Annotated in this window: 47 protein-coding genes and 2 tRNA genes; 20 read left to right on the top strand and 29 right to left on the bottom strand. The window is 66.1% G+C overall.

All coding sequences use genetic code 11. The annotated features are described in order from the left end of the window. Positions 1–222: 222 nt before the first annotated feature. Together IE126_RS17770 and IE126_RS17775 are read right to left on the bottom strand one after the other, a co-directional pair. Positions 223–299 (bottom strand) — tRNA-Met (locus tag IE126_RS17770). A gap of 70 nt (positions 300–369) precedes the next feature. Continuing rightward, positions 370–2,373 (bottom strand): hydantoinase/oxoprolinase family protein, encoded by a 2,004-nt coding sequence (locus IE126_RS17775; RefSeq protein ID WP_189381768.1) that lies wholly within the window; start codon positions 2,371–2,373, stop codon positions 370–372. Between the two features lie 144 nt (positions 2,374–2,517). Here IE126_RS17775 and selD point away from each other — a divergent pair, with 144 nt between their 5' ends. Then, a complete protein-coding gene (selD, locus tag IE126_RS17780) occupies positions 2,518–4,707 on the top strand; it encodes a selenide, water dikinase SelD (protein WP_189381769.1) in 2,190 nt (729 codons plus the stop codon). A gap of 28 nt (positions 4,708–4,735) precedes the next feature. Here the strand turns inward: selD and IE126_RS17785 are convergent. Further along, a tRNA-Ile gene (locus tag IE126_RS17785) sits at positions 4,736–4,811 on the bottom strand. A 130-nt stretch (positions 4,812–4,941) separates the two neighbouring features. Here IE126_RS17785 and purM point away from each other — a divergent pair. Together purM and purN are read left to right on the top strand one after the other, a co-directional pair. After that, a complete protein-coding gene (gene purM / locus IE126_RS17790) occupies positions 4,942–5,988 on the top strand; it encodes a phosphoribosylformylglycinamidine cyclo-ligase (RefSeq protein WP_189381770.1) in 1,047 nt (348 codons plus the stop codon). Then, positions 5,985–6,575 carry a phosphoribosylglycinamide formyltransferase gene (gene purN / locus IE126_RS17795; protein ID WP_189381771.1) on the top strand — a complete coding sequence of 197 codons (591 nt, stop codon included), beginning with the start codon at positions 5,985–5,987 and terminating at the stop codon, positions 6,573–6,575. The genes purM and purN overlap by 4 nt, the downstream gene beginning before the upstream one ends. Before the next feature lie 63 nt (positions 6,576–6,638). Here purN and cybH read toward each other — a convergent pair whose 3' ends face one another. The 8 genes from cybH to IE126_RS17835 all read right to left on the bottom strand — a co-directional run bounded on the left by cybH (position 6,639) and on the right by IE126_RS17835 (position 17,070). After that, on the bottom strand, positions 6,639–7,379 hold the full coding sequence (gene cybH / locus IE126_RS17800) for a Ni/Fe-hydrogenase, b-type cytochrome subunit (RefSeq protein WP_054304672.1): 741 nt from the start codon (positions 7,377–7,379) through the stop codon (positions 6,639–6,641). A 3-nt stretch (positions 7,380–7,382) separates the two neighbouring features. Further along, complete coding sequence (locus tag IE126_RS17805; RefSeq protein ID WP_054304673.1) at positions 7,383–7,955, bottom strand: HupE/UreJ family protein; 573 nt, start codon at positions 7,953–7,955, stop codon at positions 7,383–7,385. 13 nt (positions 7,956–7,968) lie between these two features. Next, positions 7,969–9,768 carry a nickel-dependent hydrogenase large subunit gene (locus tag IE126_RS17810; RefSeq protein WP_189381772.1) on the bottom strand — a complete coding sequence of 600 codons (1,800 nt, stop codon included), beginning with the start codon at positions 9,766–9,768 and terminating at the stop codon, positions 7,969–7,971. 3 nt (positions 9,769–9,771) lie between these two features. Then, on the bottom strand, positions 9,772–10,857 hold the full coding sequence (locus tag IE126_RS17815) for a hydrogenase small subunit (RefSeq protein WP_054304675.1): 1,086 nt from the start codon (positions 10,855–10,857) through the stop codon (positions 9,772–9,774). Between the two features lie 199 nt (positions 10,858–11,056). Continuing rightward, on the bottom strand, positions 11,057–13,297 hold the full coding sequence (gene hypF, locus IE126_RS17820; RefSeq protein ID WP_189381773.1) for a carbamoyltransferase HypF: 2,241 nt from the start codon (positions 13,295–13,297) through the stop codon (positions 11,057–11,059). Between the two features lie 49 nt (positions 13,298–13,346). Further along, positions 13,347–14,759, bottom strand: a complete 1,413-nt coding sequence (locus tag IE126_RS17825) for a nickel-dependent hydrogenase large subunit (RefSeq protein ID WP_189381774.1) — start codon at positions 14,757–14,759, stop codon at positions 13,347–13,349. Beyond that, positions 14,756–15,742, bottom strand: coding sequence for an NADH-quinone oxidoreductase subunit B family protein (locus IE126_RS17830; protein ID WP_189381775.1), 987 nt, complete (start codon positions 15,740–15,742; stop codon positions 14,756–14,758). The genes IE126_RS17825 and IE126_RS17830 overlap by 4 nt, the downstream gene beginning before the upstream one ends. Continuing rightward, positions 15,739–17,070, bottom strand: a complete 1,332-nt coding sequence (locus IE126_RS17835) for a sensor histidine kinase (RefSeq protein WP_189381776.1) — start codon at positions 17,068–17,070, stop codon at positions 15,739–15,741. The genes IE126_RS17830 and IE126_RS17835 overlap by 4 nt, the downstream gene beginning before the upstream one ends. 253 nt (positions 17,071–17,323) lie before the next feature. On the opposite strand from IE126_RS17835, the gene IE126_RS17840 reads away from it, so the two are divergent. From IE126_RS17840 to hypE, 12 genes are read left to right on the top strand one after another with little or no spacing between them, the layout of a single operon-like run. Further along, a complete protein-coding gene (locus IE126_RS17840; RefSeq protein ID WP_189381777.1) occupies positions 17,324–17,971 on the top strand; it encodes a HyaD/HybD family hydrogenase maturation endopeptidase in 648 nt (215 codons plus the stop codon). Beyond that, the gene (locus IE126_RS17845) at positions 17,971–18,291 is read left to right on the top strand and encodes a HypC/HybG/HupF family hydrogenase formation chaperone (protein ID WP_189381778.1); all 321 of its coding nucleotides are present in this window, start codon (positions 17,971–17,973) and stop codon (positions 18,289–18,291) included. Before IE126_RS17840 ends, IE126_RS17845 begins: the two co-directional genes overlap by 1 nt. A 4-nt stretch (positions 18,292–18,295) precedes the next feature. Beyond that, on the top strand, positions 18,296–18,715 hold the full coding sequence (locus tag IE126_RS17850) for a thioredoxin domain-containing protein (protein WP_054304699.1): 420 nt from the start codon (positions 18,296–18,298) through the stop codon (positions 18,713–18,715). 7 nt (positions 18,716–18,722) lie between these two features. Further along, complete coding sequence (locus tag IE126_RS17855) at positions 18,723–19,556, top strand: hydrogenase expression/formation protein (protein ID WP_189381779.1); 834 nt, start codon at positions 18,723–18,725, stop codon at positions 19,554–19,556. After that, positions 19,553–20,320 (top strand): [NiFe]-hydrogenase assembly chaperone HybE, encoded by a 768-nt coding sequence (hybE, locus tag IE126_RS17860; RefSeq protein WP_189381780.1) that lies wholly within the window; start codon positions 19,553–19,555, stop codon positions 20,318–20,320. Before IE126_RS17855 ends, hybE begins: the two co-directional genes overlap by 4 nt. Continuing rightward, on the top strand, positions 20,317–21,168 hold the full coding sequence (locus IE126_RS17865) for a HupK protein (protein ID WP_189381781.1): 852 nt from the start codon (positions 20,317–20,319) through the stop codon (positions 21,166–21,168). The genes hybE and IE126_RS17865 overlap by 4 nt, the downstream gene beginning before the upstream one ends. Next, the gene (hypA, locus tag IE126_RS17870; RefSeq protein WP_054304685.1) at positions 21,161–21,502 is read left to right on the top strand and encodes a hydrogenase maturation nickel metallochaperone HypA; all 342 of its coding nucleotides are present in this window, start codon (positions 21,161–21,163) and stop codon (positions 21,500–21,502) included. Before IE126_RS17865 ends, hypA begins: the two co-directional genes overlap by 8 nt. Further along, positions 21,502–22,401: a hydrogenase nickel incorporation protein HypB gene (gene hypB / locus IE126_RS17875; protein WP_054304686.1), complete on the top strand. Its 900-nt coding sequence runs from the start codon at positions 21,502–21,504 to the stop codon at positions 22,399–22,401. Before hypA ends, hypB begins: the two co-directional genes overlap by 1 nt. Next, positions 22,398–23,876, top strand: a complete 1,479-nt coding sequence (locus IE126_RS17880; RefSeq protein ID WP_054304687.1) for a sigma-54-dependent transcriptional regulator — start codon at positions 22,398–22,400, stop codon at positions 23,874–23,876. Before hypB ends, IE126_RS17880 begins: the two co-directional genes overlap by 4 nt. Positions 23,877–23,879: 3 nt before the next feature. Further along, positions 23,880–24,161 (top strand): HypC/HybG/HupF family hydrogenase formation chaperone, encoded by a 282-nt coding sequence (locus tag IE126_RS17885; protein WP_054304688.1) that lies wholly within the window; start codon positions 23,880–23,882, stop codon positions 24,159–24,161. Next, positions 24,158–25,291, top strand: coding sequence for a hydrogenase formation protein HypD (gene hypD / locus IE126_RS17890; protein WP_189381782.1), 1,134 nt, complete (start codon positions 24,158–24,160; stop codon positions 25,289–25,291). Before IE126_RS17885 ends, hypD begins: the two co-directional genes overlap by 4 nt. Further along, positions 25,291–26,313, top strand: coding sequence for a hydrogenase expression/formation protein HypE (hypE, locus tag IE126_RS17895; RefSeq protein WP_189381783.1), 1,023 nt, complete (start codon positions 25,291–25,293; stop codon positions 26,311–26,313). Before hypD ends, hypE begins: the two co-directional genes overlap by 1 nt. 74 nt (positions 26,314–26,387) lie before the next feature. Here the strand turns inward: hypE and IE126_RS17900 are convergent, their stop codons facing one another. The 4 genes from IE126_RS17900 to IE126_RS17915 form a co-directional block, all read right to left on the bottom strand. Further along, entirely contained in the window at positions 26,388–27,662 is a 1,275-nt protein-coding gene (locus tag IE126_RS17900) for a TRAP transporter large permease (RefSeq protein ID WP_108129300.1), read from the bottom strand. Next, entirely contained in the window at positions 27,659–28,159 is a 501-nt protein-coding gene (locus IE126_RS17905) for a TRAP transporter small permease (RefSeq protein ID WP_108129299.1), read from the bottom strand. Before IE126_RS17905 ends, IE126_RS17900 begins: the two co-directional genes overlap by 4 nt. 87 nt (positions 28,160–28,246) lie before the next feature. Further along, positions 28,247–29,221 carry a TRAP transporter substrate-binding protein gene (locus IE126_RS17910; RefSeq protein WP_189381784.1) on the bottom strand — a complete coding sequence of 325 codons (975 nt, stop codon included), beginning with the start codon at positions 29,219–29,221 and terminating at the stop codon, positions 28,247–28,249. 68 nt (positions 29,222–29,289) lie between these two features. Beyond that, on the bottom strand, positions 29,290–30,117 hold the full coding sequence (locus tag IE126_RS17915) for a phosphogluconate dehydrogenase C-terminal domain-containing protein (protein WP_108129297.1): 828 nt from the start codon (positions 30,115–30,117) through the stop codon (positions 29,290–29,292). 121 nt (positions 30,118–30,238) lie between these two features. Here IE126_RS17915 and IE126_RS17920 point away from each other — a divergent pair, with 121 nt between their 5' ends. Both IE126_RS17920 and IE126_RS17925 read left to right on the top strand, forming a co-directional pair. Continuing rightward, positions 30,239–31,618, top strand: coding sequence for a four-carbon acid sugar kinase family protein (locus tag IE126_RS17920; protein ID WP_108129296.1), 1,380 nt, complete (start codon positions 30,239–30,241; stop codon positions 31,616–31,618). 13 nt (positions 31,619–31,631) lie between these two features. Next, on the top strand, positions 31,632–32,804 hold the full coding sequence (locus IE126_RS17925; protein WP_158640702.1) for an MFS transporter: 1,173 nt from the start codon (positions 31,632–31,634) through the stop codon (positions 32,802–32,804). A gap of 3 nt (positions 32,805–32,807) precedes the next feature. Here IE126_RS17925 and oiaX read toward each other — a convergent pair whose 3' ends face one another. Next, entirely contained in the window at positions 32,808–34,088 is a 1,281-nt protein-coding gene (oiaX, locus tag IE126_RS17930; RefSeq protein ID WP_189381785.1) for a 3-oxo-isoapionate-4-phosphate decarboxylase OiaX, read from the bottom strand. A 226-nt stretch (positions 34,089–34,314) separates the two neighbouring features. On the opposite strand from oiaX, the gene nanR reads away from it, so the two are divergent. Next, positions 34,315–35,058 (top strand): transcriptional regulator NanR, encoded by a 744-nt coding sequence (gene nanR, locus IE126_RS17935; protein ID WP_108129293.1) that lies wholly within the window; start codon positions 34,315–34,317, stop codon positions 35,056–35,058. A gap of 48 nt (positions 35,059–35,106) precedes the next feature. Here the strand turns inward: nanR and putA are convergent, their stop codons facing one another. Then, positions 35,107–38,535, bottom strand: coding sequence for a bifunctional proline dehydrogenase/L-glutamate gamma-semialdehyde dehydrogenase PutA (putA, locus tag IE126_RS17940; protein WP_189381837.1), 3,429 nt, complete (start codon positions 38,533–38,535; stop codon positions 35,107–35,109). Positions 38,536–38,683: 148 nt separating this feature from the next. Here putA and IE126_RS17945 point away from each other — a divergent pair, with 148 nt between their 5' ends. Then, positions 38,684–39,130, top strand: a complete 447-nt coding sequence (locus IE126_RS17945) for an Lrp/AsnC family transcriptional regulator (protein WP_407646060.1) — start codon at positions 38,684–38,686, stop codon at positions 39,128–39,130. On the opposite strand, the gene IE126_RS17950 is transcribed toward IE126_RS17945, so the two are convergent. Genes IE126_RS17950 through IE126_RS17965 form a run of 4 tightly spaced genes read right to left on the bottom strand, consistent with a single transcriptional unit; the run spans position 39,127 to position 43,050 of the window. Next, complete coding sequence (locus IE126_RS17950) at positions 39,127–39,372, bottom strand: DUF2484 family protein (protein WP_108129292.1); 246 nt, start codon at positions 39,370–39,372, stop codon at positions 39,127–39,129. The two genes, IE126_RS17945 and IE126_RS17950, sit on opposite strands and share 4 nt — an antisense overlap. Next, positions 39,369–40,781, bottom strand: a complete 1,413-nt coding sequence (murC, locus tag IE126_RS17955) for a UDP-N-acetylmuramate--L-alanine ligase (RefSeq protein ID WP_054302221.1) — start codon at positions 40,779–40,781, stop codon at positions 39,369–39,371. The genes IE126_RS17950 and murC overlap by 4 nt, the downstream gene beginning before the upstream one ends. Positions 40,782–40,784: 3 nt before the next feature. Then, positions 40,785–41,882 carry a UDP-N-acetylglucosamine--N-acetylmuramyl-(pentapeptide) pyrophosphoryl-undecaprenol N-acetylglucosamine transferase gene (locus tag IE126_RS17960; protein ID WP_108129291.1) on the bottom strand — a complete coding sequence of 366 codons (1,098 nt, stop codon included), beginning with the start codon at positions 41,880–41,882 and terminating at the stop codon, positions 40,785–40,787. A gap of 1 nt (position 41,883) precedes the next feature. Continuing rightward, a complete protein-coding gene (locus IE126_RS17965) occupies positions 41,884–43,050 on the bottom strand; it encodes a peptidoglycan glycosyltransferase FtsW (RefSeq protein WP_054302222.1) in 1,167 nt (388 codons plus the stop codon). Positions 43,051–43,285: 235 nt separating this feature from the next. Here IE126_RS17965 and murD point away from each other — a divergent pair, with 235 nt between their 5' ends. Further along, on the top strand, positions 43,286–44,692 hold the full coding sequence (gene murD / locus IE126_RS17970) for a UDP-N-acetylmuramoyl-L-alanine--D-glutamate ligase (protein ID WP_108129409.1): 1,407 nt from the start codon (positions 43,286–43,288) through the stop codon (positions 44,690–44,692). Between the two features lie 137 nt (positions 44,693–44,829). On the opposite strand, the gene IE126_RS17975 is transcribed toward murD, so the two are convergent. From IE126_RS17975 to mraZ, 8 genes are read right to left on the bottom strand one after another with little or no spacing between them, the layout of a single operon-like run. After that, positions 44,830–45,507 carry a DUF2161 family putative PD-(D/E)XK-type phosphodiesterase gene (locus tag IE126_RS17975; protein ID WP_189381787.1) on the bottom strand — a complete coding sequence of 226 codons (678 nt, stop codon included), beginning with the start codon at positions 45,505–45,507 and terminating at the stop codon, positions 44,830–44,832. A gap of 4 nt (positions 45,508–45,511) precedes the next feature. Beyond that, positions 45,512–46,594, bottom strand: coding sequence for a phospho-N-acetylmuramoyl-pentapeptide-transferase (mraY, locus tag IE126_RS17980; protein WP_054302225.1), 1,083 nt, complete (start codon positions 46,592–46,594; stop codon positions 45,512–45,514). Further along, positions 46,594–48,036 (bottom strand): UDP-N-acetylmuramoyl-tripeptide--D-alanyl-D-alanine ligase, encoded by a 1,443-nt coding sequence (locus IE126_RS17985; protein WP_189381788.1) that lies wholly within the window; start codon positions 48,034–48,036, stop codon positions 46,594–46,596. Before IE126_RS17985 ends, mraY begins: the two co-directional genes overlap by 1 nt. Continuing rightward, on the bottom strand, positions 48,036–49,517 hold the full coding sequence (locus IE126_RS17990; protein WP_189381789.1) for a UDP-N-acetylmuramoyl-L-alanyl-D-glutamate--2,6-diaminopimelate ligase: 1,482 nt from the start codon (positions 49,515–49,517) through the stop codon (positions 48,036–48,038). The genes IE126_RS17985 and IE126_RS17990 overlap by 1 nt, the downstream gene beginning before the upstream one ends. Before the next feature lie 15 nt (positions 49,518–49,532). Next, complete coding sequence (locus IE126_RS17995) at positions 49,533–51,323, bottom strand: peptidoglycan D,D-transpeptidase FtsI family protein (RefSeq protein ID WP_054302228.1); 1,791 nt, start codon at positions 51,321–51,323, stop codon at positions 49,533–49,535. Next, on the bottom strand, positions 51,320–51,673 hold the full coding sequence (gene ftsL / locus IE126_RS18000) for a cell division protein FtsL (RefSeq protein ID WP_108129287.1): 354 nt from the start codon (positions 51,671–51,673) through the stop codon (positions 51,320–51,322). The genes IE126_RS17995 and ftsL overlap by 4 nt, the downstream gene beginning before the upstream one ends. Beyond that, positions 51,673–52,653 (bottom strand): 16S rRNA (cytosine(1402)-N(4))-methyltransferase RsmH, encoded by a 981-nt coding sequence (rsmH, locus tag IE126_RS18005; protein WP_108129286.1) that lies wholly within the window; start codon positions 52,651–52,653, stop codon positions 51,673–51,675. The genes ftsL and rsmH overlap by 1 nt, the downstream gene beginning before the upstream one ends. Positions 52,654–52,656: 3 nt before the next feature. Next, entirely contained in the window at positions 52,657–53,184 is a 528-nt protein-coding gene (gene mraZ / locus IE126_RS18010; protein ID WP_054302231.1) for a division/cell wall cluster transcriptional repressor MraZ, read from the bottom strand. Positions 53,185–53,332 lie beyond the last annotated feature (148 nt).

Consider the following 53,332-nt stretch of genomic DNA (forward strand, 5'->3'; position numbering starts at 1 on the left):
ATCGGGAATATTGCCGTCCTGCACCGAGATCCAGTTGGCCCCGCCCCAGCGGTAGCATTTGCTGTTGCTCGAAGTGTCAAACCACAGATCGCCGATCCCGGGGCGTCAGCCCGGTCGGGCCATTGATTTGCCGGAAAAGGACCGTCAACACGAAGATCGTTTAGACGCTCCAACGCACCACTTCCGGCACCCCACCCAACGGCTCGATATTACTTGATTGAGTGGTGGCGAGGGGGGGATTTGAACCCCCGACCCCACGATTATGAGTCGTGTGCTCTAACCAACTGAGCTACCTAGCCACTGGCGCGGTTCCTAGTGAAGCCCGGCGGGGAGGTCAAGCGGGAATCGCAACTTTTCTCACCTGCCGCTTCAGCCATGCGCCACGCGCGGCCGCCCCGAGGCGGTGACACTGAGCGTGGCCTCAAGGAACATGCGGTTGCCCTCCACCTCGGCCTCGCGGATGTCGCGGTGGGTGGCGATATGCACTTCCTCGGCACCGGCACGGGCGGCGCGGCGGCGCGCCTCGTCGGCAAGTGCGGTCTCCAGCGCGGCCATGGCGGAATCAGCACTGGAAAACAGCACGTTGCCGGCGGGCAGATGGGCAATGAAGCGCCCTTCTCCGGGGCTGGTGACAAGGCCGGTGGCGCGCTGGCTGACCTGGCCGACCACGGCGCCAATGGCATTGGCAACCCCGGCATGTTCCGGGAGGATCATCCGGCTGCCAAGCCGATCCCCGACCGCGCCGTAATAAAAGGGCGCCGAGGCGCCGAGGCCGATCACCGGCACCGCCAGCCGCAGCCCGATGTCAACCACGCCGCGATGCCGCGCCAGCCCCTGCCGGGTCAGCAGGTGGCGCGCCAGAACCTCAGGCGCCTCACCTGCGAAAGCCGGATCTTCGGCGAAGGCGGCCTCCAGCAGGCAATCGACGGTTTGCGCGGTCAACTGGTCGACGATCATCCGCGCCAGAACCGCCGGATCGGTGGCAAAACGCTCGCCCCGCCCTGTCCGCCGCCGCCCCAGCAGGCGCAGCGCCTTTTCAGAGGCCAAAGCATCCCAATCGGCCAGCCCCCCCAGAACATGACTGGCATCCGAAGGGGTGACGCCGGAAATCATCACCAGCCCACGCGCGACCAGCCGGTCCATCGCCGCCACTTCCAGCCGCGAGGTGATCGGGCGGGCCATCGGCATCGGCGCGTCGATCCGGGCCAGCAGCGCGGCCTCCCGCGCGGTCAGCCCGCCGGTCTGGCCCTGCATCGGGATGACAAAACGCCCATCGAAATCGCCCGAGACCTCGGCCGACAACGCACGGTCCAGTGCCGCATGCACCATCTCCGCATGATCGACCGCCAGAAGCGAGACCGGCACCAGCCGCCGGGGGCCAAGCCGCAACCCGCCCTCAAGCCCTGCTTGCAGCAGATGCACCTCTGAATCGCCGCCAAGGCCGGTGGTGCGCATCGCCACGGCCTCGACCATGGTGCGGAAGCCACCGACGCGCGCACCTTCCGGGTCGATCTCGGGCAACCCGTCTTTCAGGAGCGCCACGTCAGTGGTGGTGCCGCCGATATCGGAGACCAGCGCATCAGGCTCGCCCGTCAGCCAGCGCGCACCGACGATGCTGGCGGCGGGGCCGGAGAGGATGGTTTCAATGGGACGCTCCCGCACCATGGCGGCGGAAATCAGCGCGCCGTCGCCACGCACCACCATCAGCGGCGCGTCGATGCCGACAGCGGCCAGATGCCGCTCACATGCCGCGACCAGCCGGTCGATCATTCCGATCAGCCGGGCGTTCAGCACGGCAGTCAGCGCGCGTTTCGGGCCGTTCAGCCCGGCCGAAAGCTCGTGCGAGCAGGTCACTGGCCGCCCGGTCGCGGCACGGATCGCGGCGCGGGCCGCGACCTCATGTGCCGGGTTGCGGGTGGCGAAACGGGCGGCCACGGCAAAGCCCATGACATCGGGCGCCAGCCGCACGGCCTCAGCTTCCAGCGTGGCAAGATCCAGCGGTGCGGACTCGGCACCGGAATGTTCGTGACCGCCCGCCAGACGGATCACCGGATCACCGCCCAAAGCCTCGGTCAGCCCGCCGCGTTCAAGATCGGCAGCATCGAAACCGATGAAGACCAGCGCGACGCGGCCGCCCTGCCCCTCGACCAGCGCATTGGTGGCGAGCGTGGTGGACAGCGACACTATGGCCACATCGGCAGGCGCGACCTGCGCCGCCGCCAGTGCCGCATCGACAGCACGGCCAATCCCGAGGCTGAGATCAGCGCGCGTGGTCAGCGATTTCGCCTTGCCCACCACCTTCGTCGCCGCTTCGTCCATGATCGCCGCATCGGTGTAGGTGCCGCCCGTATCCACGCCCAGAAGGTATTTCATGTCTCGCCGTTCCTGTTCCGTCTCTTTCCGATAGCCGCCGCACGGGGACTGGTCATCCCCGCCTGCGACCCAAGATGTCGCAGCCGCGCCTCTCGCCATGGCCCTTGGAGGCAGATAGGCTGCGGCAGGCGCGACGGGGGCAGGATGCAGGGTTTTCCGCAAACAAGGGATCTGGTGCTGGTGGGTGGCGGCCATGCGCATGCGCTCGTGCTGCGGATGTGGGGGATGCGGCCGCTGCCCGGCGCGCGGCTGACCGTGATCAACCCCGGCCCGGTAGCGCCCTATACCGGCATGCTGCCCGGCCTGATCGCCGGGCATTACCGGCGTGACGAAATCATGATCGACCTTGTGCCCCTGGCGCGTTTTGCCGGGGCAAGGGTGATCCTGGACCGGGTTGTGGGGATCGACCGCGCGAGCCGTCATGTGCTGCTGGAGGGGCGCGGGCCGGTCGCCTATGACATCGCCTCGGTCGACATCGGCATCGGCTCGGGCCTGCAGGACCTGCCGGGCTATGCCGCGCATGGCATTTCCGCCAAACCGCTCGGTGCCTACGCCGAGGCGTGGGAGGCTTTCGTCACACGCGCCCTCCCCGCCCCGCGTGTGGTCATCGTGGGAGCCGGGGTCGGCGGGGTCGAACTGGCGCTGGCCTCGGCGCATCGGCTGCGCGGTACTGGCGTAACCCCACAGGTCACGCTGCTGGAGCGCGAAGCAACCGCCCTTCCCCATATCGGCACCGGTGCGCGTGCCGCCCTGCTGGCAGAACTGACGCGCGAGGGTGTAACGCTGCTGACAGGCGCCACGCCCGCGAAGATCCGGGCTGAAAGTGTGACCCTGACCGACGGGCGCGAGCTGCCCTCGGATTTCACGCTTTCCGTCGCCGGGTCGCGGCCGCAGGGCTGGCTTGCCGATACCGGGCTGGACCTGCACGACGGCTTCATCACCGTCGGCCCGACGCTGCAAAGCTCGGACCCCGCGATCTTCGCCGCAGGGGATTGCGCGCATCTGTCCCATGCACCGCGCGCCAAGGCCGGGGTCTTTGCGGTGCGCGAAGCGCCGGTGCTGCTGCATAACCTGCGCGTGGCGCTGGCGGAAACCGGCACGATGCGCCACTATCAGCCGCAGCGCGATTACCTCAAGCTGGTCTCGACCGGGCGGCGGAATGCAGTGGCCGACAAGTTCGGGCTGCGGCTGACACATCCACTGCTCTGGCGTTGGAAGGATCGGATCGACCGCACCTTCATGGCGAAGTTCACCAGCTATCCCGCGATGCCGGTGCCGCCCCTGCCGCAACCGGCGGCTGCGGGCCTGGCCGAGGCGCTGGGGCCCAAACCGCTCTGTGGCGGCTGCGGGGCGAAAGTGGGCGCGGGGCCACTCGCGGCGGCGCTGGCCCGCCTGCCCGACACGACGGACCCGGATATCGTCACCGGACCCGGCGACGATGCGGCGGTGATCCGGCGCGGCACGGGGTTCGAAGTGCTGACAACCGATCACCTGCGCGCCTTCAGCCTTGACCCCGGCATCATGGCCCGCATCACCGCGCTGCATGCGATGGGCGATGTCTGGGCCATGGGTGCCACCCCGCGCGCCGCACTGGCGCAGATCACCCTGCCCCGCCTGTCAGACCGGCTTCAGGCCGAAATGCTGGCCGAGATCATGGCCATGGCTGGTGCCGCCTTTGCCGAGGCGGGGGCGGCTATCATCGGCGGGCATACCAGCATCGGTGCCGAGCTGACCCTGGGCTTCACCGTCACCGGCGAGGCCGCGCAGATCCGCCGCAAGGGCGGCGCGCAACCGGGCGATGCGATCCTGCTGACCAAACCGCTGGGCACCGGCACCATTCTGGCGGCCGAGATGGCGGGCACCCGCCTGCCCGGTGGCCTGCTGGGGGAGTCCTATGCGGCGGCGCTGGCCTCGATGACCACGGCACCGCTGGCGGCGGCGAGGCTGCTCGCAGCCGAAGCCCGCGCCCTGACCGATGTGACCGGCTTCGGGCTCGCCGGGCATCTGCTGGAGATTTGCGAGGCCTCGGGCACCGCCGCTGATCTGCGACTGGCGGCATTGCCGCTGCTGCCCGGCGCCGCAGCCTTGGCATCGGCAGGTGTCGCCTCGTCGCTGGCGCCTGCAAACCGGGCTTTGCTGGTCGGTCGGCTGAGCGCCCCTGCGGATCGCCCCGAAACCGCATTGCTGTTCGACCCGCAAACCTCCGGCGGCTTTCTTGCCTGCCTCCCGGCCGGGCGGGCCGAAAGCGTGCTTGCGGCTCTTCATGCAGAAGGCAGCCCGGCCAACCTGATCGGCCATATCACCGATGGCCCGCCGCGCCTTACCGCGCGCTGAACACACTGCCCCGATGATCCGGGGGAAGTGGTAGGCCCGGAGGGACTCGAACCCCCAACCAAGGCGTTATGAGCGCCCTGCTCTGACCATTGAGCTACAGGCCCGGCCTGACCTGCGTTTAGCACAAGGCGACAGGGGGTCAAGCCTGCGGGCGGCGGGCGGTTTCCTCTGGCCCCGCTGGCCGCCTTGCGGTAAGCGCAGGGCCGGATGAATCGCCGTGACGAGGGGCCCGCCATGACCACGCAGAAGAACGGACTGACCTATGCCGACGCCGGTGTGGACATCGACGCGGGCAATGCGCTGGTCGAGCGCATCAAGCCGGCGGCGAAGCGGACCAGCCGTTCGGGCACCGTTTCGGGGCTGGGCGGCTTTGGTGCGTTGTTCGATCTGAAGGCGGCGGGCTACAGCGATCCGATCCTTGTCGGCGCCACCGATGGCGTGGGCACCAAGCTGCGCATTGCCATCGACACCGGCAATGTCGATACGATCGGCATCGACCTCGTGGCGATGTGCGTGAACGATCTGGTCTGCCAGGGCGCCGAGCCGCTGTTCTTCCTTGATTACTTTGCCACCGGCAAGCTGGACGTGGATCAGGCCGCCCGCATCGTCGAGGGCATTGCAGAGGGCTGCGTTCAGTCGGGCTGCGCGCTGATCGGTGGCGAGACGGCGGAAATGCCGGGCATGTATCACAAGGGCGATTTCGACCTCGCCGGTTTCGCGGTCGGCGCGATGGAACGCGGCGAGGATCTGCCGAAGGCCGTGGCCGAGGGCGACGTGCTGTTGGGGCTGGGTTCCAACGGGGTTCATTCCAACGGCTACAGCTTCGTGCGCAAGGTGGTGGAACTGTCGGGTCTGGGCTGGGATGCGGCCTCGCCCTTCAGCGAGGGCACTCTGGGCGCGGCGTTGCTGGCGCCGACGCGGCTTTATGTGAAACAGGCGCTGAAGGCGGTGCGGGCGGGCGGCGTGCATGCGCTTGCGCATATCACCGGCGGCGGCCTGACCGAAAACCCGCCCCGCGTGCTGCCCGAGGGCCTCGCCTGCGAGATCGATCTTGGCGCATGGACCCTGCCGCCGGTGTTCCGCTGGCTGGCGGAAACGGCGGGGATGAGCGAGCCGGAGCTGCTCAAGACCTTCAACTGCGGCATCGGCATGATGCTGGCGGTCGCCGCCGACCGCGCCGACGAGATCGAGGCGCTGCTGCGCGCCGAGGGCGAGACTGTCTGCCGCATGGGCCGTGTGGTGGCGGGCGAGGGCGTGATCTACAAGGGCCGCCTGCTGTGAAGCGCGTCGCCATCCTGATTTCCGGGGGTGGCTCCAACATGGTGGCGCTGGTCCATTCGATGACCGGCGATCATCCGGCGCGCGCGGTGCTGGTCGCGTCGAACGATCCGGGCGCGGGCGGGCTGGCGAAGGCTGCGGCGTCCGGGATTGCGACGGCGGCGGTGGATCACCGCCCCTTCGGCAAGGACCGCGCGGGCTTCGAGGCCGACCTTCTGAAACATATCGAGGCGGCGGAGCCGGATATCCTGTGCCTCGCGGGCTTCATGCGGGTGCTGACCCCGGCTTTCGTCAGCCGGTTCGAAGGGCGGATGCTGAACATCCACCCCTCGCTGCTGCCGAAATATCCGGGGCTGCATACGCATCAGCGTGCACTGGATGCGGGCGATGCCGAGGCCGGTTGCACAGTGCATGAGGTGACGGCGGTGCTGGACGATGGCCCGGTGCTGGGTCAGGCGCGGGTGCCGGTGATGCCGGGAGACAGCGCCGACAGCCTTGCGGCACGGGTGCTGGTGCAGGAACACCGGCTTTATCCCGCCGTGCTGCGCCGCTACGCTGGCGGGGACCGGACGCCCGTCCTCCTGCCCTGAGCACCGAACAGCCAGGGGCCGAAGGTTTCCCCCGGCCCCTGCCCGCGCGACACGCTCCCACCGTCAGTCCGGCCGGTCATCCTTGAAGGTACGGTGCCCGGAGATCATCGTCGAGACGATGGACTGGCGGCTCATGATGTCCTCGCGGATCGCGACATAGATGTGGACGATCATGAAAATGACGATCCACCACATGCCCAGATGATGCAGCGTGTGCAGGCGCTGGGTGTTCCAGACCAGACCATGCACCCATCCGAACAGCAGATGCGTCAGGCTGCCCTCCTGCGCGCCTTCGGCGTAAAGGGCGAGGCCGGTCACGATCATGAAACTGACCCCCAGCGTCAGGAAGAAAAACATCGCCAGCTGCGCGAGCGGGTTGTGACCCACATATTTCTTCGGCTCTTTCGCGAGGAACAGATACCACTGGATCTCGAACCAGACCTCTTTCCAGAAATGCCCGCGCCAGACCGGCACATAGAACAGCTGCCGGGCATGATGGTTGCCGACAATGGCCCAGTAGGCCCGGCCCAGAAAACCGACCGTCAGCACCATTCCGGCGGCAAAATGGGCGAAACGGATATAGCCGAAGACAAACTGCTCCACCGCTTCGCCGATCTGCATGGAGGGCGGTGGCCGACCGATGAAATACCCCGTCACGCAAAGCACCAGAATGGCCGCCGCATTGACCCAGTGCCAGATCCGCACCGGCGCCTCGTAGACATAGATCGAGGTCTGGCGACTGACCGTCGCCATATCCTCGGGCGCGACATCATGTGCCGCGATGTTGGAGGAAGGGCTTGCCATGGCTCAGCCCACCAGAAGGTAAAGACCGGAAGCCGCAATCCCCGCGCCCATCAGCCGCTGCGCCATACTGCGTTCCGCCAGGCCACGGGCCAGCCCGATCCCTGCCAGATGCAGCAGGGCCGTCGCCAGCAGGAAACCGCCAAGATAGGTGGGCACATCGCCCAGCGCCTCGATGGCATGAGCCTGACCGTGACAGAATGCAAACAGGCCGATTGCCGTCAGCGTGGCCTGCGTGATGCCCTCTGCCTGTCCGCGGCGGCTGAACAGCGTGATGAGACCGAAAGCCAGCACGGACAGCGTGATCCAGCTTTCCAGCAGCGGCAGCGAAAACCCGGCCCAGGCCACCGCCGCCCCTGCCGTCATCGCGGTCATGAAGGTGAGCGCGCCCATCCAGACCCGGCGCGGCAGCACGAAGCCCGACCACAGGCCCACGGCAAGCATCGCCAGAAGGTGATCGGCCCCACTCAGCGGATGCAGGAAACCGTGCAGGAACCCATCGGTCGCGCCATGCCCGGTATGGGCCATCGCCGGGGCGGCCAGCAGAGCAAGCAGACCGGCAAGTGTCAGTTTCTTCATCGCTTTTCCTCCCTCAGCGAACCTTGACCCTGGCCAGCTCCTGACCATCGGGCGACATGACATGGGTCGAGCAGGCCAGACATGGGTCAAAGCTGTGCAGCGTGCGCAGGATTTCGACCGGCTCTTCGGGGCGTTCGACCTTGGTATCCATCAGGCTGGCCTCAAAAGCACCGATGTTGCCTGCCACATCCCGTGGCGAGCCGTTCCAGGTGGTCGGCACAACGCATTGATAGTTTTCGATGCGGCCATCCTTGATCTTGATCCAGTGGCCCAGCGCCCCGCGCGGCGCCTCTGTCGCGCCCACGCCCTTCGCCTCTTTCGGCCAGGTCGAGGGGTCCCATTTGGCGATATTGGCGGTGCTTTCATCTCCGGCCTTGATATTGGCGACCAGCTTGTCGAAGAAATGCTTCTGAAGACGGCCGCAATATTCGGATTCCAGCGCCCGTGCCGCCGTGCGTCCCAGGGTCGAAAAGATCGCATTCAGCGGCAGATCCATCGTCCGCAACAACCCGTCCACCTGGTTCCGGATATCCTCATGTCCCTTGGCATAGCCCACGACATAGCGGGCCAGCGGCCCCACCTCCATCGCATGCCCCTTCCAGCGCGGCGCCTTGATCCAGCTGTACTTCCCGCCCTCGTCAAGCTGTTCGATATTGGTCTTGCTGCCCTTGGCATTGGGCCCGAGCTCGAACTTCGGGCTGGTGATGCCATCCCAGGGATGCAGGCCCTTGCCCGGTTCGGCGCCCGCATATTCGTACCAGGAATGGTCGACATATTCCTGGACCTGCTCCGGGTCGCGCTGGTCGACATCCTGCACTTCGTTCAGGTTGCCGTTGATGATCGCGCCGCGCGGCAGATAAAGCTGGCCGGGGCTGAAATCATTGGCATTTTCGGGAATGTCGCCATAGGCCAGCACGGATTTTCCCGACAGGCCGCCGCCATAGAGCCAGCTCTTGTAGAAGCCGCCGATGGCGACGACATCGGGCAGATAGACGTTGCGGTTGAATTCGATGCATTTGTCGATGATCGAAGAAACGAGGTTCAGGCGCTCCATGTTGATCGCGCCCACCGCGCCGGTGGAATGCACGTTGATCGGACAGGGCACCCCCCCCACCAGCCAGTTCGGATGCGGGTTCTTGCCGCCGAAGATCGTGTGGATTTTCACGATCTCCTTTTGCAGGTCCAGCGCCTCCAGATAATGCGTGGTCGCCATCAGATCGGCTTCGGGCGGCAAAAGATAGGCCGGGTTATCCCAGTAGCCATTTTTGAAGATCCCGAGTTGCCCGGATTCCACAAAGGATTTCAGACGGTTCTGCACATCGCGGAAATAACCGGGCGAGGACAGCGGGTGGTTGGGCGACACCATCTGCTGCAATTCGCTGGTCGCCTTGGGGTCGGCCTTCAGCGCGTTGACCGGGTTCACCCAGTCCAGCGCATGCAGGTGATAGAAGTGCACAACATGGTCATGGATTTGCAGGTTCAGCTGCATGATGTTGCGGATCGAGTTGGCATTGTCGGGAATGGTGATCCCCAGCGCATCCTCGACCGCGCGCACCGAGGTCAGCGCATGCGTGCCCGTGCAGACCCCGCAGATCCGTTCGGTGAAGGCCCAGGCATCCCGCGGGTCACGACCCTTCAGAATGACCTCCAGCCCGCGCCACATCGTCCCGGTCGAAACGGCGTTGCGGATCATGTTGTTCTCGTCCACGTTCACCTCGCAGCGCATGTGGCCCTCGATCCGGCACACCGGATCGACCACCACGCGCTGCCCTGCCGTATCAAGGGTGAAGCCATTCGGCGTCGTCACTCCCATGGCTTAACCCTCCACTTTCTCTTGGTTCTTCTTCTGGGCCCGCTTCAGCGCGGATATGGCGGCATGCACCGCAACGGCACCGCCCACCACACCGGCAGCGGTCATGCCCACCTTGTCGGCATTGGCTTCGATGCCGAATTGTTTGATGTTAGTCAGCCGGTCATAGAAAGAGCCCTGATCCCAGAATCCGTCCTCGGAACAGCCGATGCAGCCATGGCCCGACTGGATCGGGAAGCTGACGCCCTCGTTCCAGCGCACGGTGGAACAGGCGTTATAGGTGGTCGGCCCCTTGCAGCCCATCTTGTAAAGGCAATAGCCCTTGCGCGCATTCTCGTCGTCCCAGTGCTCGACGAACTGGCCTGCGTCGAAATGCGGGCGGCGATAGCATTTGTCATGGATTCGCTGCCCGTAGAACATTGCCGGGCGGCCCTGACGGTCCAGTTCGGGCAGGCGGTCGAAGGTCAGCATGTAGGTGATCACGCCGGTCATCACCTCGGCGATGGGCGGGCAGCCGGGCACCTTGATGATCGGCTTGTCGGTGATGACCTTGTGCACCGGCGTCGCGCGCGTCGGGTTCGGCGCCGCCGCCTGCACACAGCCGTAAGATGCGCAGGCGCCCCAGCTGATCACGGCCTTGGCGTGTTCGGCGGCATGTTTCAGTTGCTCGACAAAGGGTTTGCCGCCGACGATGCAGAACATGCCATCCTCGTTCAGCGGCGGATTGCCCTCGACCGCGAGGATGTAATTGCCCTTGTATTTGTCGATGGTCTCTTGCAGCGCGGCTTCGGCATGATGCCCGGCGGCAGCCATCAGAGTGTGGGAATAGTCGAGCGAGATCATCGACAGCACCACATCCTTGGCCAGCGGATGCGCCCCCCGGATGAAGCTTTCCGAACAGCAGGTGCATTCCAGCCCGTTCACCCAGATGACCGGCGTGCGCGGCTTGGTTTCCATCGCATGTGCGATCTTCGGCACGAAGGCCGGGCCAAGGCCCAGCGCGCTGGCGGTCAGCGCGCAATATTTCATGAAGCTGCGCCGGGTGATCCCCTGTTTGCGCATCACCTCATAGAAGGTTTCGATCTGGCTCAAGGCTGGCCTCCCTTCATCGTTCCACCCCACGGCCAAATGGCGCAGGCTCCCGCTGCACAGGAAAACAGGCCCCGACCGGCCGCACAAAATGAAAGTGCGCGCAAGTATGCCGGAAATAATCTTATTTTATTTCAGATAGTTGATGCAGATATGGTCAGGCAGCGCCGGTCGCGGGCTAATCACTTGCCCGGACAGGCGGTCAGCGGCTTTCCGCACCGCCCAAGCTCCGCGCCGCCGCGACAACCGCCTGCCCCAGCGCCAGCCCGCCGTCATTGGCCGGCGTGAGGCGATGGCTCAGCACTGGCAGCCCACGCAGCCCCGCCTCCACCGCCGACAGCAGGCGCGTGTTCTGGAAGCAACCGCCCGACAGCACCACCGCCTGCGCCGCGCCGCTTTCGACCAGCTGACGCGCGGCACCGGCGAATGCCTGCCCCAGCCCGGCGTGAAACCGTTCAGCTATCACCTCGGTCGGCAGGCCGTGCCGCAGGTCATTGCGCATTGCGGGCCAGAGCAGAGCCGGGTCGAATTCGGTCCCATGCAGGGTCAGGTCATACCCGCAGCCCTGATCGGGCACATGACGTGTCAGCGCCTCCAGCCGCATCGCGGCCTCGCCCTCGTAGCTTTGCCCCTCCGCGCAAATGTCCAGACAGGCCGCCACCGCATCGAATAGCCGCCCCGCGCTGGAGGACATCGGCGCGTTGATTCCCTTGGCCGCCGCCTGCCTCGCCAGATCGCGCGGACGACCCGGAAACAACGCATCCGCCCAGTCGGGCAGCCCCGCCTGATCGAGTCGCACCAGTGCATTGCGCCAGGGTTCGCGCGCCGCTTTGTCGCCCCCGATCAGCGGGGCGGGTTTCAGCCAGAACCTGCGTTCGAACCCACGGTAATCGCCCAACAGCACCTCACCGCCCCAGAGCGTTCCGTCAGGGCCGAGGCCGGTGCCATCAAGGACAATCGCCGCCACATTTCCCCCCTCCAGCGGCCAGCCGTTCTCGGCCAGACAGGCGGCCATATGAGCGTGGTGATGCCAGACCTCCGTCACCGGAAGGCCCATGGCTTTCCCGGCCTGGGTCGCGCGATAACCGGGATGGGCATCGACGGCGACCAGTTCGGGGCGATGATCGAACAGCGCCCGGTAATCGGCCACCGCCTTTCCGAATTCATCGGCACAAAGCGCGTCATCCAGATCGCCCAAGTGATGCCCCGGCAGCGCCTGTCCGTTCTTCGTCAGGCAGATGGCACCCTTCATCTGCCCGCCCAGCGCCAGCACCTGCGGCGCAGTCCCAAATCCCGGCGGCAGGGCCAGCGTTCCGGGCACCCGGCCCCGCGCCCGGCGCAGCACCATTGGCGGCGTGCTGCGTTCGACACTGTCATCCAGCCGCCGCGCGATCTCGCGGTCATGCAGGAGGAAGGCATCGGCGAACCCCGACAGCTTCTCACGCGCCTCGGCATTGCCGGTCACCTGCGGCTCGCCGGACAGGTTGCCGCTCGTCATCACCAGAACGCCGCCGAAAGCGTCGCACAGCAGATGGTGCAGCGGGGTATAGGGCAGCATCACGCCAAGCTCGGCCATGCCCGGCGCCACGACCTCGGGCAGGATCTGGCGCGACGGCGCCAGAACGATGGGCGCCGCCGGGTCACGGAGCAGCGCCAGATCCGCCCCAGACAGAACTACCACACCTTGCAGCGCCGCCTCCTGCGCCATCAGCGCCAGCGGTTTCGACGGCCGGTACTTGCGGTGCCGAAGGGTCGCCACCGCCACCGGATTTGCCGCGTCGCAGGCCAGATGGAAGCCCCCAAGCCCCTTGATCGCCAACACCGCCCCCGCCCGCAACAGATCTGCCGCCAGCGCGACCGCGTCGCCCGGCATATCCTGCCCCGCCACCTCCAGCCAGAGCCGGGGGCCGCAGGCAGGGCAGGCAACCGGCTGAGCATGGAAGCGCCGGTCAGCAGGGTCGCGGTATTCCGCAGCGCAATCCGGGCACATTGGAAAGGCCGCCATCGTCGTCTGCGCCCGATCATAGGGCAGCCCGTTCAGAATGGTGAAACGCGGGCCGCAATGCGTGCAATTGGTGAAGGCATATCCCTGCCTGCGGCCCGTCCCGCGAATTTCCGTGGCACAGGCGGCGCAGGTCGCTGCATCCGGCGTCACGCGGGTTTCCGCGCCCCTGCCCCGGCTTTCCGCGATTTCAAACCCCGGCGGCAGGGCACCGCCGAACGTCGCCACCTCCACCGCGTCGACGCGCGCCAGTTTCGGCGCCCGCGCGGTCAGCGCCGCTACGAATCCATCCAGCCCCGGCCCCGCCGCCTCGATCCCCACGCCTTCGGCGTCATTCCAGACCCGGCCGGTCAGACCAAATTCCTGCGCGAGTTGCCAGACGAAGGGCCTGAAGCCAACGCCCTGCACCTGCCCGCGCACCCGTATGACCACAGCGTTCATATTGCCTGCCCTCCCTGCCTGCATCCGCGCCTGGCTGTCGTGGCGTGGCCTAGTGAACCGTGCAGACCATGCAGGGGTCAAAGCTGCGTACCACATGCTGCACGGACAGCGCTCCCGGCCCTTCCACCGCCACCCCTTCCAGCGCCGCCTCCAGCGGGCCGGGCACACCGGCGCTGTCACGCGGGCTGAAATTCCAGGTGGTCGGGGCGATGATCTGGTATCCGGCGATCTTGCCCCCCTCGATGCGCAGCCAGTGACCCAGCGCACCCCGCGCTGCCTCGACCAGCCCGGCGCCGCGGCCCGACCTTGGCAGATGGCACTGCACCATGAAGGCTTCTCCCGGCACGATCCCGGTGACCAGCCCCTCCATCACCGGCTGGCTGCGTGCCAGTTCCAGAAGCCGCCCGGCCACACGCGCCAGCACCCCGCCGCCCGCGAGCGCAAGTGCAAGCGGATGGCCGTCGACCACCTGACGCGCCAGCGCGCCCACCTCATACCCCCGGCCCTGCAAACGCGGGGCCTTGCACCAGCTGTAAGCCGGGGCCGACATGCTTTCGTCCGGCACCGTCACGCCTTCAAACGGGTGCTGCGCCCCGCCCGTCATCCAGGCGTGGCTCAGATCCTCGGTGATCGCCGCAGGATCAAGCAGCCCCGCCGCCCCGTCCCAAACCCCTGCTGCAAAGACCGGGCCTTCTGCCTGGCGATAGGCCCCGAAAGACAGATAGCGCCCGCTGCCCCGGCCCAGCGCCAGCAGATCAAGGTCCGCCGCGATTTCCAGAAACAGCCCGACATCGCCCCGCCCCCAGCGCATCAGCGCCTCAGGCGTGTCGAGCGCGGCAAATTCCTCCAGCGGCCCGCCGAACAGAACCTCCTCCAGATAGCGGCGGAAGGCACGCAGCGTCGCGCCCAGTCGGGCCTTTTCGCGCAGGCCGGGTGCCCGCGTGACCCCGCCGGGCTGGATGGCCAGCGTATGCGGCCATTTCCCTGCCAGAAGGCCCATGACATGCAAAAGCTCGGCCCGCGCCTGCACCGCACGCCGCTGCGCCCCGCCTTCCATCGCGGTGAACCGCTCCACTGCGCGACGATGCCAGGGGCGGGTTGCGTAATCCGGGCGCGCGAAATCGGGCATGAAGAACAGGTGAAAATGCGTCAGATGATCCGCCACGTTCTCCGCCGCATGGATCAGCGCCGCCATGGCCGCACCCTGCGGTGTCGGCTCCAGCCCCATCGCCCCGGCCAGAGCCTGCGCCGCAGCGGCCGACTGGCTGATCGAGCAGATGCCACAGATGCGCGGCGTGATCACAAGCGCATCGCGCGGGTCGCGCCCCAGCAGCATCTGTTCAAAGCCGCGATACAGCGGGGCATTGACCTCGGCCCGCCGCACATGCCCGTCCTCGACGGTCAGGGCAACTTCCAGATCCCCCTCGACCCTGTTGAAGGGACCGACCACCAGACGCGTCATTTCGGTCGCCTCAGCGTCGGCGGCACCAGCACGCGATCCGCCTTGGCGTTCTGGCCGATGCGTTCCGGTGTCGCCGCCTTCGACAGCGAGGCAAGCGCCATGAACCAGGCTTTCGGCATATCGGTCGGCAGGCCGACCGGGATGCCCGCGACCTTGGGTGTCTCGACAAAGGCATGGGCAGGGTCTTCGAAGCGCGGCGCGGTGCAGTTGATACAGGGGTAGCCGCCCCGCGTGCAGGACCCTTCGCCGTTCCAGGGGCGGATATTGCAATCGCCCACCGCCTGCGTGCCGATACAGCCCAGATTTTCCATCATGCAGCCGATCTCCGACAGTTCCCGCGCACTGGCCTTGTATTCGTAGAACTCGTTCTTCGGACAGCCGTGGTGAACCAGATGATCCGCGTAAAAGCGCGGCCGGGAAAAACCGTCCAGTGCGATCTCCTCGCCTGCCGCCAGCAACATCAGGGTTTCGGTCACCCAGCCCGGATGCGTCGGGCAGCCCGCGATATTGATGACAGGATCAGCGCCCCCCGCCCGCCAGTCCGGGGCGAACAGGCCACCGGAGTGACCACCGTCATATTGCAGGCCGACCGCATCCGAGGGGTTGCCCCCCGCCGCCGTCACGCCGCCAAAGGCTGCACAAGATCCGACGGCGACGACATGGGCCGCGCGCGGCGCCAGCCTTTCGACCCAGTGCATGAGGCTGTGCCCGGTGCCAGCCAGCATCTGAAACCGCCCGGTGCCTGCCGGCCCCCGTGCAATCGCGCCCTCGACGCACAGGATATCAAGCACCTGCCTGCCCTCGGTGATTGCATTCAGCAGGGTCAGCACCTCGGCGCCGGTTTCCACCGAAAGCGCCGGATGCCACAACAGACGGATGCCCGCATCCTCAAGCGTTTCGATCACATCCGGGCTTTCGGCGCAGAGCAGGGACATCGTGCAGCCACCGCAGCCCGCCGCCTGAAGCCATAGAAGCGTTTTCATCCGGCCCCCTCTGCCAGTGGCAATTCCAGCCGGAAAGCCGCGCCCTCTGCCTCGTCCATCAACGCCAGAAGGCCGCCATGCTCTTCCGCGATCTTGTGGCTGATCGACAGGCCAAGCCCCGTACCCCGCCCCACCGCCTTGGTGGTGAAGAACGGATCGAAGATCGCAGCCCGCACCGCCTCGGGCACACCCGGCCCATTGTCGGCCACGATCAGCACCGCCTGCCCTGCCTCGGTGCGGACGGAAAGACTGATCCTCGCGCCGGCCACGCCTTCCAGCGCGTCGACAGCATTCTGGATCAGGTTCATCACGACCTGCTGGATATGGCCGGGCCGCCCGAGAACCATCGTCCGGCCCAGCGCTGTGCTGTCCAGCGTGACCGACTGGCTCATGCCCCGCATGACCCATTCCGCAGCGACCCGCGCGGTTTCGGCCAGATCGAATACAACCATTTCGCCCGCCCCGTCCGAGGACAGGCGGCGCAGATCCTCCACGATGTCGCGCACGCGTTCCGCACCATCGCGCGCACCGCTGATGGCCATGCGCAGATTCTGCACTTCGCGGTCCAGCCGCAGATCCTGACGCAACGCGATCAGCTCCTCGCGGCTGGCCCCATCCTGCACCCTGGTGAAATAGGTTTCGAACTTGCCCGCATAGCGTTCAAGCGCATGGGTATTGGCATAGACGAAACTGATCGGGTTATTCAACTCGTGCGCCACCCCGGCCAGAAGCCGCCCCAGAGAGGCGAGCTTTTCGTTGCGCACCAGAAAGGCCTGTGCCGTCTTGAGCGCGTCGAGACTGGCCGAAAGCTCGGCATAGGCCTTGCGCAGCGCGCCCAGCGGGCGTCCGGTCAGCACATAGCCATCCACCCGGCCCCGGTCGTCGAGGCGGGGCGCAACCGACAGTTCCAAAGGCTCCACCCCTCCGGGTGTCAGCAGATCGCATTCAAGACTGGCGCTGCGCCGCTGTTCGCGCACGCTTTGCAGGATGGCCGCCAGCAGCGGCCGCTGCCCTTCGGCGAACATATCGGGCAGCGCCATGGTCACGACCTGGCTTTCCTGCCCGCCGGTCAGCAGCGTGACCGACCGGCTGACCTGCTCCACCTGACCGCCACGCCCCGCAACGATCAGCACATCCGAGACGGAGGACAGGATTGCATTCAGGAAAGTGCGCATTTCCTGCAATTCGGCATTCTGACGCTCCAGCCGTTCCTGATAATCCACCAGATCGGCATAGGTGCGGTCCATGGCCGACAGCACCTCGCCCCAGGCATCATCGCTGAAGGGCACCGGCTGGGCAGGGTCGCTGGATTCGTGCGTCGCGGTCATGCCCTGATCCTAGGCCGGTGGCGGGTTCTGGCAAAGCCGGAATCTTGTCCTGCCGGGCCGCCGCCATGGCTATTTGGAAGATTACATTCCACAAAAGTGAAGAACTGGATAATTACTTTTCGATTTCCGGTAGACAGATGCATACCGAGACCGCATTTTATGCTTAAGCCTCAAGGCTTTGCAGAAAAGCCCGGCTATCGGCAAATTCCTGATCACGGCAGGCGGAAAGCCATGCTTTCACTTGGACCGAGGAATGCAAACCATTCGACCAGCCACCAGGGAGGGGACGCCGGTGCCGAAACGAATTCTGATCCTCGGGATCGGCAATGTTCTGTGGGCTGACGAGGGGTTCGGTGTCCGCTGCGTCGAGGAAATGGCCGACAGCCACGCCCTGCCGGAGAATGTGCAACTGCTCGACGGTGGCACGCAGGGGCTGTATCTGCTGCCGTTTCTTGAAAATGTCGACGCGCTGCTGGTGTTTGACGCGATCGATTACGGGCTGCCACCCGGCACGATGAAACTGGTGCGCAATGATGAAGTGCCCGCCTTCATGGGCGCAAAGAAGATGAGCCTGCACCAGACCGGCTTTCAGGATGTCATCGCCACGGCGGCCCTGACGGGATGCCGCCCGCCGGAAATGGCACTGATCGGCTGCCAGCCGGTCGAGCTGGAGGATTACGGCGGGGGCCTGCGCCCGCTGGTCGCGGCACGCATCCCCGAAGCGCTGGCCATGGCGCGCGCGATCCTGGCCGAATGGGGCGTCGCGGTCGGACCCGGCCGCACCGAAAGCAACCTGCTGGCCGATCCCTCGATCCGCCGCGACGCTTATGAGGCGGGCCGCCCCTCTGAAGACGAGGCCTGCCGCACGGGCGATGTCCGTTTCTTTCCCGGTGTCGCCTGATGTGCGTGGGCATTCCGGTCCTTCTGGTCGCAATCGACGGCATCGCCGGGCATGCGCTGGACGGCGAGCGGCCCGCGCTGGTGGACCTGTCCCTGCTGCCCGAGGCGCGACCGGGCGACTGGGTGCTGAACTTTCTGGGCACCGCCCATGCCCTTCTGCCCGAGGACGAGGCGCAGAAGATCCGCTCCGCCCTGGCCGGGCTTGCGGCACTCATGCAGGGCCAGGATCCGGGCGATGCCTTCGCCGATCTTGAAAACCGCCTGCCCCGGCTTCCTCCCCATCTTCAGGCCGCGCAGGATGCGGGCCGCAGCACAGGCTGACACCATGCATGACCATGCCCCGCTACAGGATCTGCCCCCGTCCAGCGGTCTTCACCCGCTGATTGCCCGGCTGGAGACGGAGTTCCTGTATCCCCGCCTCGCCTCGGCAGAGGATGTCACCGGCTTTCTGGCACGCCCCGGCCAGCATTGCCTGTTCATTCCGGGCGATCCGCGCCGGAATCTGGAAACGGCGGATGCGGCGGTGATCCTGCCCGAGCTGCGGCTTGCCTTCCAGAATGCCTTTGATTGCGCGGTTGTCGATGAGGCCATCGAAACCGCCTTGCGGGAACAGTATCGCGCCCTGAAGACGCCGGGGCTGCTGTTCTTCCGCGAATCCGGCTTTCTGGGTGCCATCGAGAAGGTCCGTGACTGGTCCGACTATCTCGGGCGCATCACCCATATCCTGTCCCTTCAACCCGCCTGAGGTTCCGATGGTCAGCCCCTTCACCCTTCCCCCCGCCGGTTTCGGCCCCGGATCGCAGCCCGACCCGGATGGCGAACTGCAATACATGGCCATGCCCTCGGGGATGCGCACCTATGCGCCGCATATTCCCGAGGCCGAGGACCAGCAGGCCATGGCCGATGCGCTGGCCATGCTGGCCGAAATGGCCGCCGCCTGCGAACTGGTGGCGCAGGGAGCGGCGCCGGTCAGTTTCGATCTGGCCAGCCTTTCGCCCGGAGCGCGCAAGGTCATGGCTGATGCGCTGGGTCAGGGCGAGGTTTCCATAAAGATCCGCGGCCTGCCTGCGGTCATGGTGCAGGAAAGCGTCTTTGCCGGGGTCTGGATGTGTCTGGCCGCCGGGATGGATCTGGTCGAGGTGGCCCCCGTGCCCGCTCTGGCACTGACGCGGGCCCATATGCCACACCGGCCTGCCATCGGAAGCCTCGCGCGGAAGGGGCCGGGCCTCGCCAACGCCCCTGCGATCCTGACCGAGCTGGTGGAAAAGTCGCGCAGCCACAAGGCCGGAGCGATGGCGCATGTGATCAACCTTTCCCTGCTGCCGCATACACCCGAGGATCTTGACTGGCTGGCCGAGGCGACGGGCGAAGGCGCCGTTACCGTGCTGTCGCGCGGCTATGGCAATTGCCGGGTTACAGCCACCGCCATGCCCTCCGTCTGGAAGGTGCAGTTCTTCAATTCGATGGACACGCTGATCCTCGACACTTTCGAGGTGACCGGGATGCCCGAGGTCGCACTGGCGGCCGATGAAGACCTGCGTGACAGCGCCCTGCGCATCCGCGACGTGATCGAGGCGATCCGATGACGCCGGGGTTCGAGGGCAGCTATCTGGGCGCGACCGACAAGATCAGCCCGCTTGCGATCATGGAATGCAAGATCTGCTGGACCCCCTATGATCCGGCGGAAGGCGACGATACGCGGCAGGTGATGCCCGGCACCGCCTTTGTCGATCTGCCGGAGGACTGGTCCTGCCCCGGTTGTTCTGCCCCGAAAGCCCAGTTTCTGGTGCGCGAAGACCCCGGCGCCGCCTCGGCCCCGGTTCTGGCAGAGATGGAGCGACGCACTCAGGCGCTGGTCGCCGATTTCACAGAAGTCTTTAACGGCAAGATGCGCGATGTTCCGATGGTGAACCATGCGCTGCATGTGCAGGCGGTTGAGTTTCAGCCATATGAGGGCGGCTTTCTGGGTGTGCTGGTTGCCCCGTGGTTCATGAACCTCGTGTTCCTGCCCCCGGCGGATTACCCGTTGCTGCCCGCAACCGGCAAGGAGGTGCTGGTCTTCCCGTCAGGCGAATATGAATTCATCCATAACGCCCGTGAAATGACCGGCCCCTATCTGGCCTGCTCGCTGTTTTCGCCCATGGGCGATTTCACCAGCCAGCTTCAGGCGGTGGATGTTGCGCGCGCGGTGATGGCCGAGCTGTTCCGCCCGGAAAACCGCGCCGAAACCGACCGGGCCGCAGATATCCGCGCGCGGCGCGAGGCAGAACTGGCGCCGCCCGTAGACAGCCTGCCAGCGGCAGAAGAGCCGTCGCGCCGGAGGCTCATCACCGGGGGGCTGGGCGGATGACGCTGGCTTCGGTCCTCTTGGGCTTTGGGCCGGACGGACCCGCGCTTCGCACCGGCCAGCGGCTGCCGGTCGAGACGATGGTTCTGGGCAGGCCCGTGCCCGAAGTGGCCGAACTTCTGCCCCGGTTGTTCAACCTGTGCCGGGTGGCGCAGGGCCTTGCGGCGCGGCTGGCGCTGGGTCTTCCGGCGACGGGCGATCTGCGGACCGAAATCATCAGGGATCATGTGATCCGTCTGACGGTGATCCTTCCAAGGGCCTTCGGGCTGACAGCGCCCGCCCTGCCCGCAGATCCGGCAGAGTTGCTGGGCCGGAACGGACTGCCTGCCGACGGGGATCTGTGCCGCTGGGACAGCCCGCTGACACCGCTGGCCTGCCGGATCACGCAGGAATTCGCCCCGGGCATCGCCTGCACCGCCCCCTTGCCGCCGCCGCCGCATCCGCTGGCCGAAGGCGCATATGAGAACTCTGCCGCCGGTCGGCAGGCAGGTGCCCCCACCCTGCGCGCCGTTGAAAGCCGCTACGGACGCGGGCCGCTCTGGCGCTTCGTCGGCTTGCTGGCCGATCTGGAGGCCGCGCTGGCCGACCGGCTGCCTGCGCCGGTCGCGGCCGAGGGCCTTGCCTGTGTTCCTGCCGCGCGCGGCGCCTACGGCCTGCGGCTGAACTCGTGCGAGGGTCGCGTGACCGGCATCGCCCGGCGCACCCCGACCGACCATCTGCTCGCCCCCGGTGGCGCGCTGCTACAGGCGCTGGGTCGCCTGCCCGCAGACCAGCGCCATCTCGCGCCGCGCATCATTGCGCTGCATGGTCCCTGCGTGCCGGTGCTGATCGAGGAGCCGCAGGATGCATGAGATGAGCCTTGTCGAAGGCATCCGCTCCATCGTGGAAGATCAGGCCCGCGCCCATGGCTTTTCGCGCGTCACCCTTCTGCGGCTGGAAATCGGCCGCTTTGCCGGGGTCGAAAAGCCCGCGCTGGCATTCGCCTTTGACGTGGTGATGAAGGGCAGCCCGGCCGAAGGGGCCCGGCTGGAGATCATTGACTTGCCGGGGCAGGCGCTTTGCTATGACTGCATGAAGCTGGTCGAGATTGCCGACAGGCTCGCCCCCTGCCCGCTGTGCGATGGCGGACGGCTGATCCCCGAGGGTGGCGATGAAATGCGGATCAGGAATATGGAGGTGCTGTGATGTGTACGGTTTGCGGATGTGGTGACACGGTGACCGTCGATGGCAGGGAAATGAGCCATGACGAGGCCCACCGGCTGGGCCTTGCGCATTCGCATGGCCCGGTCTTCCGGCCCGCAGCCCCCGCCCTGCCCTTTCCCCATATCCAGGCCACCGCCGACCGCGCGTCCGCACCGTCCCTGGCAGCAGGCCATCATCATTACGGCACCGGCCCGGCCGGGGTGTCAGTTCCGGGGCTGACGCAGGCGCGGCTGATCGAGGTGGAAACCTCGATCCTTGCCAAGAACGATGCCTTTGCCGCCTCGAACCGGCGGGTGCTCGACGCGCTTCGGGTTCTGGCGCTCAATCTCGTCTCCTCGCCCGGCTCGGGCAAAACCACGCTGCTGTGCAAGACCATCGAGGCACTGGGAGACGCCCCTCTGGCCGTGATCGAGGGGGATCAGCAGACCTCGAACGACGCCGACAGGATCCGGGCTACCGGCGCGCGGGCGCTTCAGATCAACACCGGCAAGGGCTGCCATCTGGATGCGCATATGGTCGGCACCGCCATCGACGCGCTGCGCCCCGCCGCCGGGTCATTCCTGTTCATCGAAAATGTCGGAAATCTGGTTTGCCCCGCAGGCTTCGATCTCGGCGAAGATGCCAAGGTCGCCATCCTTTCGGTGACCGAGGGCGAGGATAAGCCGCTGAAATACCCCGATATGTTCAGTGCCGCGCGTCTTGCGATCCTCAACAAGCTGGATCTTGCGCCGCATTGCGACGTTGATCTGGCCGCCTATACCGCCAACCTGCGGCGGGTGAACCCGAATATCGAAATCATCGCCCTGTCTGCCCGCACCGGCGCAGGCATGGCGGAATGGCTTGGCTGGCTGCGGGCGCGTCTGGCGGAGAAAGCTGCATGACCAGCCCACGCCCGACCGTCCTGCTGATCGACGACGAGCCACATTCGCTATCCTCGATGCGCATGGCGCTGGAGGACGAATTCGATTGCATCGCCGCTGGCAGCGCCGATGAAGCCGTGCAGCGGATGGAAGAGGAATGGGTGCAGGTGGTCATCTGCGATCAGCGGATGCCAGGCAAGACCGGGGTCGCCCTGCTGACCGAATTGCGCGAACGCTGGCCCGATACCGTCCGCATGCTCATCACCGGCTACACCGATCCGGGCGCGATGGCGAGCGCGATCAATGATGCAGGAATTCACCAGTTCCTGACAAAGCCGTGGCATCCGGACCAGCTTCTGATGGCGGCGCGCAACGGGGCGCATCTGTTCCAGCTTGCCCGCGAGAACGAGCGGATGGCGCTGGAGATGCGCTTTCTGGCCTCGTCCGCGCAAACCAAACTGGAAAAGCGCCGTCTGGCCCTGCGTGAGGGTCTGGGATTTGAAACCATCCTTCACAGCCCGCAAAGCCCGATGAAGGGCGTGCTGGCGGCGGCCCGGCATTTCGCCAGTTTCGACGTGCCCGTCCTGCTGACCGGCGAGCCGGGAACCGGGCGGGCGCGGCTGGCGCGCGCCATGCATTTTTCCTCGCTCCGTTCGGACCGGCCGTTCCATGCCCTGAACCTTGCCGGATTGACCGAGGAACTGGCCCTGATCGAACTTTTCGGTGCCAAGCGGGGTATCCTGCCCGGCGGCGTCAACAAGATCGGGCTGGCCCAGAAATGCGACCGGGGCACCCTGTTCATCGAGGGGGTCGAACATGCCTCGCCCGGCCTGCAACTGGCGCTGTGGCGACTGCTGGATGAGGGGAGCTTCACCCCTGTCGGTGGTCAGGAAGTGCAGACTGCCAATCTGCGGCTGTTGCTGGGCGCCGGGGCGGATCTGTTGCGCCGGGTGGCGGACGGCGCCTTCCGGGCTGACCTTTACTATGCGCTTGCGGTGGCGGAACTGGTGATCCCGCCGCTGCGGGCGCGGCGCGGTGACGTGGCGATCCTCGCACAGGCGTTTCTGGATGACCTTTCCGCCCGCCACGGCAAGGCCGCACACGGCTTTTCCCCCGATGCGCTGGAGTTTCTGGAAAACTGGGACTGGCCCGGAAATCTGAAGGAACTGCACAACGAGGTCACGCGCATGCTGATCTTCGCACAGGGCCCGATGCTGGGGGCCGAACTTATCAGCCGCGCGATCCTTCAGGCAGCCCCCTCGGATCTTGGCTCCGACCGCAGCGCCGATGCCGCGCTGATGGCGGACGGCACGCTGAAGGATCGGGTGGAACTGATCGAAATGCGCATCCTGCGCGAAACGCTGACCCGCCACCGCTGGAACAAGAGCCGCGCTGCGGTGGAGCTGGGGCTTTCGCGCGTCGGCCTGCGGGCCAAGCTGGACCGCTATGGCATTTCCGACCCGTCGGGCCGCGTGCATGAGGAAGAGGAGGACTGAACGATGTGTCTTGGCATTCCTGGGCGGATCGTCGCGATCACGCATGCGGATCGTCTGATGGCGATGGCCGAGGTTTCGGGCGTGCGGCGCGAGGTGAATGTCGCGCCGGTCGCTGGCAATGACCTTGAGGCGCTGGTCGGGCAATGGGCGCTGATCCATGTCGGCTTCGCCATGGCCCTGATCGACGAGGAGGAGGCCGCGAAAACCTTGCAGGCGCTTCAGGATCTGGGCGAGGCGCAGGAAACGCTGGAACAGATGGCCTCTTCGGCGGAGGCGCTGGCATGAAATTCGCCTCTGAATTCCGCGATCCGGTGGCAGCCCGTGCGCTGTTTTCCGCCATTGCCCGCATGGCCGACCGCATCGGCGCCAGCCGTGACCGGCCCGTGCACATCATGGAAATCTGCGGTGGCCACACCCATTCGATTTTCCGCTACGGGCTGGACAAGCTGATCCATGACGGGATCGAGTTCATCCATGGCCCCGGCTGCCCCGTCTGCGTGCTGCCGATGGCGCGTGTCGATGAATGTGTTGAGATTGCCGAACGTCCCGGTGTCATCTTCACCACATTCGGCGATGCCATGCGCGTGCCGGGGCATCGCAAGTCGCTGATGCAGGCGAAATCCGCCGGGGCGGATATCCGCATGGTCTATAGCCCCCTTGATGCGCTGGAACTGGCGCGGCGGAATCCGGGGCGCGAGGTGGTGTTCTTCGGGCTCGGGTTCGAGACAACGACGCCTTCGACCGCGCTGTCGATCCAGCAGGCCGCGCGCGAGAGGCTGACGAATTTCAGCGTATTCTGCAACCATATCACCGTGCCGGAGCCGATCCGCGCCTTGCTGGACGATGCGGACATGACGCTCGACGGTTTCATCGGGCCGGGGCACGTCTCGATGGTCATTGGCGTCCATCCCTATGATTTCATTGCCCGCGACTATGGCAAGCCGCTGGTCGTCGCCGGGTTCGAGCCGACGGACCTGCTGCAATCGGTTCTCATGGTGCTGACCCAGATCGCCGAAGGCCGTGCTGCGATTGAAAACCAGTATGCGCGGGTGGTGCCGGAACACGGCAATCCGGTATCTCTGGCAGCGATCGCCGATGTCTATGAACGGCGGCCCAGCTTCGAATGGCGCGGTCTGGGCGAGATCGACGCCTCGGGCCTGCGGATCCGGGCGAAATATGCCGCCTTCGACGCGGAAGAGAAATTCGGTATCGGCTATGCCGCCTCCAGCCGCAATGTGCCGGAGATCGAGGGCTGTTGCTGCGGTGCGGTGATGACCGGCAAGATGAAACCGCCGCAATGCCCGCAATTCGGCACCGGCTGCTCCCCGGAAATGCCTCTGGGCGCCCTGATGGTCTCGTCCGAAGGGGCCTGTGCCGCCTACTGGCAATATTCCGGTATCAGGGCAGCAGAATAATGGCCCTGCGCGACACCCATGTGACCATGGCCCATGGCGGCGGCGGTCGGGCCATGCGCGACCTGATCGACGAGGTGTTTACCTCGGTCTTTCAGCCGCCCGGCTCCGAGGATCAGGCCCGGCTGACCGGGACAGCCTTGCAGGAACCAGGCGCGCGGCTGGCTTTCACCACCGACAGTTTCGTCGTCACGCCGCTGGAATTTCCGGGCGGTGACATCGGCAAGCTGGCGGTCTGCGGCACGGTCAATGATCTGGCGGTGGGAGGCGCGAGGCCGCTCTGGCTTTCGGCGGCTTTCATCATCGAGGAAGGCTGCGAAATCGCGCTGTTGCGCCGGATCGTGGCCACCATGGCCGCCGAGGCGGACAAGGCCGGGGTGCGGATCGTGACCGGCGACACCAAGGTGGTGGAGCGCGGCAAGGCAGACGGCCTGTTCATCACCACCGCCGGGGTGGGCGTTATTCCGCCCGGCCGCGATATAGGGGCCGCGCGCATTCGTCCGGGCGATGTGGTCATTGTCAACGGTGTGCTGGGCGATCACGGCGCCGCCATCCTTGCCGCGCGTGGCGATCTGGCGCTGTCCACCGATCTGGCAAGCGATTGCGCCGGGCTCGGCCATCTGATGCAGGCCGCCCTCGCCGCCGCACCGGGGATTTCCGCCGCCCGTGACTGCACGCGCGGCGGGCTGGCTTCGGCGCTGAATGAAATGGCGGCGGAGGCGGGGCTTGCCGTCGAGATACAGGAAACCGCCCTGCCCCTGCGCCCCGAGGTGGTCGGCGTTTGCGAGATCCTCGGGCTGGACCCGCTGTATCTGGCGAACGAGGGACGGCTGGTCCTGTTCTGTCCCGAGGCCGAGGCCACGGCGGCGCTGGCGGCCCTGCGCTCCCTGCCCGAAGGGCGCGACAGCACCGTGATCGGCCGCGCCAGCCAGGGACAGGCCGGGCGCGTGACCTTGCGCACGGCCTTCGGCGGCGCGCGGATCGTCGACATGCTGGTGGGGGAACAACTGCCGAGGATCTGCTGATCCTCATCTGTCCTCCGCTTCCGCAAAAGGGGCGCCCGAGGCGCCCCTTTTCCGTTACCTTGCTACAGGCGCGCTCATATCGCCCAATTGGCAAACCCGATAGACAGCAGAGGCACATAGGTAATCACCATCAGCGCCGCGATCACCACAAGGATCGGCCACAGAAGGCTGCCGAACATGCGCTGCACCGGGATTTTCGCCACCTGCGCGGCGGCGAACAGGTTGACCCCCAGCGGCGGCGTGAACATGCCAAGGGCGAGGTTCACCACGATGACGATACCGAAATGCACCGGATCGATACCGAAGCTCAGCGCGACCGGCGTCAGGATCGGGGCCAGAACTAGAATGGCCGCCGAGGTTTCGATGAACATGCCGACCACGAACAACAGCAGGTTGATGCCCAGCAGGAAGGTGATGTCCGACGAGAACGTGCCCTGCGCCCAGTCACCCACTGCAGCGGGAAGGCCCGAGCGGCTGATCAGGAAGCTGAACAGCGAGGCAGCGGCGATGATGAACATGACCGCCCCCGAGGATCGGGCCGCATCGCGGAACAGGGCAGGCAGTTCGGCCAGCCCGATCTCACGATAGACGAACATCGACAGGACCAGCGCATAGATCACCGAAACCGCGGCGGCCTCGGTCGGGGTGAAGACACCGCCGTAGATGCCGCCGATAATGATGACCGGCATCATCAGGGCCCCGAAGGCGCGGCGCGTGGCCTGCCCCAACGGCGCGCGGCTGTCGCCATCCTCGCGGCCATACCCCTTGAGACGGCACCAGACCTGGACCATGATCACCAGCCCCGCCGCCACCAGAAGGCCCGGCAGCAGACCGGCGAGGAACAGCCGCGTCACCGAGGTTTCGGTCGAAACCGCATAAAGGATCAGCGGTACCGAAGGCGGGATGATCACCCCGAGCTCCGCTGAGGATGCTTGGATGGAGGCAGCCATCGGCACCGGATAGTGATGTCGCACCATTGCCGGGATCAGGATGGAGCCGACCGCGAAGGTCGTCGCCACCGACGAGCCGGAAATCGCGGCGAAAATCATGCAGGTCAGCACGCAGGAGCTCGCCAGCCCGCCCTGCACGCCGCCGACCAGCGCCTTGACGAAATCGACCAGCCGGGCCGAGATGCCACCATGCGTCATGATCACGCCTGCAAGAATGAAAAACGGCACCGCCATCAGCGGAAAGCTGTCCAGTCCGGTGAACATCTTCTGCGGCACCACAAGAAGTGGCATGTTCGAGAAGAAGTGGATCGAGAAGATCGAGGCAAGACCGATCGACACCGCGACGGGCACCGAAAGGGCGAAGAACAGGATCAGGAACGCGGCAAGACCAAGGTTCATTCGTGGATCTCCTCGTCATGCAGGGAGCCGCGCTCGGCATCGCGGTGCCGCAGCAGGACACCTGGAATGGCGCAAAGGGCGCCGAACGGGATGGCCGCGTAAAAGACCGCCATCGACACATCCAGCATCGCGACCCGCTGGCTCTGCGCCCGTCCGGCCATGAGGATGCCATACCAAACCAGAACACCCAGAAAGATCAGCGTCAGCAGCGTGACCAGCCGGACGACCCAAAGCTGGATCGGTGCGGGCAGCAGCGAACGGATGAAATCAATCGGAATCATGGTCCCGGCCCGGAATGCCGCCCCCGCGACAAGGAAGGTCGACCAGATGATCGCGCCGCGCGCCACCAGTTCGGACCAGACGGCGGCATCGCCCAGGACGAAGCGGGTAACGACCTGAACAAAGACAAGAAGTGTGGCAATCGCCAGCAGCAGGGCTGCGGCATTATGGGTCAGGCGCACGGCAGCCTCGCCCGCAGACGTCAAAGCTTTCAACATTCCTCCTCCCGAGAATGCGCGGCGGCCTGCGCCGCCCTCCCCCCGAACCGTGCGCCGGCGCATCACGGGAATGCGCCGGCCATCGGTTTACTTTTGCGCGTCGCGAATGCGCTGGATCAGCTCGGGCGAATATTTCGGCGCATATTCGTCATAGACCGGCTGCACCGCAGCGGCAAACGCCGCCTTGTCGATGTCGGTCACGACCTCCATGCCATTGGCGATCATCTTCTCGACACCGGCGGTCTCGTTCTTCGCCACGGTCGCGCGCGAGGCTTCGGCCGCAGCCTTCGCGGCCTCTTTCATCCAGCCCTGCTCTTCGGGCGACAGCTCGTCCCAGGTGATCTTGGAAATCACCACGGCCGCCGGGGAATAGACATGCCCGGTCAGCGAGGCATATTTCTGGATTTCCCACATGTTATTCGCAGTGATGATCGGCACCGGGTTTTCCTGCCCGTCGATGGTGCCCTGTTGCAGGGAGGTCAGAACCTCGGTCCAGCTCATCGGGGTCGGCGCGGCACCCAGCGCCTTGAAGGCAGCGATATGCACCTCGTTTTCCATCGTGCGCAGCTTGATGCCCTTCAGATCATCCGGGGTGCGGATCGGATGCTTGGAATCGGTGATGTGGCGAAAGCCGTTTTCGGCCCAGGCCAGTCCCACCAGACCTGCGGGTTCGAAATCGGCAAGGATTTCCTGCCCGATCTCGCCGTCCAGCACGGCATGGGCCGAAGCGTAGTCCTTGAACAGGAACGGGAAATCCAGCGCATAGACCTGCGGCACGAAATTCCCGATCGGCCCCGTGGACGAGATGGTCAGCTCGACCGTGCCGATTTGCAGGCCTTCGATCACGTCTCGCTCGCCGCCCAGCGCGCCTGCCGGTTTCAGCGCGATTTCAATATCGCCGCCCGAAAGCTCCTCGATCTTCGCCTTGAACGCCTTGCCCGCGTCGCCGTAATGGCTTTCCAGCGGCGGGGTGAAAGCGAGATTGAAGGTCTTGGCGGTTGCCGGCAGCGCAAAGGCCGAGGCACCGGCCAGCAGCACGGCAAGCGTCGTCAGTCGGGTCATGGTGGTTCCTCCCTGGAATGACCGTTGATTGCGGCGGGGCGCCCCTCGCGCCCCTGCCCGGAATGGGTTCAGGTGATGCGCTTCACGCTGGCCAGAATTTCCTCCGGCTCGAACACGCGCTTCCAGTCATCTTTCATCAGCACCGGAATACCGAATTCGATGGCCTTGTTGCAGGCGTCCGAGAACACGCCCTGCACCTCGTCGAAGATCACCGCGCCGAGGATGTTCATATGGCCCAGCAGGAAGTCGCGGGCACACTCCTGCGAGACGCCGGTCTTGACCACCTCGTCCATCGCCTGACGCATTACAACCAGCAGCGAGGCACAGACGGTTTCCGAAAGGCCCGGCTCCAGATAGGCCATCTGTTCGACCGTGCAGCGATGGGTGCGGTTGACCGGCGCATAGATGGCGCGCGCGATGGAATCGCCCAGCGCATAATGTTCTTCCGGCCCCTGCATCAGCGCATTGACCACGCCCTGCGGCGCGGCGATGCCACCGAAATGGTCATGCAGTTCAGCATCGGTCTTGCCGTAGTTGAAAATGACCGGATGGCAGGGGTGGGTCACGAAATAGGTGATGTCGGCGCGTTCCGGCAGATCGCCCGCGAAGGGCGCCGCCGCGTCCAGCACCACGACCATGGTGCCGGGGTCAAGCTGCGGCACCAGATCCTTCGCCACCTTGCCGATCACCGTATCCGGCACCGCCAGGATCACCACATCGGCGCCTTTGATCGCCACCTCCGGCGCCACCGCCTCGGCCCCGATCTCAGAGCGCAGGCGGTCTTTGCCGATGTCCGAAACCTCGACGCTGCGCACCTCGAAATCGGTCCTGGCCAGATTGCGGCCCAGACGGATGCCCATTTTTCCGCCCGCCCCGAACAAGGCAACTGTCGTCATGATGTTCCTCCCGCTGCGCCAAGCGCATCTTGCATAACTGGTATGATGAGATAATAATATGACGATTAAGTCAATAGCCGCTGTCGCCAGCCGGCACACCCCGCGGCAAGGGAGGAAACCGATGTCGGAAGACGTGCTGGACACCGCGCAACAGGCACCCTGGCTGACCTGGTATGGCGACGATTTCACCGGCTCGGCTGCGGTGATGGAGGTGCTGGCCTTCGCGGGCGTACCTGCCGTGCTGTTTTCCGACATCCCGTCAGAAGCGCTACTACGCCGCTTTCCGCATGCGCGCGCCATCGGCATCGCCTCGACCTCGCGAACGGAAAGCCCGGAATGGATGCAGGAAAACCTGCCCGCGCCGTTGGGCTGGCTTCATCGTCTGGGTGCGCCGATCCTGCATTACAAGGCCTGCTCCACCTTCGATTCTTCGCCCGAGACCGGCTCGATCGGGGCGGCGATCGGGGTCGGGCTGTCGGTGCGCCCGGCGGCAGCCGTGCCCATGCTGACCGCCGCGCCACAGATGCGCCGGTATCAGGCGTTCGGCCACCTGTTCGCGGGCACGCTGGACGGGGTGTTCCGGCTGGACCGGCACCCGGTAATGGCACGACATCCGGTCACCCCGATGGCCGAAGCCGATCTGCTGCGCCATCTGGCGGCGCAGACCGATCTGCCTGCGGCGCTGATCGACCTCGAGATGCTGGCCGATGACCCGCAGACCGCGCTGGAGCGCGCGCTCGCCACCGGCGCACGGGTTCTGTCCATCGACGCGATGGCCCCTGATTCGGAGGCCGCCGCCGGGCGACTGATCTGGGAGAACCGCGACCGGCTGGGGTTTGCCGTCGGCAGTCAGGGTATCGAGTATGCGCTGGTCCGGCACTGGATTGCCAGCGGCCTCATCACCAGCCCCGCCCCGGTGCCGGGGCTGGCAAAGGTTTCCGCCATCGCGGCGGTTTCCGGTTCTGTTTCCCCCACCACAGCGCGGCAACTGGATCACGCAGCGGCGCAAGGTTTTGAACTGCTGTCCTTCCCCGCCGCCTGCGTCTGTGGACCGGAGGCAGAGGCAGAGGCGCAGATTGCCCGCGTGATCGCCGAAGGCTGTGCCGCTGCCGCACGCGGGGCCAGCCCGCTGGTTCATTCGGCGCGCGGCCCTGACGACCCGGCGGTCACGGATTTCCGCGCAGCTCTTTCCGGCGTGTCCCTGTCAATGACCGAAGCCAATGCCCGCATCGGCGATGCGCTTGGCCGCATCCTTGATGGCATCCTGCGCGGATCGGGCCTGCGCCGGGCGGTGATCTCGGGCGGCGACACCTCGGGCTTCGGGATGCGTCGGCTGGGGTTGCAGGCGCTGGAGGCCCGCGCGCCCACCATTCCGGGGGCGGCGATCTGCCAGGGCTATGGCACATCCCAGCATGACGGGCTGGAAATCGCGCTGAAGGGCGGGCAGATGGGGGCAGAAGATTTCTTCGGCTGGGTCCGCGATGGTGGCGGGCCGCGATAAGAGGGCCAAAATCATGCAAGCGACGCCCCCGGGCCAGAAGCTGCAGGCCCTGCTGGGCGGTGGCGCCTTCATCCTGCTGCTGGCGGGAACCAATACCCCCACGCCCCTGCTGCCGGTCTACCGCGAGGTTCTGGGCTTCTCGCCCCTGACCATGACACTGACCTATATCTCTTATGTCGGGGCGCTGGTCGCGGTGCTGTTCGTGGCGGCGAGCCCCGCCATCGCAAGCCGCGCGCCCCTGATGCTGGTGCTGTCACTCGGTCTGGCCTGCGCGGCAGATCTGTTGCTGGGCACCGGACAGGCGCCGGGTATTCTGGCCGGGCGCGCGCTTCAGGGACTGTCAGGCGGGCTTGGCACCGGCGCGGCGGCAGCGGTTGTGGTTGCAGCCATCGGCGCAGGCGGACGGGCACTGTCGGCCACCGGCAATCTGGCCGGGGCGATCCTTGGCACCTCGGCTTCGGAACTGGTGCTGCAACTGACGGGCACGCGCGCCATCACGCTCAGCTTTCACATCCACGCCCTTGCCTGCATCGCGCTGAGCCTGCCGCTGGCCCTGCTGCTGATGCGGCGGCGTGCGCTGAACCGGCAGAGCATCCATACCGGCACGGCAAACCTCGACCCGGTTTCCCCGATCCTGCGCGTGAACTGGCGCCCGCTGCTGACCGGCTGTCTCACTTGGTCCGCGCTGAGTTCGGCCATCGTGTTCCTGCCCAGCTATTTCGCGGATCATGGCATGCCGTTGGTGCAGGCGCTTGGGATTCCGCTGCTGCTGCTGGCCAGCCTGATCGTGCAGCTTGCAAGCCCCCGCATGGCGCAGCTTTGGCCGCAGCTCTCGGGCCTGCTGTCGATTGCGCTTGGTCTGGCCGCTATCCTGATCGCAGCGGCAACCGGGCAGGATCTGCCCGGCCTCGCAGGCTTTGTGCTGATTGGTGCAGGCGCAGGCGGGGCCTACCGGCTGTCGCTGATCCTGCTGACCCAAGGCACCGGCGCCGCCACACAGGGCCGCCTTGCCTCGCTTTACGCTGCAATCACCTACGGTGTGACCGCGTCGGTCGTGCTGCTGGCGGGGGCAGTGGCCCAGCGGGCCGGTCTGGTGCCGGTGACGACCCTTCTGCTGGCCGTCACCCTGCTGGGCTGCCTGGCCGCCCTGCCCCTTGCACCGCGTCTTGGCAGGTCGGGGCCCTGAACCTCAGCGCGCAAACCTCGCCAGCGAAGCCGCAAGTTCGGGGCGGGTCCCGGCGTAGTCGGCCAGCGCGATCCCTGCCTCTGCCGCCTCCCACGCCTGACGGATCGCCGTGACCCCGGCACGAGCCCCCATCGGGTGCCCATGGATGCCGCCGCCCCCCAGATACATCAGATCCAGCCGACCGCCGGTCCGGCGGAAGGTCTCGGGCGCCTGCCCGCCCCATTGGCCGGAACAGACCACTGGCAACGCACAATCGGCCTCGGAAAAGATCGGCGTCAGGCAATCGCCAAAGCTGCGCACGAAACTGTCGTCAGGTTCCCAGTATTTCGCGGCGATACCGTTGACCTGAAACTGATCCACCCCCAACAGGCGCCAAATCTTCTGATAGGCGCGAAATTCCATCCCCAGCGCGGGATGCCGGGTCAGGATGTCCCAGCCGTTGCGATGCGCATGCAGGCAAAGGGCCGAGCGTTTGCGCAGGAAACTCATGCCGCCATAACCGACCGAGTTGATATTGACCACCGCCGCCGCGCCGCCCGCCGCATGAACCAGATCGTGATTGCGCATCATCACATCCGGGTCGGCCGAGGAAATGCCAAAGGCATAAAGCACGCGCTTGCCGGTCTTCTGCTGATGATCCTCGATCACCGGCATGATGGCAGCCACACGGTCGGCCAGCGGCGAATAGCCGGGCGACATCAGCTTTTCATCATCCTTGATGAAATCGACCCCGGCCTCACAGAGTTCCCGCACCACCTGTGCGGTGTCAGCAGGCGTCAGGCCCAGCGACGGCTTGATGATCGAGGCGATCATCGGCCCTTGCGCCACATCCATCAGCCGGCGCGATCCGGCAATGCCGAACTGCGGCCCCGGATGGCATGCCCATGCAGACGGCAGGTCGAAATCCATCACCCGGACGCCGGAAAGCCCGCGCGCCGAATAGACACCGCCGACGGTAATCGTCATCAGCGCGGCGATATCGGTGCCCACGGCCTCCAGCGGGAAGGCGATGGTGACATCGCCACGCAGGTAATGGGTTCCGGGCGGGTCTTCGGGGCGCGGGAAGCCGGGCTGATCGGTGCTTTCCAGCGGCTGCACCGCGACCACGCGGGCAGCGCAACGCGCACGCACTTCCTCGGTCTCGCCCGGAAGTTCGGTAAAAGTGCCGGTCGATTGGTCGGAGGCGATCTTTTCCGCCATCTTCTCAAGGCTCGCCCCCGGCAGGGCCGGAATTTCCAGCCGATAGGTGACGCGAATGGTGCTGTCGTCGCGCTTTCCGGTCATGCCGTCCTCCTTCTCTACCCTTATGGTATACTCATTATACCACATGACAGCAATGACTTTCTATCCGGCCACATCCGCCAGACGAAAGCACAGCGGACTGTAATTTCTGCGAATTTCCAGTACCTTGCTCACGCAGCGCACGGCTACCGCTCTGGTTGCGAGCGGGGCGGATATTGCATATGATCACCTCATCATACAATTTCACCCCGCAGAAACGAGACACCCCATGCCCCCGACCAGCGATACCCCCCGGACGGCCGCCCCTGCCGGGGAGGACAAGATTGTCCGGCGCAAGCTGTCGGACGAGGTGTTTGACCGGCTGCGCGCCATGATCACCTCGGGCGATCTGCGGCCCGGCGACCCCATGCCGTCAGAGCGCGATCTGATGCAGCGCTTCGGCGTTGGCCGCCCCGCGGTGCGCGAGGCGCTGCAATCCATGCAGACCATGGGGCTGATCACCATTTCCCACGGCGGCCGCAGCCGGGTGAACGCCCTGTCGCCTGACAGCGTTCTGGACCGGGTGGACGAGGTGGCGCAGATCCTGCTGTCTTCTGCCCCCGATCAGCTGGAAAACCTCAAGGAGGCGCGTCGCATGTTCGAAATGGGCATGGTGCGGTTAGCTGCCTTGCGGGCGACCGAACAGGATTTGTTCGATCTTCGCCGTATCCTGGATGACCAGCGTGGCCATCTGGATGACCCGCGCCAGTTCATCGAAGCCGATCTGCGCTTTCACGCCCGCATTGCGGAAACCACGCGCAACCCGATCATGGCTGCCGTCTCGGCGTCGATGCTGCGCTGGCTGCTGCGCTATTACACCGCGCTGCTGCACTGGTCAGGAAACGAGCACAAGACCCTGGCGGAGCATGAAGAGATCCTGACCCTCATCGGCCAGAAAGACCCGGAGGGTGCGGTAAATGCCATGCGCCGCCATCTGGACAGGTCGAGCGAAATGTATCGCTACGAAAGCTGACCGGACGCCGCAGGGGCGCCCGGATCAGGGTATCAGCACGATTTCGGGTCAGGCCCCGGAAACCTCGGCCAACAGTTGTGCATTACCGCCCGAAGCCGTGGTGTCGATGCAGACATGGCGCTCCAGCGCCACATGCGCGGCATCGGGCAGGCCACCGATCAGCGGCAGGATCGGCCCCTTGCGGGCGGCCAGCGCCTCGGCACAGGCGCGCGCGCCCTCGCCCCAGCACAGCACGCCCGAGAATCCGTCAAGCCGGGTCAGGGCCTGCGGGTCAAGCCCCGCCGCCTCGACCGCGGCGCCGCCAAGACGACGCACCGCCTCGGCCTGCGCCAGCGCGGCGGCTGCTCCGGGGCCCATGCACAGCAGCGGTGCACGACGATGCGCCGACAGCCGGTTGCTCTCGCCGGTCGGGCCCGGCAGGTCATGCACCTGCATCACCTCGTCCAGACCCGGCACGGCTTTCAGCGCGCGGCTCACCTCGGCCTCAGTCGCAGTTCCGGCGGCGCCGGGATCAACCTCAGGCGCGGGTTGTGCGGTGAAGCGCGCCAGATAGTCCGGGCCACCCGCCTTCGGCCCGGTGCCCGAAAGCCCCTCGCCCCCGAAGGGCTGGCTGCCAACCACGGCGCCGATCTGGTTGCGGTTGACGTAGATGTTGCCGACATGCAGCCGGTCGACCACGCGCTGCACCCGGTCGTCGATCCGGGTATGCAGGCCGAAGGTCAGGCCATAGCCCGTGGCATTCACCGCGCCGATCACCTTGTCCAGATCAGCGGCGCGGAATGTGGCGACATGCAGGATCGGGCCAAAAATCTCGCGCTCCATCTGTTCGATGCCGGAGACGCGGATCACCGCCGGGGCGATGAAGGTGCCGGCGTTCGGCACGGTCATTTCCTTCAGCACCCGCCCCCCGGCACGGGCCGTATCGACATAGGCCGCGATAGCGTCACGCGCCTCGGCGTCGATCACCGGGCCAACATCGGTCGCCAGATGCCAGGGATTGCCCGGACGCAGTTCATCCATCGCGCCGAACAGCATTTCCAGCAGATTTTCGGCCACGTCCTCCTGCACATAAAGGCAACGCAAGGCCGAACAGCGTTGCCCGGCGGACTGGAAGGAGGACGCGAGGATGTCGCGCACCGCCTGTTCCGGCAGAGCGGTGGAATCGACGACCATTGCATTCAGCCCGCCGGTCTCGGCAATCAGCGGCGCGGCGGGGTCCAGATTGGCGGCCATGGCGCGGCGGATGATCAGCGCGGTTTCGGTCGAGCCGGTGAAGGCCACGCCATTGACGCGCGGGTCCGAGGTCAGCATTGCCCCCACCCGACCGTCGCCCGGGAGCAGTTGCAGCGCGGTTTGCGGCACCCCCGCCTTGTGCAGCAGATCCACCGCCAGTGTGGCAATCAGCGGCGTCTGCTCCGCCGGTTTCGCCAGCACCGCATTCCCGGCCACCAGTGCGGCGGCGATCTGGCCGGTGAAGATGGCCAGCGGGAAGTTCCACGGGCTGATGCAGGTGAAGACACCACGCGGCGCGGCCGTCAGCGCCTGCCCCTGATCGGCGTAATAACGCAGGAAATCCACCGCCTCGCGCAATTCGGCCACGGCGTCGGGCAGGCTCTTGCCCGCCTCGCGCGCCAGAAGGGCGAAGATGGCGCCAAATTCGGCCTCATACAGATCGGCGGCGCGACGCAGCACCTCGGCCCGTTCCGGTGCGGCGGCATCCCAGACCCGCGCGCCGGCCAGCGCCATTTCAGCATCCGGCTGCGCGGCGGGGATCAGATTGCCGACATGTTCGCCCGTCGCCGGGTTCACCACATCCAGCCGCTGCCCGCCCGCCACTGGCCCGGCGATGCGCGGACGGGCGTCGAAGATCGCGGTCAGATGCGGCGCACGCGCCGCCTCGATCGCCGCCAGATGCGCGGTATCGGTCAGATCCCAGCCTTTGGAGTTCTGCCGCGCGCCAAACAGACGCGGGCCGGTGGTGATGGCCGGATTGGCAACCGGATCAACCGTTTCCATGAAGCTCAGCGGACAGGCCGCCACGGTTTCGGGCGTCACGTCCTCGTTCACGATCTGGTTCACAAAGGACGAATTGGCGCCGTTTTCCAGCAGGCGCCGCACCAGATAGGCCAGCAGATCACGATGCGCGCCCACTGGTGCATAGATGCGGCAGCGGGTGCCCCGGTCGGTCAGCACCAGATCGTGCAGCCGCTCGCCCATGCCATGCAGGCGCTGGAACTCGAAGGCACGCGGATCGGTCGCCATGTCGAGGATCGCCGCCACCGTATGCGCGTTATGGGTAGCGAATTGCGGATAGATCCGGTCTGTCATGCCCAGAAGCTTGCGGGCGTTGGAGATATAGCTGACATCGGTCGCCTGCTTGCGCGTGAACACCGGGAAGCTGTCAAGGCCCATGACCTGCGCGCGCTTCACCTCGGCATCCCAATAGGCGCCTTTCACCAGCCGCACCATGATGCGGCGGTCAAGCTTCGTCGCCAGCGCATAAAGCCAGTCGATCACCGCACCGGCGCGACGCCCGTAGGCCTGCACCACCACGCCGAACCCGTCCCAGCCGCGCAAGGCCGGATCTTTCAGAACTTCCTCGATCACTTGCAGCGAAAGGGCAAGCCGGTCAGCCTCTTCCGCGTCGATGTTGAAGCCAAGGCCCGCCGATTTCGCCAGCCCCGCCAGCGCCCGGACACGCGGCACCAGTTCTTCCATCACCCGCTCGCGCTTGGCCACCTCGTAACGCGGATGCAGTGCCGACAGCTTGACCGAGATGCCGGGGTTGCTACGGATATCGCCGGTCGTCGCGGCGGCGGCGATGGCGGTGATCGCCTTGGAATAAGACAGGTGGTAACGGCGGGCATCGGCCTCGGTGCGCGCGGCCTCGCCCAGCATGTCATAGCTGTAGGTATAGCCCCTGGCCTCCAGTTCGCGCGCACGCTTCATCGCGCCTTCGATGGTTTCGCCCAGCACGAACTGGCGGCCCATTTCCTTCATCGCGCGGCCCACGGCAGTTCGGATCACCGGCTCGCCCAACCGTTTCATAGCAGCGCGCAGATGGCCCACGACGCCCGGCTCACGGTCGTCCAGAACCTTGCCCGTCAGCATCAGCGCCCAGGTCGAGGCATTGACGAGGCTCGATGCCGAATGGCCCAGATGGCGGCCCCAGTCCGACGGCGCGATCTTGTCCTCGATCAGCGCATCCATCGTTTCGGCATCCGGCACGCGCAGCAGCGCCTCGGCCAGACACATCAGCGCGATGCCCTCGTCGGTGGACAGGCCATATTCGGCCAGAAACACCTCCATCAGCCCCGGCTTCACGCTGGCGCGGATGCGGCGCACCAGATCGGCCCCGGCGGCGGTGATGCGCGCACGATCCTCGGGCGCCAGCCCCGCCTCGGCAATCAGGCTGCGCAGAAGCGCCGCCTCGTCGCGCAGGCTTTGAGTGTCGATGATGCTCCAGCTGTCGGCCATGTCGCGCGGCATAGTGGGAAACCTCGTGGAAATCCGCTGTCAGTTCCCGAAAGAATACAGTGGAACGTGCAGGTGATTTTCCCGATGATGGACCTTCAGGCAGGCATATCGCCCGAAGATGAAAGGTTTTTTGATGTCAAATGCGCAGATGGAGCTGGATTCATACGACAAGGCGATTCTGCGGGTTCTGGCGGCGGAGGGGCGGATCACCGCGACCGAGCTTGCCCGCCGCATCGGCCTGTCGAAAAGCCCGACGCAGACGCGGCTGAAACGACTGGAGGAAGGCGGCGTCATCGCGGGCTACCGCGCCATGCTGGACCCGATCGCCATGGGCCTTGCCCATGTCGCCTTTGTCGAAGTGCGGCTGTCGGATACACGCGAAATGGCACTGCAAGCCTTCAACAAGGCGGTGCGGCTGATCCCCGAGGTGGAGCAGTGCCACATGATCGCGTCGCGTTTCGATTATCTGCTGAAGGTGCGGACGGCGGATATTCAGGATTACCGCCGCGTTCTGGCCGAACGCATCAGCGCCCTGCCCCATGTCGCGGCGACCTCGACCTATGTGGCGATGGAGGCGGTGAAGGAGCTGGTCTAAGGCGTGGCGCGCCCAGCGATGCGCCGCGCCACATGGATCAGCGGCCAGCGCAGGATCGAGGCGCCGCCGATCAGGCAACCAAGGCCCCAGTAGGCGCCGTTTTCCCAGGTGACCCACCCCAGCAGGGGAATGCCGCTGGCCGCCAGCATCAGCGCGGCAGGCCAGTGGAACCGGCGCGGCCCCATGGCCACGGCCGAGGCCAGCACCACCCAGATACAGGCAAGGGCCAGCGAAACGCTCATGCCGCGCGCTCCGCCAGACGGGTCGGCAGCGCATTCGCCCAGGCCGAAATGGTGCCCGCACCGAGGCAGACCACCATGTCACCCGGCCGCGCCTGTTCGCGCACCAGCCGCGCCAGATCGGATTCGTCGATCAGCGCACGGGCGTGGCGGTGGCCATGGGCGATCAGGCCGGAGACCAGATCGTCGCGGCTGGCGCCGGGGATGGGCTCTTCCCCCGCGGCATAGACCTCGGCAATCGCCACCACATCGGCTTCGTTGAAACAGGTGCAGAAATCATCGAACAGCGAGGACAGGCGCGAGAAACGGTGCGGCTGATGCACGGCGATGACCCGGCCCTTCGTCGCCTGACGCGCGGCACGCAGCACGGCGGCAATCTCGACCGGGTGGTGGCCGTAATCGTCGATGATGGTCACGCCATTCACCTCGCCCACGCGGGTGAAGCGGCGGTTGACGCCCGCGAAATTGGCCAGCGCCTCGCGGATCTCGTCCTTCTTCATCCCCAGATGGCGGGCCACGGCGACAGCGGAAAGCGCGTTCGAGACGTTGTGATCGCCCGGCATGGGCAGGGTGCAGCCTTCGATTTTCGAACCTTCGCCTTCATTCTGAAGCAGGATATCGAAGAAGGCTTTGCCGTTATCGAACTTCAGGTTCACCGCGCGCACATCCGCCTGCGCGTTGAAGCCAAAAGTCACCACCCGGCGGTCAGTGACACGGCCCACCAGCGCCTGCACCTCGGGGTGATCGGTACAGCAGACCGCCAGGCCATAGAAGGGGATGTTCGACACGAAGTCGAGGAAGCCCTTGCGCAGCGCGTCGAAGCTGCCCCAATGTTCCATATGCTCAGGGTCGATATTGGTGACGATGGCAATGGTCGCAGGCAGGCGGTTGAAGCTGCCATCGCTTTCATCGGCCTCGACCACCATCCATTCCCCGGCGCCCGCGCGGGCGTTGGAGCCATAGGCATGGATCACGCCGCCATTGATGACGGTCGGGTCAAAGCCGCCCTTGTCCAGCAGTGTTGCCACCATGGTCGTGGTCGTGGTCTTGCCATGCGTGCCTGCCACGGCAATGTTCGACCGCATCCGCATCAGCTCGGCCAGCATCTCGGCCCGGCGAACCACCGGCAGCTTGCGGCGGCGGGCTTCTTCCAGCTCGGGATTCCCGGGCTTGATGGCGGAAGAGATCACCACCACCCCGACCTCATCGCCGATGTTCTCGGCCCGCTGACCTTCGAAGAAACGCGCGCCAAGGCCGACCAGCCGGTCGGTGATTTTCGAGGCCTTCGCATCCGATCCCTGCACGCGGTAGCCCAGCGTCATCAGCACCTCGGCAATACCCGACATGCCGATGCCGCCGATGCCGATAAAGTGGATGGGCCCCAGTTCAAGGGGCAGTTTGGTCGCGTTCATGGGTCACTCTTTCCGGGCAAGGCGCAGAACCAGGTCGACCAGCCGTTCGGTGGCGTCGGGTCGGCCCTGCGCAAGGGCATTGGCGGCCATACGCCCGGCCGCCTGCGGCTGCGTCAGCACGGCGGCCATTTGCGCGGTCAGGGTGGCGGGGTCAAGGGCGGATTCAGGGATAAGTATAGCTGCCTCGGCGGAAACCAGCCCCCGCGCATTGGCGGTCTGGTGGTCTGCGGTGGCCGCGGCAAAAGGGATCAGGATGGAGGGCCGCCCGATCACCGAGATATCGGCGATGGATGAAGCACCCGAGCGCGATACCACCAATTGCGCCTCGGACAGCCGGCGCGGAATGTCGGTGAAGAAGGGTTCGACCTCGGCCATGATCCCGGCCGCTTCATAGGTTGCGGCCACCCGCTCCATATCCTCGGCCCGGGCCTGATGGGCGACCCGCAGATTGCGCAGCACCGATTCCGGCAGGGCCGCAATGGCGGCGGGCACCACATCCGACAGGATGCGCGCGCCCTGGCTGCCGCCAATGGCCACAAGGCTCATCGGATAGTCCCCGGGCGGAATATAGGGAGCACCGGCGCGATCCAGCACCGACTGCCGCACCGGATTGCCCGTATGAATGCCCTCCACCCCGTCGGGCAGGGCTGTGGGCCAGGTGCCGCAGGCGACAAGGTTCACCCGCCGGGCAAAGACCTGATTGACGCGGCCCAGCACGCCATTCTGTTCGTGGATCATCCGCGGCAACCGCAGCAGCGTGGCCGCCGCCAGCGCCGGTATCGACGGATAGCCACCGAAGCCCACTACGACCTCAGGCCGGTCGCGCAGCAGCGCCAGCACCGCCGCGCCGATCCCCCCCGCGATGCGGAAGGGCACCAGTGCCTTCGCCGCCAACCCGCCACGCGCGAAGGTGGCCGAGGCCACCTGCTCCACCACCACCTCGGCCGGGAAGCCGCCAGCATAGCGGGCGCCGCGCGCATCGGTCGAAAGCTTCACCCGCCAGCCCCGCGCGATCATCGCTTCGGCCAGGGCCTGCGCGGGGAACATATGCCCCCCGGTGCCCCCGGCCGCGATCAGCAGAAGTGGCGCCTGCCCTGCCATATCAGCGCCCCCGACGGAACAGCAGATCGTGCAGCTCGTTCTGCGGGCGGGTCCGGGTCAGCGCCAGCAACATGCCGACAGTGATGCCCGCCGCGATGACGGATGATCCCCCGTAGCTGACGAACGGCAGCGTCATGCCCTTGGCGGGCAGCAGGCGCACCGCCACGCCCATGTTGATCATCGCCTGCACGCCGAAGATGCAGGCCAAACCGGCGCCGGCCAGCCGCACGAAGGGATCACGCTCTTTCATCAGGCGGAACATCGACCGCACGACGACCGTGCCATAAAGCGCAAGGATGCACAGCACCAGCAGCAGGCCATATTCCTCGGCCGCGACAGCGATGATGAAATCGGTATGGGCATCCGGCAGCGTCCATTTCACCTGACCGCCACCGACCCCCACGCCGAAGAAGCCGCCTTCCTGAATGGCGTTGGTCGCGTAGCCCAACTGCGAGCGCGGGTCGATGTCAGCGGCAAGAAAGCCGTCGATCCGGCGGGCGAAGTGCTCGGATGCGCCATAAGCGACCACCCCGCCGCCTGCGATGAGCGCGATGACGACCGAGATCAGCAGAAACGGCGCCCCGGCCACGAAATAGACCACACCCCAGCCGAACAGCACCAGCATGGATTGACCGAAGTCGGGCTGGGTCGCCAGAAAGCCCACGACCAGCAGGGTAATGGCGAAGGAAATGCTCTTGCCCGGCGGGCCGTTCAGTTCCTGACTGGCAGCCATCAGCCAGGCGGTGACGATGATGAACCCCGGCTTCAGAAACTCAGAGGGCTGGAACGAAGCGAAGCCCAGCGAGAACCAGCGCACGGCGCCTTTGCCAAAATCGGTGCCGAAGACCGGCAGCAGCGCCAGCGCCACGAAGGACAGCGCAAAACCGATGATCCCCAGCCGCCGTACCATCTCGGGCGGCAGCATCGAGGTGCCCAGCATGGCCACCAGCGCCAGCGCGCCAAAGAACGCCTGCCGCTGCACATAATGGAACGGGTCCAGCCCGTTACGCGTCGCCAGGGGGACAGAGGCAGCCAGCCCCAGCAGGATGCCGATGCCGAACAGGATCAGCACCGCCGCCAATGTCCATTTGTCGAGCGTTCGCCACCAACGGGGGAGAACCGGCTCGGTGACCCGTACGGGCATCGAACCATAGACCATCTCAGTCATGGGAACCGCCTGATTTGCCTGCTTGCCTAAAGCTGCCGGTTTGCCCGGCTTGAGGATCAGCCTAACGGGATTCCGCCCGCAAGGCCAGTGGAATTGCATGCAAGATGGGGCTGTCCCGGCATCACGCTGCCGTGCGCGGGACGCCGGAAAAGACGCACCCGCCTGGCCATTCCAGTGCTTGCAGGCGCCGCCCCCCTCGCCCATTCTGCGCGCCGAAATGACGGCGGGGTGCGGGATGATTCCGGTTCAGGGTTATGCGGGTCGCAAGGTGGCGGTTCTGGGGCTGGGGCGATCCGGCCTTGCCACCGCGCGCGCGCTGAAGGCAGGCGGGGCCGAGCCCGTGCTGTGGGACGACAGCCCAGAAGCGCGCGCCAAGGCCGAGGCCGAGGCCGAGGGCTTTGCATGCACCGATCTGATGAAACAGGGCGCCTTTGATGGCGTGGCCTGCCTGATCACGTCGCCCGGCATCCCGCATCTTTACCCGCAGCCGAACAAAGTGATCGCCCGCGCGCTCGACCTTGGCGTGCCGGTCGACAATGACATCGGCCTGTTCTTCCAAAGCCTCGGTGCAGCCGACTGGGCGAAGTTCGATACTGCCCCGCGCGTCGTCTGCGTTACCGGATCGAACGGCAAATCCACCACCACGGCGCTGATCCACCATATCCTGCAAGTCGCCGGCCGGCCGACGCAGATGGCGGGCAATATCGGCCGCGGCGTGCTGGACATCGACCCGCCGCAGGATGGCGAGGTCATCGTTCTGGAACTGTCCAGCTACCAGACTGATCTTGCCCGCGCCTTGACGCCCGATGTGGCGGTGTTCACCAACCTCTCGCCCGATCATCTGGACCGTCACAACGGCATGGGCGGCTATTTCGCCGCCAAACGCCGGTTGTTCGCGGAAGGCGGCCCGGATCGCTGCATCGTGGGCGTGGATGAGACCGAGGGGCGTTTCCTTGCCAACCAGATGGCGCAGGGACCAGAGGATGACCGGGTGATCCGCGTCTCCTCCGGCACGAAGCTCGAAGGCTTTGGCTGGTCGGTCTTTGCCCGCAAGGGTTTCCTTGCCGAATGGCGGCGCGGCAAGCAGATGGCCTCCATCGACTTGCGCGAGATTTCGGGGCTGCCCGGTGCCCATAACCACCAGAATGCCTGCGCCGCCTATGCCGCCTGCCGTGCGCTGGGGCTCGCACCCAAGCTGATTGAACAGGCGCTGCAATCCTTCGGCGGCCTGCCGCATCGCAGCCAGCTGGTCGGCGAAAGGAATGGCGTCCGCTTCGTGAATGACAGCAAAGCCACCAATGTCGACAGTGCCGCAAAAGCGCTTCAGGCTTTTCCGAAGATCCGCTGGATCGCCGGAGGCATGGGCAAGGATGGCGGCATCGCGGCGCTGGAGCCCTTCCTCGGATCGGTGATGAAAGCCTATCTGATCGGCCATTCGGCCCGAGACTTCGCGCTACAGATCGGCAACACCCCGCATGAGATCTGCGAGACGATGGCCCGCGCCGTCGCCCGCGCGGCAGAAGAGGCCGAGCCGGGCGATGTGGTGCTGCTTGCCCCCGCTGCCGCCAGCTTTGACCAGTATCCGAACTTCGAAAAACGCGGCGAGGATTTCACCGCTCAGGTCCAGGCGCTGCTGTCGTAAGGGGGGCTCTGCCCCCGCGCCCTTGGCGCTCCCCCGGGATATTTGGACCAAGATGAATGGCAAGGGCGTTCATCTTGGCAATAAATATCCCGGGGTGAACGGGCCGCAGGCCCGGAGGGGCAGCGCCCCTGACCTTGCTAGAGATCCGCCAGCGCCCCGGCATGGTCCTCCAGCGCGGCGGCACCTTTCGGGGTCAGCCCATAGATCCCGCGCGCGGCGCGTTCGAACCAGCCATAGTGATCGGCCCGCAGCATCTCGCCCGCGCGGGCAACGCCGGTGGCGGTGGCGAGCGCTTTCGGCGCGGCGGGGCCGGTCGCCAGCGCGCGGGCAAGGCGCAGGGCATCCTGCCGATAGGCGGTCATCCGCGCCCCGCCCGGCGTGCCGCCGGTATTGGGGTCGCCTACCCGTCGGTCGAATTCGCGCAACAACCGACCGGCGCGTTGCTTCTGTGGCCGGGGACGGTAGGGGCCGGGGTCGAGATGGGCCTGCACCTTGCCGGTCTGCTCTACCGCCAGAAGACCAAGACCGAGGCGGCGGCAGAGGGCGAGGATGTCGCGGTAACGCGCGGGCCAGCCACGCGGACCGGGCGCGGGCACGGCGAGATAAACGGTGTCAAAAAGGCTCAGCCGTCGCACGCCTTGCAGCACCAGAGACATCGTGAAGCCGGCCTTCATCTCCACCACCACCGGCGCCTCCTCGCCCCGGCGGGCAAGGATATCGCAATGGCCAACTTCGGCCTTCACCTCATAGCCCTGCCCTTCCAGCCAGAGCTTCAGCGCCGGATACAGCTCGGCCTCGCGCTTGCGTGCCGCCACCGGATCAGCGCACCTTCAGCGTGGCCAGACCGATCAGCGCGAGGATCAGCGAGATGATCCAGAACCTGATCACGATCTGCGGCTCAGCCCAGCCCTTCTTTTCGAAATGGTGGTGAATCGGCGCCATCAGGAACACCCGTCGCCCGGTGCGTTTGAAGTAAAGCACCTGGATGATAACGCTCAGCGCCTCGACCACGAAGAGTCCGCCGACGATGGCCAGCACGATCTCGTGCTTGGTGCAGACAGCAATCGCGCCCAGGGCGCCACCCAGCGCGAGGCTGCCGGTATCGCCCATGAACACCGCCGCCGGCGGCGCATTGTACCACAGGAAACCCAACCCTCCGCCGATCAGCGCGGCGGCAAAGATCAGCAGCTCCCCGGTGCCCGGCACGAAGTGGACGCCCAGATATTCGGTAAAGTTGAAGTTGCCGACGACGTAGGAAATGACGCCGAGCGCACCACCCGCGATCATCACCGGCATGATGGCAAGGCCGTCCAGACCATCGGTCAGGTTCACCGCATTGGCGGCGCCGACAATCACGATCATGCCGAAGGGCACAAAGAACCAGCCAAGGTTCAGAAGCGCGTTCTTGAACAGCGGCAGCGCAAGCTGATTGGTCAGCGCCTCCGGGTGGAAGCGCGCGGCGGCATAAGCGGCCAGCGCGGCGATCAGCAGACCCAGCGCCATGCGCACGCGGCCCGAGACGCCCTTGGTGTTCTGCTTGGTAACCTTAGCATAATCGTCGGCAAAGCCGATCAGGCCAAAGCCCAGCGTCACCAGAAGCACGATCCAGACATAGGGGTTGTCAAGCCGCGCCCAGAGCAGGGTCGAAACCATCAGCGCCGACAGGATCAGCAAGCCCCCCATCGTCGGCGTGCCCGCCTTGGAGAAATGCGAGGCCGGGCCATCATCCCGGATCGGCTGGCCCTTGCCCTGCTTGCGTCGCAGCAGGTTGATCAGCGGACGGCCGAACAGGAAGCCGAAGATCAGCGCCGTGGCAAAGGCCGCGCCCGCGCGGAAGGTGATGTAGCGGAACAGGTTGAACAGGTCGCCCCCGTCCGAAAACTCGGTGAGAAGATACAGCATTACTCTGTTCCCTTGTCGTCTTGGGGGCGCGGCTGCCCCAGTTTGCGCAGCGCCTCGACCAGCAGGCTGACCTTGATGCCTTTGGAGCCTTTCACCAGCACGATGTCACCGGCATCAACCAGCGCGCGCAGGCGCGGCAGCAGTTCGGCTGCCGTTTCAACACATTCGCCGCGCAATGCCTGCGGCAGCACCGCATGCAGCGCCTTCATGCGCGGGCCGACGCAATGAACGGTGGTGAGGCTCGCCAGAGCCGGGTGGCTGGCGATTTCGGCATGCAGGGCCAGCTCGGTCGGACCAAGTTCCAGCATGTCGCCCAGAATGGCGATGCGGCGGCCCTGACGGATGCGGCCCACATTATCCTCGGGGCGCAGGATCGACAGCACATCAAGGCTGGCGGCCATCGAGGCCGGGTTGGCGTTGAAGGCATCGTCGATCAGGTCGAACCCTTCATCGGCGACCGGATCGGTGGTGATACGCTCGCGCTGGCCCCGGCCTGCCGGGGGCAACCAGCGGCCAAGGCCCTGCGCCGACAATGCGGGATCGGCGCCCAGCGCCTCGGCGGCAGCCAGAACGGCCAGCGCATTGACGGCAAAATGGCGCCCCGGCGATTGCACGCGGAACAGGCGCGGACCGGCGGGGGTGATGGCCTGCACGGCGCTGGCCTCCGCGCCCCAGTCGGCACGGTCAATCCGCCAGTCGGCAGCCGTTTCCGCGAAGGTGATGGCACGGGCGCCGGTTTCGGCAGCCCTGGACATGAGAATGTCCGACACGCTCAGGCCCGCAGGCAGGATCGCGATACCTCCGGGGCGCAACCCGTCAAGGATCGCGGCCTTTTCCTGCGCGATCCCGTCCAGCCCGTCGAAGGCAAACAGATGGGCCGGCGCGACGGTGGTGATCACAGCCACGTCCAGATCGGCCATCCGTGCCAGAGGCGCGATTTCGCCGGGGTGGTTCATCCCGATCTCGATAATGGCAAAATCTGTTTCTGCGGGCATCCGCGCCAGTGTCAGCGGCACGCCCCAGTGATTGTTGTAGCTGGCTTCGGCGGCATGCACACGCCCCTGCCCGGTCAGCGTGGCCCGCAGCATTTCCTTGGTGGAGGTCTTGCCGACCGAGCCGGTGATGCCCACAACCTTCGCCGCCGTCCGCGCGCGGGCGGCACGGCCCAGCGCCTCCAGCCCCTTCAGCACATCGGGGACCAGCAGCAGCGGCGCATCCGGCGCCACCCCTTCAGGGATGCGGCTGACCAGCGCGGCAGCCGCCCCCTGCGCCAAAGCCTGCGCCACGAAATCATGGCCGTCGCGCACGTCCTTCAGCGCCACGAACAGATCACCCGGCTGAAGGCTGCGGGTGTCGATGGAAACACCATTCCCCGCCCAGTCGCAGGGCGAGCTGCCCCCGGTGGCGGCAATGGCGTCAGCAGAGGTCCAGAGCGCAGCCATCAGATCATCCCGTCCAGCGCGGCGACGGCAATCGACGCCTGTTCGACATCATCGAAAGGATAGACGTCACCCTTGAAGACCTGGCCTGTCTCGTGCCCTTTCCCCGCGATCAGCAGGGCGTCACCCGGTTGAAGCGCATCGACGCCGCGCAGGATGGCTTCGGCGCGGTCACCGACCTCGTTCGCCTCCGGGCAGGCTTGCAGAATTGCTGCACGAATATCCGCCGGCTCCTCGCTTCTGGGGTTGTCGTCTGTCACAAACAGAACATCTGCCGCCTCGCGCGCCGCAGCGCCCATCAACGGGCGCTTGCCCCGGTCGCGGTCGCCGCCGGCACCGAAAACAACGATCAGCCGTCCCATGACATGCGGACGCAATGCCTTCAGCGCAGTCGCCAGCGCATCGGGCGTATGGGCGTAGTCGACGAAAACCGAAGCGCCATTGGCCCGCGTGGCCGCAAGCTGCATCCGCCCGCGCACGCCGGTCAGGTGCGGCAGCACGCGGAACACATCGCCCGGCGCCTCACCCGCACCGATCACCAGACCGGCGGCCAGCGCCACATTCTCGGCCTGGAAACCGCCGATGAGGTTCAGGCGGATCTGATGCGGCTGGCCCTGCCAGAGATAGCGCACATCCTGCCCGGTCGCATCGAACCGCTGCCCGGCGATGCACAGATCGCATCCGGCATCATGCCCCACAGTCAGGAGCCGCTGGCCCTTGGCCTCCGCAATGGCCGCCATATCGGCGCCGCGTGCGTCATTCATGTTGATCACCGCCGTCGCATCGGGCGGCAGCACCCGGTCGAACAACCCGGCCTTGGCGGCGAAATAGGCGTCGAACGTGCCGTGATAATCCAGATGGTCCTGCGTGAAATTGGTAAAGCCCCCGGCCTTCAGCCGCACGCCATCCATGCGGAACTGGTCAAGCCCGTGGCTCGATGCTTCCATCGCGGCATGGGTCACACCGGCTTCCGCCGCCGCAGCCAGCATGGAATGCAGCGTAATCGGGTCCGGCGTGGTATGGGCAGAGGGCGCGGCCCAGGCGCCTTCAACCCCGGTGGTGCCGATGTTGATGGCGGCATGGCCCAGGGCCATCCAGATCTGCCGGGTGAAGGTCGCGACCGAGGTTTTGCCGTTGGTGCCGGTCACCGCCACCATGGTTTCCGGCTGCGCGCCGAACCACAGCGCCGCCGCCAGTGCCAGCGCCTGACGCGGATCGGCCACCACCACCAGCGCCACTTTCGCCCCGGCCAGCGCAGGCGCCGCGATCCGCGCGCCCTCGGCATCGGTCAGCACAGCCGCCGCCCCCATGCGCAACGCGTATTCCACAAACTCCGCCCCGTGCATCCGGCTGCCCGGCAGGGCCGCGAACAGAAAGCCGGGCTTCACCGCCCGGCTGTCCACCGCAAGCCCGGTCACCCGCGCCTCCTGCCCGCCCTTGGCGGTCAAGCCCAGTTCCGCCAGTGTCGCCCTGCGCTCTGTCATGGGACAGCCCCCGTCTCAGTTATGGACGACGGCTGTTAGCGCATTCGCCGGGGGGAGTTCAATCTTCGGCCTGATGCCCAGAAGCGGCGCGACGCGACGCACCACCTCGGCCGCCACCGGCACGGCGGTATAACCGGCGGTGCGGCGCGGCTCGGAGCCGGAGGTATCCACCGGCTCGTCCAGCGTCACGATCAGCACATAGCGCGGATTGTCCGCCGGGAACATGCTGGCAAAGGTGTTGATCACCTTGTCCTTGTAATAGCCGCCGGTGGGCTTCGGCTTGTCGGCCGTGCCGGTCTTGCCGGCAATCGCATAGCCCTCCAGCTTGGCATAAGAGGCGGTGCCGTGTTCGACCACGCCTGCCAGCATGTCGACCGCCTGCCGCGCCACCCGTTCCGACATCACGCGCGTGCCTTCCGGCACGGTCTTGCGCCGCAGCAGCGTCGGCGGCACCGCGACCCCGCCATTGGCAATGGCGGAATAGGCGGCGGCAAGATGCATCGGGCTGGCGGACAGGCCATGCCCGTAGGAGACCGTGATTGTCACGATATCGGACCAGTTCTTCTGCACCAGCGGACGCGAGCTTTTCGCCTCGACCATCTCGATCGGGGTCGGCTCGAAGAAGCCCAGCGTCTTGAGGAACGCCTGCTGTTTCAGCCCCCCCACCATCAGCGCCACATGCGCCGTGCCGACGTTCGACGATTTGGCGATGACATCGGCCACCGAGAGATAAGGCCCATAGTTGTGGTTACGGAATTCCTTGATACGGAACTTGCCCCACACCATCGGCGCATTGGCGTCGACCAGCGTGTCGGGCTTCACCAGACCAAGCTCAAGCGCCTGAGCCACCGCGAAAATCTTGAAGGTAGAGCCAAGCTCGTAGACGCCCTGCACCGCCCGGTTGAACAGGGGGCTGTCGCCCGGATCGCCCTTCACCAGCGGATTCGGACGGTCGTTCGGGTCGAAATCGGGCAGCGAGACGAGGCTGAGGATTTCGCCCGTGCGCACATCCATCAGCACGGCGGCAGCACCCTTTGCGTTCATCATCTTCATGCCGGTGTCCAGAACCTCAGTCACCGCCGATTGCAGCGTGAGATCCAGCGACAGTTGCAACGGCTCTGCCGTCTGCGCCGGATCGCGCAGCCGGTCGTCGAGGAATTTCTCCAGCCCCGCCGTCCCGATCACCTCGGCGCTGTTCACCCCCTCGGTGCCGAAGGATGCGCCGCCCAGCACATGCGCGGCCAACCGCCCGTTGGGATAAAGCCGCATCTCGCGCGGGCCGAACAGCAGGCCCGGATCGCCGATCTCGTGCACTTTCTGCATCTGTTCGGGGCTGAGCTTTTTCTTGATCCACAGGAAGCTGCGACCATCGGTCAGGCGGCGGTGCAGGTCTTCTTCCTTCAGATCGGGGAAGATGACCGCCAGTTCGCGCGCCACGCGTTCCGGGTCCACCATGTCCTTGGGCTGAGCATAAAGCGCATGCGTTACCAGATTGGTCGCCATCACCCGGCCATTGCGGTCGGTAATATCCGCCCGCTGCGCCAGAATCGCGGCGCCGGGTGCGGCTGAACGTGGCTCCATCGGTTCGGACGCCGCCAGCAGGCCCATGCGGGCGCCGACCACCGTGAACGCCATGAAGAACGACAGGCCCAGAATCAGCAAACGCCCCTCGGAGCGCTTGCGCGATTTCTCACGCATGACCTCGTGCCGGGCGCGCAGGTTCTCGCGTTCGATACTGTCGGGGTTTTCCCCGGCGGCACGGGCGGAAAGGATGCGGGCCAGAGGGCGCAGCGGCGTGCGGGTCATGGGTTCTGCTCCTGTTCGCCGGAGATATCGACGGGCGCATTCACATCGGGCAGCGACACAACGGGCGCCGGATAGGCCACTTCACTGGCAAGGCCGAATTGCTCCGGCTCCATCGGCAGAAGGCGCAGCCGGTCGAAGTTGATGGTCGACAATTCGCGCAGCCGGTCGGGGCGGTTCAGATAGGCCCATTCGGCACGCTGGATTGACAGCGCTTCGCGCAGGTCCGCGATTTCCGAGTTCAGCCGCGATACATCCTTCAGTGCCTGTTGCGTTGCGTAGTTTTCCTTGTAGGCCCAGAAACCCAGCCCGATGACAGCCGCGAAGGTCAGCAGATAGACAAGGGCACGCATCAGCGGCGTCCTCCTTTGCGGGGCAGCAGCGGCACATCCATCGCCGCGGGGTCAAGCCGGTGCGCGGCCGCCGCGGTCCGGCGACCGACCCGCAGCCGGGCTGAGCGCGCGCGCGGATTTTCCGCCAGTTCCACATCATCCGGCCCCACCGCCTTGCGGGTCACCATGGCGAAGCTGGGTGTCAGGGTCTGCGCAGCAGGGGCATAGCGGTTGCCCTGCGATTCCGTGCTGCGGCTCTGGAAGAACCGTTTCACGATCCGGTCCTCAAGGCTGTGGAAGGTGACCACGGCCAGCAGCCCGCCGGGGCGCAGCGCGCGTTCCGCCGCCGCCAGCCCCTCGGCCAGCGAGTCGAACTCAGCATTCACCGCGATGCGGATGGCCTGAAAGCTGCGCGTCGCGGGATGGCTTTGTCCCGGTTTCGGGCGCGGCAGGCAGCGCGCGACGATTTCGGCCAGTTGCAGGGTGCGGGTGATCGGTTCGACCTTGCGCGCCTCGCTGATGGCGCGCGCGATGCGACGCGAGGCGCGTTCCTCGCCGTAATGATAAAGGATGTCGGCCAGCACTGCCTCATCCGCCTCGTTCACCAGATCGGCGGCAGAGAGGCCATCCTGGCTCATCCGCATGTCCAGCGGGCCATCCTTCTGGAAGGAAAAGCCGCGCTCGGCCTGATCAAGCTGCATGGAAGACACACCCAGATCCAGCACGATGCCGTCCAGATCCTGTGCATATTCATCCAGTTGCGAGAAATTTCCGGCCACGAGGCTCAGCCGGTCACCATAGTCACCGGCCCAGGCAGCGGCCATTTGCAGCGCCAGCGGGTCACGGTCGACCCCCGTCACATGATCGGCCCCGGCGGCCAGCAGACCGCGCGTGTAGCCCCCTGCCCCGAACGTGCCATCCAGCCAGCGGCCCGAAACCGGGGCGCAGGCATCCAGCAGCGGCCGCAGAAGCACCGGGATATGCGGTGCGCGCGTCTCCACCGGCTATTCCTCCGGCTCGTCGGACAGCAGCGCTAGCATGTCGGCGCCCTCAGGGATCAGATCGTCCAGATCGTCGTCTTCCTCGGCCGCGGCATTCAGCGCATCGTAGGAATCGCGGCGCCAGATCTGGAAGGTATCCAGCGTGCCCGCAAAGGTCGCCTCCGCGCCATCCTTCAGCATATCGGCATCCAGACCGATCTTGTCGCGCGCCTTGGGCGGCAGCACGATCCGGCCATCGTCGTCGATTTCAACCTGCTGCGAGAGGGTGATGAAGTTACGCTCCAGCGCGCGGCGGGGCTTGGAGCCGATCTGCATGCGCCGGATGCGGGCTTCAAGCCGCGCCATCTGCGCCATCGTGTAACCTTCGATGAATTCCGCGCCGGGGCGGCCATAGACCAGAACGAATTTCGGGCGGCTGCCATCGAAGGAAGGATCACCTGCTTCGAGGACACGCCGGAACGATGCAGGGATCGAGACCCGCGCCTTTCCGTCAACCTTCTGGTTGAACTCGCCTCTGAAGCTTTCCGACACGGTCTGCTGTCCCTGCCCGGTCCTGTTATTTTCGTTGCGCCGGAATCCCCTCTCCGGCATGATTCAAAGTCGAGACCCAGAAACGAAAGCGGCGGATCGGGCGGCTGCCACTGCCCGATCCGCCGTCTGTCCCATCGCTGGGTCGGCC

Origin of the sequence: Gemmobacter nanjingensis (assembly GCF_014652195.1) — a bacterium.
Classification (GTDB): Bacteria; Pseudomonadota; Alphaproteobacteria; order Rhodobacterales; family Rhodobacteraceae; genus Gemmobacter; species Gemmobacter caeni.

Coding starts and splice junctions, on each gene's coding strand:
- murC (WP_054302221.1), bottom strand. CDS start 40,781: ATGAACGCGACCAAACTGCCCCTTGAACTGGGGCCCATCCACTTTATC.
- IE126_RS17775 (WP_189381768.1), bottom strand. CDS start 2,373: ATGAAATACCTTCTGGGCGTGGATACGGGCGGCACCTACACCGATGCG.
- IE126_RS17810 (WP_189381772.1), bottom strand. CDS start 9,768: ATGGGAGTGACGACGCCGAATGGCTTCACCCTTGATACGGCAGGGCAG.
- putA (WP_189381837.1), bottom strand. CDS start 38,535: ATGGCCGACAGCTGGAGCATCATCGACACTCAAAGCCTGCGCGACGAG.
- IE126_RS17915 (WP_108129297.1), bottom strand. CDS start 30,117: ATGACGACAGTTGCCTTGTTCGGGGCGGGCGGAAAAATGGGCATCCGT.
- hybE (WP_189381780.1), top strand. CDS start 19,553: ATGACGCCGGGGTTCGAGGGCAGCTATCTGGGCGCGACCGACAAGATC.
- IE126_RS17945 (WP_407646060.1), top strand. CDS start 38,684: ATGGAGCTGGATTCATACGACAAGGCGATTCTGCGGGTTCTGGCGGCG.
- IE126_RS17805 (WP_054304673.1), bottom strand. CDS start 7,955: ATGAAGAAACTGACACTTGCCGGTCTGCTTGCTCTGCTGGCCGCCCCG.
- IE126_RS17965 (WP_054302222.1), bottom strand. CDS start 43,050: ATGACTGAGATGGTCTATGGTTCGATGCCCGTACGGGTCACCGAGCCG.
- IE126_RS17995 (WP_054302228.1), bottom strand. CDS start 51,323: ATGACCCGCACGCCGCTGCGCCCTCTGGCCCGCATCCTTTCCGCCCGT.
- hypE (WP_189381783.1), top strand. CDS start 25,291: ATGGCCCTGCGCGACACCCATGTGACCATGGCCCATGGCGGCGGCGGT.
- IE126_RS17840 (WP_189381777.1), top strand. CDS start 17,324: ATGCAAACCATTCGACCAGCCACCAGGGAGGGGACGCCGGTGCCGAAA.
- IE126_RS17910 (WP_189381784.1), bottom strand. CDS start 29,221: ATGACCCGACTGACGACGCTTGCCGTGCTGCTGGCCGGTGCCTCGGCC.
- IE126_RS17905 (WP_108129299.1), bottom strand. CDS start 28,159: ATGTTGAAAGCTTTGACGTCTGCGGGCGAGGCTGCCGTGCGCCTGACC.
- hypA (WP_054304685.1), top strand. CDS start 21,161: ATGCATGAGATGAGCCTTGTCGAAGGCATCCGCTCCATCGTGGAAGAT.
- IE126_RS17950 (WP_108129292.1), bottom strand. CDS start 39,372: ATGAGCGTTTCGCTGGCCCTTGCCTGTATCTGGGTGGTGCTGGCCTCG.
- IE126_RS17855 (WP_189381779.1), top strand. CDS start 18,723: ATGGTCAGCCCCTTCACCCTTCCCCCCGCCGGTTTCGGCCCCGGATCG.
- IE126_RS17925 (WP_158640702.1), top strand. CDS start 31,632: ATGCAAGCGACGCCCCCGGGCCAGAAGCTGCAGGCCCTGCTGGGCGGT.
- hypF (WP_189381773.1), bottom strand. CDS start 13,297: ATGAACGCTGTGGTCATACGGGTGCGCGGGCAGGTGCAGGGCGTTGGC.
- mraY (WP_054302225.1), bottom strand. CDS start 46,594: ATGCTGTATCTTCTCACCGAGTTTTCGGACGGGGGCGACCTGTTCAAC.
- murD (WP_108129409.1), top strand. CDS start 43,286: ATGATTCCGGTTCAGGGTTATGCGGGTCGCAAGGTGGCGGTTCTGGGG.
- IE126_RS17885 (WP_054304688.1), top strand. CDS start 23,880: ATGTGTCTTGGCATTCCTGGGCGGATCGTCGCGATCACGCATGCGGAT.
- oiaX (WP_189381785.1), bottom strand. CDS start 34,088: ATGACCGGAAAGCGCGACGACAGCACCATTCGCGTCACCTATCGGCTG.
- hypD (WP_189381782.1), top strand. CDS start 24,158: ATGAAATTCGCCTCTGAATTCCGCGATCCGGTGGCAGCCCGTGCGCTG.
- cybH (WP_054304672.1), bottom strand. CDS start 7,379: ATGGCAAGCCCTTCCTCCAACATCGCGGCACATGATGTCGCGCCCGAG.
- IE126_RS17850 (WP_054304699.1), top strand. CDS start 18,296: ATGCATGACCATGCCCCGCTACAGGATCTGCCCCCGTCCAGCGGTCTT.
- IE126_RS17985 (WP_189381788.1), bottom strand. CDS start 48,036: ATGGCTGCGCTCTGGACCTCTGCTGACGCCATTGCCGCCACCGGGGGC.
- IE126_RS17920 (WP_108129296.1), top strand. CDS start 30,239: ATGTCGGAAGACGTGCTGGACACCGCGCAACAGGCACCCTGGCTGACC.
- purM (WP_189381770.1), top strand. CDS start 4,942: ATGACCACGCAGAAGAACGGACTGACCTATGCCGACGCCGGTGTGGAC.
- IE126_RS17880 (WP_054304687.1), top strand. CDS start 22,398: ATGACCAGCCCACGCCCGACCGTCCTGCTGATCGACGACGAGCCACAT.
- IE126_RS17960 (WP_108129291.1), bottom strand. CDS start 41,882: ATGGCAGGGCAGGCGCCACTTCTGCTGATCGCGGCCGGGGGCACCGGG.
- nanR (WP_108129293.1), top strand. CDS start 34,315: ATGCCCCCGACCAGCGATACCCCCCGGACGGCCGCCCCTGCCGGGGAG.
- IE126_RS17865 (WP_189381781.1), top strand. CDS start 20,317: ATGACGCTGGCTTCGGTCCTCTTGGGCTTTGGGCCGGACGGACCCGCG.
- IE126_RS17990 (WP_189381789.1), bottom strand. CDS start 49,517: ATGACAGAGCGCAGGGCGACACTGGCGGAACTGGGCTTGACCGCCAAG.
- IE126_RS17825 (WP_189381774.1), bottom strand. CDS start 14,759: ATGACGCGTCTGGTGGTCGGTCCCTTCAACAGGGTCGAGGGGGATCTG.
- hypB (WP_054304686.1), top strand. CDS start 21,502: ATGTGTACGGTTTGCGGATGTGGTGACACGGTGACCGTCGATGGCAGG.
- IE126_RS17835 (WP_189381776.1), bottom strand. CDS start 17,070: ATGACCGCGACGCACGAATCCAGCGACCCTGCCCAGCCGGTGCCCTTC.
- IE126_RS17830 (WP_189381775.1), bottom strand. CDS start 15,742: ATGAAAACGCTTCTATGGCTTCAGGCGGCGGGCTGCGGTGGCTGCACG.
- IE126_RS17845 (WP_189381778.1), top strand. CDS start 17,971: ATGTGCGTGGGCATTCCGGTCCTTCTGGTCGCAATCGACGGCATCGCC.
- selD (WP_189381769.1), top strand. CDS start 2,518: ATGCAGGGTTTTCCGCAAACAAGGGATCTGGTGCTGGTGGGTGGCGGC.
- ftsL (WP_108129287.1), bottom strand. CDS start 51,673: ATGCGTGCCCTTGTCTATCTGCTGACCTTCGCGGCTGTCATCGGGCTG.
- IE126_RS17900 (WP_108129300.1), bottom strand. CDS start 27,662: ATGAACCTTGGTCTTGCCGCGTTCCTGATCCTGTTCTTCGCCCTTTCG.